The 52,910-nt window shown below is 64.8% G+C and carries 64 protein-coding genes and 1 pseudogene (1 of these 65 running past the window's edge); 34 read left to right on the forward strand and 31 right to left on the reverse strand.

Translation table 11 applies throughout. The features are described from left to right. Positions 1 to 280: 280 nt before the first annotated feature. Complete coding sequence (locus tag AC628_RS09870) at positions 281 to 850, reverse strand: glutathione peroxidase (protein WP_074126726.1); 570 nt, start codon at positions 848 to 850, stop codon at positions 281 to 283. Positions 851 to 1,023: 173 nt separating this feature from the next. Then, positions 1,024 to 2,769, reverse strand: a complete 1,746-nt coding sequence (locus AC628_RS09875; RefSeq protein ID WP_074126665.1) for a L,D-transpeptidase family protein — start codon at positions 2,767 to 2,769, stop codon at positions 1,024 to 1,026. 223 nt (positions 2,770 to 2,992) lie between these two features. On the opposite strand from AC628_RS09875, the gene AC628_RS09880 reads away from it, so the two are divergent. After that, positions 2,993 to 3,565, forward strand: coding sequence for a CreA family protein (locus AC628_RS09880; protein WP_074126666.1), 573 nt, complete (start codon positions 2,993 to 2,995; stop codon positions 3,563 to 3,565). Between the two features lie 43 nt (positions 3,566 to 3,608). On the opposite strand, the gene AC628_RS09885 is transcribed toward AC628_RS09880, so the two are convergent. Further along, positions 3,609 to 3,836 carry a hypothetical protein gene (locus tag AC628_RS09885; protein WP_074126667.1) on the reverse strand — a complete coding sequence of 76 codons (228 nt, stop codon included), beginning with the start codon at positions 3,834 to 3,836 and terminating at the stop codon, positions 3,609 to 3,611. A 436-nt stretch (positions 3,837 to 4,272) separates the two neighbouring features. Here AC628_RS09885 and AC628_RS43845 point away from each other — a divergent pair, with 436 nt between their 5' ends. Both AC628_RS43845 and AC628_RS09890 read left to right on the forward strand, forming a co-directional pair. Further along, positions 4,273 to 4,431, forward strand: a complete 159-nt coding sequence (locus AC628_RS43845; RefSeq protein ID WP_168193342.1) for a hypothetical protein — start codon at positions 4,273 to 4,275, stop codon at positions 4,429 to 4,431. A 39-nt stretch (positions 4,432 to 4,470) separates the two neighbouring features. After that, complete coding sequence (locus AC628_RS09890; protein ID WP_128971441.1) at positions 4,471 to 4,878, forward strand: hypothetical protein; 408 nt, start codon at positions 4,471 to 4,473, stop codon at positions 4,876 to 4,878. Positions 4,879 to 4,928: 50 nt separating this feature from the next. Here AC628_RS09890 and AC628_RS09895 read toward each other — a convergent pair whose 3' ends face one another. The 3 genes from AC628_RS09895 to pdxR are packed head-to-tail and all read right to left on the reverse strand — an operon-like array spanning position 4,929 to position 6,901. Then, positions 4,929 to 5,189 (reverse strand): DUF6719 family protein, encoded by a 261-nt coding sequence (locus tag AC628_RS09895; protein ID WP_083632750.1) that lies wholly within the window; start codon positions 5,187 to 5,189, stop codon positions 4,929 to 4,931. Beyond that, entirely contained in the window at positions 5,186 to 5,335 is a 150-nt protein-coding gene (locus tag AC628_RS43850) for a hypothetical protein (protein WP_021079695.1), read from the reverse strand. The genes AC628_RS09895 and AC628_RS43850 overlap by 4 nt, the downstream gene beginning before the upstream one ends. Positions 5,336 to 5,389: 54 nt before the next feature. After that, positions 5,390 to 6,901: a MocR-like pyridoxine biosynthesis transcription factor PdxR gene (gene pdxR, locus AC628_RS09900; protein WP_074126668.1), complete on the reverse strand. Its 1,512-nt coding sequence runs from the start codon at positions 6,899 to 6,901 to the stop codon at positions 5,390 to 5,392. A 135-nt stretch (positions 6,902 to 7,036) separates the two neighbouring features. On the opposite strand from pdxR, the gene AC628_RS09905 reads away from it, so the two are divergent. The 5 genes from AC628_RS09905 (at position 7,037) to kynU (ending at position 12,124) form a co-directional block, all read left to right on the forward strand. Further along, the gene (locus AC628_RS09905) at positions 7,037 to 7,729 is read left to right on the forward strand and encodes a pyridoxamine 5'-phosphate oxidase family protein (protein WP_074126669.1); all 693 of its coding nucleotides are present in this window, start codon (positions 7,037 to 7,039) and stop codon (positions 7,727 to 7,729) included. Positions 7,730 to 7,783: 54 nt separating this feature from the next. Then, complete coding sequence (locus tag AC628_RS09910) at positions 7,784 to 9,061, forward strand: ArgE/DapE family deacylase (RefSeq protein ID WP_074126670.1); 1,278 nt, start codon at positions 7,784 to 7,786, stop codon at positions 9,059 to 9,061. A 161-nt stretch (positions 9,062 to 9,222) separates the two neighbouring features. Further along, positions 9,223 to 10,032, forward strand: coding sequence for a hormone-sensitive lipase (locus AC628_RS09915; protein WP_074126671.1), 810 nt, complete (start codon positions 9,223 to 9,225; stop codon positions 10,030 to 10,032). A gap of 27 nt (positions 10,033 to 10,059) precedes the next feature. Continuing rightward, positions 10,060 to 10,899: a tryptophan 2,3-dioxygenase gene (gene kynA / locus AC628_RS09920; RefSeq protein WP_074126672.1), complete on the forward strand. Its 840-nt coding sequence runs from the start codon at positions 10,060 to 10,062 to the stop codon at positions 10,897 to 10,899. A 10-nt stretch (positions 10,900 to 10,909) separates the two neighbouring features. After that, entirely contained in the window at positions 10,910 to 12,124 is a 1,215-nt protein-coding gene (gene kynU / locus AC628_RS09925) for a kynureninase (RefSeq protein WP_074126673.1), read from the forward strand. Between the two features lie 45 nt (positions 12,125 to 12,169). Here kynU and AC628_RS09930 read toward each other — a convergent pair whose 3' ends face one another. Further along, positions 12,170 to 12,958 (reverse strand): cobalamin-binding protein, encoded by a 789-nt coding sequence (locus AC628_RS09930; protein ID WP_074126674.1) that lies wholly within the window; start codon positions 12,956 to 12,958, stop codon positions 12,170 to 12,172. A gap of 148 nt (positions 12,959 to 13,106) precedes the next feature. Between AC628_RS09930 and AC628_RS09935 the strand changes: the two genes are divergently transcribed. Together AC628_RS09935 and AC628_RS09940 are read left to right on the forward strand one after the other, a co-directional pair. Then, positions 13,107 to 13,505: a PaaI family thioesterase gene (locus AC628_RS09935; RefSeq protein WP_074126728.1), complete on the forward strand. Its 399-nt coding sequence runs from the start codon at positions 13,107 to 13,109 to the stop codon at positions 13,503 to 13,505. Between the two features lie 140 nt (positions 13,506 to 13,645). After that, positions 13,646 to 14,284, forward strand: a complete 639-nt coding sequence (locus AC628_RS09940) for a GNAT family N-acetyltransferase (RefSeq protein WP_074126675.1) — start codon at positions 13,646 to 13,648, stop codon at positions 14,282 to 14,284. An 82-nt stretch (positions 14,285 to 14,366) separates the two neighbouring features. Here AC628_RS09940 and AC628_RS09945 read toward each other — a convergent pair whose 3' ends face one another. The 3 genes from AC628_RS09945 to AC628_RS09955 all read right to left on the reverse strand — a co-directional run bounded on the left by AC628_RS09945 (position 14,367) and on the right by AC628_RS09955 (position 15,768). Continuing rightward, positions 14,367 to 14,675, reverse strand: a complete 309-nt coding sequence (locus tag AC628_RS09945; protein ID WP_024581534.1) for a hypothetical protein — start codon at positions 14,673 to 14,675, stop codon at positions 14,367 to 14,369. 89 nt (positions 14,676 to 14,764) lie between these two features. Then, positions 14,765 to 15,064, reverse strand: coding sequence for a putative quinol monooxygenase (locus AC628_RS09950; protein ID WP_074126676.1), 300 nt, complete (start codon positions 15,062 to 15,064; stop codon positions 14,765 to 14,767). A 20-nt stretch (positions 15,065 to 15,084) separates the two neighbouring features. After that, complete coding sequence (locus tag AC628_RS09955; RefSeq protein WP_074126729.1) at positions 15,085 to 15,768, reverse strand: DUF2161 domain-containing phosphodiesterase; 684 nt, start codon at positions 15,766 to 15,768, stop codon at positions 15,085 to 15,087. 139 nt (positions 15,769 to 15,907) lie between these two features. On the opposite strand from AC628_RS09955, the gene AC628_RS09960 reads away from it, so the two are divergent. Beyond that, positions 15,908 to 16,252 carry a GrlR family regulatory protein gene (locus tag AC628_RS09960; protein ID WP_074126677.1) on the forward strand — a complete coding sequence of 115 codons (345 nt, stop codon included), beginning with the start codon at positions 15,908 to 15,910 and terminating at the stop codon, positions 16,250 to 16,252. On the opposite strand, the gene fabG is transcribed toward AC628_RS09960, so the two are convergent. Continuing rightward, positions 16,249 to 16,929 (reverse strand): 3-oxoacyl-ACP reductase FabG, encoded by a 681-nt coding sequence (gene fabG, locus AC628_RS09965; RefSeq protein ID WP_074126678.1) that lies wholly within the window; start codon positions 16,927 to 16,929, stop codon positions 16,249 to 16,251. The two genes, AC628_RS09960 and fabG, sit on opposite strands and share 4 nt — an antisense overlap. Positions 16,930 to 17,053: 124 nt before the next feature. On the opposite strand from fabG, the gene AC628_RS09970 reads away from it, so the two are divergent. Together AC628_RS09970 and AC628_RS09975 are read left to right on the forward strand one after the other, a co-directional pair. Beyond that, positions 17,054 to 17,761, forward strand: coding sequence for an SGNH/GDSL hydrolase family protein (locus AC628_RS09970; protein ID WP_074126730.1), 708 nt, complete (start codon positions 17,054 to 17,056; stop codon positions 17,759 to 17,761). Positions 17,762 to 17,875: 114 nt separating this feature from the next. Then, on the forward strand, positions 17,876 to 18,082 hold the full coding sequence (locus AC628_RS09975; protein ID WP_035634033.1) for a hypothetical protein: 207 nt from the start codon (positions 17,876 to 17,878) through the stop codon (positions 18,080 to 18,082). Positions 18,083 to 18,091: 9 nt separating this feature from the next. Here the strand turns inward: AC628_RS09975 and AC628_RS09980 are convergent, their stop codons facing one another. Then, the gene (locus tag AC628_RS09980) at positions 18,092 to 18,835 is read right to left on the reverse strand and encodes a tyrosine-protein phosphatase (RefSeq protein ID WP_074126679.1); all 744 of its coding nucleotides are present in this window, start codon (positions 18,833 to 18,835) and stop codon (positions 18,092 to 18,094) included. An 84-nt stretch (positions 18,836 to 18,919) separates the two neighbouring features. Between AC628_RS09980 and AC628_RS09985 the strand changes: the two genes are divergently transcribed. Then, positions 18,920 to 19,231: an MliC family protein gene (locus AC628_RS09985; protein ID WP_074126680.1), complete on the forward strand. Its 312-nt coding sequence runs from the start codon at positions 18,920 to 18,922 to the stop codon at positions 19,229 to 19,231. A gap of 90 nt (positions 19,232 to 19,321) precedes the next feature. Here the strand turns inward: AC628_RS09985 and AC628_RS09990 are convergent, their stop codons facing one another. Beyond that, positions 19,322 to 19,522 (reverse strand): DUF2735 domain-containing protein, encoded by a 201-nt coding sequence (locus AC628_RS09990; RefSeq protein ID WP_050425031.1) that lies wholly within the window; start codon positions 19,520 to 19,522, stop codon positions 19,322 to 19,324. Positions 19,523 to 20,061: 539 nt separating this feature from the next. Between AC628_RS09990 and AC628_RS09995 the strand changes: the two genes are divergently transcribed. The 5 genes from AC628_RS09995 (at position 20,062) to AC628_RS42725 (ending at position 23,776) form a co-directional block, all read left to right on the forward strand. Then, positions 20,062 to 21,096 (forward strand): glutamine synthetase beta-grasp domain-containing protein, encoded by a 1,035-nt coding sequence (locus tag AC628_RS09995; RefSeq protein WP_050425030.1) that lies wholly within the window; start codon positions 20,062 to 20,064, stop codon positions 21,094 to 21,096. A gap of 227 nt (positions 21,097 to 21,323) precedes the next feature. Continuing rightward, positions 21,324 to 22,028, forward strand: a complete 705-nt coding sequence (locus AC628_RS10000) for a hypothetical protein (RefSeq protein WP_074126681.1) — start codon at positions 21,324 to 21,326, stop codon at positions 22,026 to 22,028. Positions 22,029 to 22,033: 5 nt separating this feature from the next. Next, on the forward strand, positions 22,034 to 22,720 hold the full coding sequence (locus AC628_RS10005; protein ID WP_074126682.1) for a substrate-binding domain-containing protein: 687 nt from the start codon (positions 22,034 to 22,036) through the stop codon (positions 22,718 to 22,720). Positions 22,721 to 22,752: 32 nt separating this feature from the next. After that, the gene (locus tag AC628_RS10010) at positions 22,753 to 23,571 is read left to right on the forward strand and encodes a tetratricopeptide repeat protein (protein WP_074126683.1); all 819 of its coding nucleotides are present in this window, start codon (positions 22,753 to 22,755) and stop codon (positions 23,569 to 23,571) included. Positions 23,572 to 23,626: 55 nt separating this feature from the next. Further along, a complete protein-coding gene (locus AC628_RS42725; RefSeq protein WP_016843021.1) occupies positions 23,627 to 23,776 on the forward strand; it encodes a hypothetical protein in 150 nt (49 codons plus the stop codon). A 169-nt stretch (positions 23,777 to 23,945) separates the two neighbouring features. On the opposite strand, the gene AC628_RS10015 is transcribed toward AC628_RS42725, so the two are convergent. Next, the gene (locus AC628_RS10015; RefSeq protein WP_143201521.1) at positions 23,946 to 25,628 is read right to left on the reverse strand and encodes a winged helix-turn-helix domain-containing tetratricopeptide repeat protein; all 1,683 of its coding nucleotides are present in this window, start codon (positions 25,626 to 25,628) and stop codon (positions 23,946 to 23,948) included. A gap of 175 nt (positions 25,629 to 25,803) precedes the next feature. On the opposite strand from AC628_RS10015, the gene AC628_RS10020 reads away from it, so the two are divergent. Continuing rightward, positions 25,804 to 27,477, forward strand: coding sequence for an amidohydrolase (locus AC628_RS10020; RefSeq protein WP_074126685.1), 1,674 nt, complete (start codon positions 25,804 to 25,806; stop codon positions 27,475 to 27,477). Positions 27,478 to 27,491: 14 nt separating this feature from the next. Here AC628_RS10020 and AC628_RS10025 read toward each other — a convergent pair whose 3' ends face one another. The 4 genes from AC628_RS10025 to AC628_RS10040 all read right to left on the reverse strand — a co-directional run bounded on the left by AC628_RS10025 (position 27,492) and on the right by AC628_RS10040 (position 32,650). Next, on the reverse strand, positions 27,492 to 28,109 hold the full coding sequence (locus AC628_RS10025; RefSeq protein ID WP_074126732.1) for an Isoquinoline 1-oxidoreductase subunit: 618 nt from the start codon (positions 28,107 to 28,109) through the stop codon (positions 27,492 to 27,494). Positions 28,110 to 28,120: 11 nt separating this feature from the next. Beyond that, positions 28,121 to 28,645, reverse strand: coding sequence for a (2Fe-2S)-binding protein (locus AC628_RS10030; protein WP_074126686.1), 525 nt, complete (start codon positions 28,643 to 28,645; stop codon positions 28,121 to 28,123). After that, a complete protein-coding gene (locus AC628_RS10035; protein WP_074126731.1) occupies positions 28,642 to 31,416 on the reverse strand; it encodes a xanthine dehydrogenase family protein molybdopterin-binding subunit in 2,775 nt (924 codons plus the stop codon). Before AC628_RS10035 ends, AC628_RS10030 begins: the two co-directional genes overlap by 4 nt. A 142-nt stretch (positions 31,417 to 31,558) precedes the next feature. Then, positions 31,559 to 32,650 carry a hypothetical protein gene (locus AC628_RS10040; protein WP_074126733.1) on the reverse strand — a complete coding sequence of 364 codons (1,092 nt, stop codon included), beginning with the start codon at positions 32,648 to 32,650 and terminating at the stop codon, positions 31,559 to 31,561. Positions 32,651 to 32,938: 288 nt separating this feature from the next. On the opposite strand from AC628_RS10040, the gene AC628_RS10045 reads away from it, so the two are divergent. Continuing rightward, on the forward strand, positions 32,939 to 33,643 hold the full coding sequence (locus AC628_RS10045; protein WP_074126734.1) for a GrlR family regulatory protein: 705 nt from the start codon (positions 32,939 to 32,941) through the stop codon (positions 33,641 to 33,643). 15 nt (positions 33,644 to 33,658) lie between these two features. On the opposite strand, the gene AC628_RS10050 is transcribed toward AC628_RS10045, so the two are convergent. Continuing rightward, positions 33,659 to 34,102: a DMT family transporter gene (locus AC628_RS10050; RefSeq protein ID WP_074126687.1), complete on the reverse strand. Its 444-nt coding sequence runs from the start codon at positions 34,100 to 34,102 to the stop codon at positions 33,659 to 33,661. 161 nt (positions 34,103 to 34,263) lie between these two features. Between AC628_RS10050 and AC628_RS10055 the strand changes: the two genes are divergently transcribed. After that, positions 34,264 to 35,886, forward strand: a complete 1,623-nt coding sequence (locus tag AC628_RS10055) for an ABC-F family ATP-binding cassette domain-containing protein (RefSeq protein ID WP_074126688.1) — start codon at positions 34,264 to 34,266, stop codon at positions 35,884 to 35,886. A 30-nt stretch (positions 35,887 to 35,916) separates the two neighbouring features. On the opposite strand, the pseudogene AC628_RS45200 reads toward AC628_RS10055, so the two are convergent. After that, positions 35,917 to 36,443 (reverse strand): annotated as a pseudogene (locus AC628_RS45200) (REP-associated tyrosine transposase). A 66-nt stretch (positions 36,444 to 36,509) separates the two neighbouring features. Next, on the reverse strand, positions 36,510 to 37,142 hold the full coding sequence (locus AC628_RS10065) for a DapH/DapD/GlmU-related protein (protein ID WP_074126689.1): 633 nt from the start codon (positions 37,140 to 37,142) through the stop codon (positions 36,510 to 36,512). 212 nt (positions 37,143 to 37,354) lie between these two features. Between AC628_RS10065 and AC628_RS10070 the strand changes: the two genes are divergently transcribed. Continuing rightward, on the forward strand, positions 37,355 to 38,230 hold the full coding sequence (locus tag AC628_RS10070; RefSeq protein WP_074126690.1) for an MBL fold metallo-hydrolase: 876 nt from the start codon (positions 37,355 to 37,357) through the stop codon (positions 38,228 to 38,230). 30 nt (positions 38,231 to 38,260) lie between these two features. Here AC628_RS10070 and AC628_RS10075 read toward each other — a convergent pair whose 3' ends face one another. The 4 genes from AC628_RS10075 to AC628_RS45205 form a co-directional block, all read right to left on the reverse strand. After that, entirely contained in the window at positions 38,261 to 38,455 is a 195-nt protein-coding gene (locus AC628_RS10075) for a hypothetical protein (RefSeq protein ID WP_074126691.1), read from the reverse strand. A gap of 38 nt (positions 38,456 to 38,493) precedes the next feature. Next, positions 38,494 to 38,796 (reverse strand): PilZ domain-containing protein, encoded by a 303-nt coding sequence (locus tag AC628_RS10080; protein WP_074126692.1) that lies wholly within the window; start codon positions 38,794 to 38,796, stop codon positions 38,494 to 38,496. Continuing rightward, positions 38,793 to 39,707, reverse strand: a complete 915-nt coding sequence (locus tag AC628_RS10085) for a DUF2336 domain-containing protein (protein ID WP_143201522.1) — start codon at positions 39,705 to 39,707, stop codon at positions 38,793 to 38,795. The genes AC628_RS10080 and AC628_RS10085 overlap by 4 nt, the downstream gene beginning before the upstream one ends. Before the next feature lie 154 nt (positions 39,708 to 39,861). Then, entirely contained in the window at positions 39,862 to 40,092 is a 231-nt protein-coding gene (locus AC628_RS45205) for a hypothetical protein (RefSeq protein ID WP_245321123.1), read from the reverse strand. A gap of 39 nt (positions 40,093 to 40,131) precedes the next feature. Between AC628_RS45205 and AC628_RS10090 the strand changes: the two genes are divergently transcribed. Next, on the forward strand, positions 40,132 to 40,860 hold the full coding sequence (locus tag AC628_RS10090; RefSeq protein ID WP_349510108.1) for an AraC family transcriptional regulator: 729 nt from the start codon (positions 40,132 to 40,134) through the stop codon (positions 40,858 to 40,860). A 71-nt stretch (positions 40,861 to 40,931) separates the two neighbouring features. Further along, positions 40,932 to 41,177 carry a PilZ domain-containing protein gene (locus tag AC628_RS10095; RefSeq protein WP_074126694.1) on the forward strand — a complete coding sequence of 82 codons (246 nt, stop codon included), beginning with the start codon at positions 40,932 to 40,934 and terminating at the stop codon, positions 41,175 to 41,177. 151 nt (positions 41,178 to 41,328) lie between these two features. On the opposite strand, the gene AC628_RS10100 is transcribed toward AC628_RS10095, so the two are convergent. Then, positions 41,329 to 41,577, reverse strand: coding sequence for a hypothetical protein (locus AC628_RS10100; protein ID WP_074126695.1), 249 nt, complete (start codon positions 41,575 to 41,577; stop codon positions 41,329 to 41,331). A 150-nt stretch (positions 41,578 to 41,727) separates the two neighbouring features. On the opposite strand from AC628_RS10100, the gene AC628_RS10105 reads away from it, so the two are divergent. From AC628_RS10105 to AC628_RS10110, 3 genes are all read left to right on the forward strand, one after another. Further along, positions 41,728 to 42,405: a nitroreductase gene (locus tag AC628_RS10105; RefSeq protein WP_074126696.1), complete on the forward strand. Its 678-nt coding sequence runs from the start codon at positions 41,728 to 41,730 to the stop codon at positions 42,403 to 42,405. Between the two features lie 135 nt (positions 42,406 to 42,540). Then, the gene (locus AC628_RS43855; protein WP_168193343.1) at positions 42,541 to 42,693 is read left to right on the forward strand and encodes a hypothetical protein; all 153 of its coding nucleotides are present in this window, start codon (positions 42,541 to 42,543) and stop codon (positions 42,691 to 42,693) included. A gap of 29 nt (positions 42,694 to 42,722) precedes the next feature. Further along, complete coding sequence (locus AC628_RS10110; RefSeq protein ID WP_074126697.1) at positions 42,723 to 43,886, forward strand: acyl-CoA dehydrogenase family protein; 1,164 nt, start codon at positions 42,723 to 42,725, stop codon at positions 43,884 to 43,886. Between the two features lie 155 nt (positions 43,887 to 44,041). On the opposite strand, the gene AC628_RS10115 is transcribed toward AC628_RS10110, so the two are convergent. Together AC628_RS10115 and AC628_RS10120 are read right to left on the reverse strand one after the other, a co-directional pair. Further along, positions 44,042 to 46,123: a methyl-accepting chemotaxis protein gene (locus AC628_RS10115; RefSeq protein WP_074126698.1), complete on the reverse strand. Its 2,082-nt coding sequence runs from the start codon at positions 46,121 to 46,123 to the stop codon at positions 44,042 to 44,044. 163 nt (positions 46,124 to 46,286) lie between these two features. Next, positions 46,287 to 46,538: a hypothetical protein gene (locus AC628_RS10120; protein ID WP_074126699.1), complete on the reverse strand. Its 252-nt coding sequence runs from the start codon at positions 46,536 to 46,538 to the stop codon at positions 46,287 to 46,289. Positions 46,539 to 46,715: 177 nt separating this feature from the next. On the opposite strand from AC628_RS10120, the gene AC628_RS10125 reads away from it, so the two are divergent. Beyond that, positions 46,716 to 47,306, forward strand: coding sequence for an NADPH-dependent FMN reductase (locus AC628_RS10125; RefSeq protein ID WP_074126700.1), 591 nt, complete (start codon positions 46,716 to 46,718; stop codon positions 47,304 to 47,306). Positions 47,307 to 47,338: 32 nt separating this feature from the next. Further along, positions 47,339 to 48,121 (forward strand): SDR family NAD(P)-dependent oxidoreductase, encoded by a 783-nt coding sequence (locus AC628_RS10130; protein WP_074126701.1) that lies wholly within the window; start codon positions 47,339 to 47,341, stop codon positions 48,119 to 48,121. 13 nt (positions 48,122 to 48,134) lie between these two features. On the opposite strand, the gene AC628_RS10135 is transcribed toward AC628_RS10130, so the two are convergent. Further along, positions 48,135 to 48,518 carry a hypothetical protein gene (locus tag AC628_RS10135; RefSeq protein ID WP_074126702.1) on the reverse strand — a complete coding sequence of 128 codons (384 nt, stop codon included), beginning with the start codon at positions 48,516 to 48,518 and terminating at the stop codon, positions 48,135 to 48,137. 176 nt (positions 48,519 to 48,694) lie between these two features. On the opposite strand from AC628_RS10135, the gene AC628_RS10140 reads away from it, so the two are divergent. Then, positions 48,695 to 49,324 (forward strand): L,D-transpeptidase, encoded by a 630-nt coding sequence (locus AC628_RS10140; RefSeq protein WP_502689625.1) that lies wholly within the window; start codon positions 48,695 to 48,697, stop codon positions 49,322 to 49,324. Between the two features lie 74 nt (positions 49,325 to 49,398). Here AC628_RS10140 and AC628_RS43860 read toward each other — a convergent pair whose 3' ends face one another. Further along, the gene (locus tag AC628_RS43860) at positions 49,399 to 50,505 is read right to left on the reverse strand and encodes a hypothetical protein (protein WP_074126703.1); all 1,107 of its coding nucleotides are present in this window, start codon (positions 50,503 to 50,505) and stop codon (positions 49,399 to 49,401) included. Between the two features lie 383 nt (positions 50,506 to 50,888). On the opposite strand from AC628_RS43860, the gene AC628_RS10150 reads away from it, so the two are divergent. The 3 genes from AC628_RS10150 to AC628_RS10160 all read left to right on the forward strand — a co-directional run bounded on the left by AC628_RS10150 (position 50,889) and on the right by AC628_RS10160 (position 52,234). Further along, positions 50,889 to 51,470 (forward strand): septal ring lytic transglycosylase RlpA family protein, encoded by a 582-nt coding sequence (locus AC628_RS10150; RefSeq protein WP_083632752.1) that lies wholly within the window; start codon positions 50,889 to 50,891, stop codon positions 51,468 to 51,470. Positions 51,471 to 51,504: 34 nt separating this feature from the next. After that, complete coding sequence (locus tag AC628_RS10155; protein ID WP_143201526.1) at positions 51,505 to 51,924, forward strand: hypothetical protein; 420 nt, start codon at positions 51,505 to 51,507, stop codon at positions 51,922 to 51,924. Positions 51,925 to 51,994: 70 nt separating this feature from the next. After that, on the forward strand, positions 51,995 to 52,234 hold the full coding sequence (locus AC628_RS10160) for a hypothetical protein (protein WP_245321119.1): 240 nt from the start codon (positions 51,995 to 51,997) through the stop codon (positions 52,232 to 52,234). Between the two features lie 2 nt (positions 52,235 to 52,236). Here AC628_RS10160 and AC628_RS10165 read toward each other — a convergent pair whose 3' ends face one another. Continuing rightward, positions 52,237 to 52,910, reverse strand: partial view of a class I SAM-dependent methyltransferase gene (locus AC628_RS10165; protein ID WP_074126705.1) — the 3' portion only. Its footprint extends 55 nt past the window's final position; 674 of the gene's 729 nt are visible here — the last part of the coding sequence; its start codon lies beyond the right edge, outside the window; its stop codon occupies positions 52,237 to 52,239.

The raw sequence follows: 52,910 nt of genomic DNA on the forward strand, positions 1-52,910 counted from the left end.
CGCCGGCGCAGCAGCGGCGCCCTTGGCGGGCGGCGTCTGCGACCAAGCTGCGCTCGACGCGAGCAACGATACGGTCCCTGCGAAAATCAGACCTGCCGCAATGCGCATGGTGTGTTCCCTGCTGATCGCGCTCCAGGTAGCGGCTTTGCCGCGACCGGGCCGCTTTCGCCCCCAACCGATCGTACCCTAGTCGCAGTCGCGACGCCAAGGCAATGAACGTGGCGGGCGCGTGTCCAAAATCCTCGTCGGATCAGTTAATTCCGGGGATTATCGTGGCTTCTCAGGCCGCCGCCAATGCCCGTGCGATCCCGGTCTTGATGCGGGTGTCGTCGGGCGTGACCGACTCAGGGAAGACATCCGCGATGTAGCCGTCGCGGCCGATCAGGTATTTGTGAAAGTTCCAGCGCGGCACGTCCTTCGGCCGTGCCGCCGCGGCCCAGCGGTAAAACGGATGCGCGCTCGTGCCGCGGACCACCGCTTTCGCCGCGATCGGGAAGGTGACGCCATATTGATGCTGCGCGGTCTCGGCGATCTCGGTCCGGCCGCCGGGCTCCTGGCCGCCGAAATCATTGGAGGGCACGCCGATGATGACGAAGCCGCGATCGCGGAACTCGGTCCACAATTGTTGCAGGCCGGCATATTGCGGCGTGAAGCCACAGAGCGACGCCGTGTTCACGATCATCAGGGGACGGCCGGCATAGTCGGCAAGGCGGATGTCGCCGCCGTCGAGTGCCGGGAATGAGAAGGCGTAGGCGGTGATCCGGCTCATCGCGGGCTGCTCGGCATGCAGCGCACGGGATCCTGCGGCCGCGGCCAAGGCCGCCACGATCAGTGTCCTGCGGTCCATCATGGTCTCGTCCCCGGAACAGATGCGGCTCGCATCATAATCCAGCGGGCAGGCGCAGGCTTTCAAGAAGGCGTTATAGCGGGTAGCCCGGATGGAGCGCAGCGCAATCCGCGTCCGCACTCTCCGCGGACAGACTGTCCCGGATTTCGCTGCGCTCCATCCGGGCTACGATCACATCAGCGCAGCGGCAGGATGAAGTCGGTGCCTTCGCCGGTCTCGCCCTGGTTGACGCCGAGGTCGGAGACGATGATCGATCCGCCGGTGCCGAGCGCTTCGTTGATCCGCGCCATCACGTCAGCCGGAATCGCGATGCGGTCGAGCGCTTCGGCCGGGCTGTTGGTCGCCGGTTGCGGCTTCATCTCGACCGGCGCTGCGGCCGCCACCTTGCGACGATGCGAGGTGCGGTCCTCGACGTCGATGCGGGTGGCGTTGCGGGTCGGCAGCGTCACCACCGACCAGCGCAGCAGGTTGGTATCTGATTTGTCGGCCTCCGCGGTGAACACATGCGTGCCGAGCGGCCGGTCGCTGGCGGCGATCGTCACCGGCACCTCGAACAACGGCGCAAAGTTCTGCCGCACATAGAGCTTGGAATCCTTGCGGCTGATGAACACCGCGATCTGGCCGGCGCGCTTCGACACGTCGATCCTGGCGATGCCCGGCAACCGTGCCGGATCCTTGGCTACATCCTTGTTGGCGTCGGGCGCGTCGGCCGCGGTTGCTGCCTCGGCGGGCGTGTCGGCGGCCTTTACGCCATCCACCGCCTTGGCGGCGTCGTTGGCCGCATCGGGCTTCGACGCGTCGACCTTGGGCGCCTCGGCGACGCCGGGCTTGGCGGTATCCGCTTTCGGTTCGTCGGCCTTGGCTTCGGCCTTCACCGGGTCGTTCGCGGAGACCTCCGACTTCGGCGTGTCGGTGCTGCCGGTGGTTTCGCTGGCCGACTTGTCGTCGGTGGCGACGCTGCCGTTGCCGGCGGAATTGGTCTCGGCCGGCTTGTCGGCCGCGGCGATCCCGGGCTTTGTCGGCTGTGACGGATCGGCTGCAAGCTTGTCGGCGATGGGATCGCTCGCGGCGGAGGACGCATCGGACATCGTCACCGACGCGCTCGCCGCGCTGGCGTCGGCGGTGTGGGTGTTGTCGCGCAGCGACGCGGCGGCGGCATGGCCGACGCTGCTGCGCAAATCTAGCCCGGTCTGCGGCTTGTCCGCGCCCTTGTCGCTCTTCACGCCGAGCGGCGCATCCATCTTCAGAATCTCGTCGGCCACCGGCTGCTGCGGCGCGACCCTCTGCGTCACCAGCAACGGATGCGAGAAATTCTCCGGTGAGATCGCACCCGGCGTCACGAACACGCGGGCGCCCATCCGCGTCCAATTGTACATCTTGACCGCAAACGACATCGGCATGCGGATGCAGCCGTGGGAGGCCGGATAGCCGGGCAGCACACCTGCGTGCATGGCGATGCCCGACCAGGTGATGCGCTGCATGTACGGCATCGGCGCGCCGCTGTAGATGTTGGACTGATGGTACTTCTGCTTCTGGATGACGCTGAAGACACCCATCGGGGTCGAATGCCCCTTCATGCCTGTCGACACCGGGCTCTCGGCGTAGAGGCCGTTGGCGTCGTAGATCCTGACCCGTTGCTGGTCGATCGAGACCGAGATGATCAAGGGACCCTGCGGCTTGCCGCCGGCCTCCTTCACGATCGCCGGAGTCTTCTTGGCGAGATTGCGCTTCGGCTTCGGCCGAACCGGCTGCGGCATCGGCTCGACATCGCCGTAATAGGTGGAGTCGCGGTTCCAGTAGAACAGCGCCGCATCGGCCTGCGAGGAGGCGGCCACGGTGCCGGCCGCCGTCAGAACTGCAAACTGCCAGAACCGCCCACTCGCAGAATCAAAAATCGAAATCCGACGTCCGCTTGCGCGCATATTCCGAATCCCAGTCCAAGCTATCTGTTGGTTGTCGCAGACGCGGTACGCGTTCACCAGCGCAAGCGATCTAACCCTTCCGTGAGGGGCCAAGTTTCGACGAAAGAGTAACAAAAAAGCCTCACAAGAGGTTAAAGCGCCCTGCGCGATCACCGAACTGTCAGCGCCTTCCTGTGCGGCGTTTGCGCACTACATAGGCGGGACCTACCCCGCGGAGACCTCAATGACATCGAGAACTGTGAGCTTGTGTGACGTGCGACTGCTGTCTCGATGGGGGTGCGCGGCGCTGCTGATGTTGCTCACCTCATTGGCGACCCTGGGGCAGGCAACGCCTGCGGCGGCGGCCGACGAGCCGGACCTGATCTTCCGCCGCTCGACGGTGTTCAAATGGGTGAGCCCCAACGACAAGCTCGCGACCTATGGCGTCGACGACCCCGAGGTCGAGGGCGTTGCCTGTCACTTCACGGTGCCGGAGAAGGGCGGCTTCAAGGGCTGGCTCGGCCTTGCCGAGGAAGTCTCTGATATCTCGCTGGCTTGCCGGCAGATCGGGCCGATCCGCTTCAAGAACAAGCTCGGCCAGGGCGACGACATGTTCCGGCAGCGCCGGTCGCTGTTCTTCAAGAAGATGCAGATCGTGCGCGGCTGCGACGCCAAGCGCAACGTGCTGGTCTACATGGTCTATTCGGACAAGCTGATCGAAGGCTCGCCGAAGAACTCGACGTCGTCGGTGCCGATCATGCCATGGGGAGCGGCCGATGCCACCGCCGTGCAGAAGTGCGGCGAGTTCATTCAGTAGGAAGAGCAAGGGCTTGGCCCCGATGGTTCAAGCAGCTGGCGAGCTAGCGCTTGGTTTGCCCGAGCTGCTTCGTGCCAATGCTGAGGCCCGGCTTGAGCTTCGAGTCGCGGCAGCCGACGAGGCGGACCAGCTTCTGCGGCGCGCACTCATTGTCGCCCATCACATAAGCGCCCTGCTGCGGCATCGCGGCCGTCATCTGTTGCTGCTCGCCGGATTTGCGGGCCGCGGATTCATTGCCAACACCGATGTTGCCATTGCCCACGACGGACATCCTTCGTTGGATTGATCTCAACAACCGTTGGATCGGGATCACGACAACGTGCCACCGCGGAGTTGGTTGCACGGCGTCCACATGAGTCGGCCGAACCGTCGCCCGGTTCATTCCGCCCTTGCTGGACTGCTTTCTGTCTCAGCAGAGGAAAGTTAAGAAAGCGCGGTAGCGCACTCAATTTGCAGGCATAATCGAGCCATCCACAGCCAAGCCGTTGAATGTGCGAAATCTTGAGCAGGCTGCCTACCGCGCAGCGGCCATTGAAAGCATTGGGATTTTCCGCTGAATGTTTCGTGGACCGCCGGCCGACGAAACAATTCTCATCCCGACGAAACCATTTTCAGCTTGTTCCGCAGAACTCCCGAAACGGCAGATCGTTATCAAACCGTCAACACAACGGCGCCGGGCGCCGACCCGAAATGACGGAGACTGTCAGATGCGGACCATGAGCCTGATCCTCGCCTTCGCTTTCGTGATGGCCGGTTCGTCAATGGCTGGCACCCCGGACACCGGTTTGCCCGGCATCGGCACCTTCTCCTATAACGGCTCGCCGGTCGTCACCGCGGCCCCGATGGTGGTCGCGCAGGCCAACTGATCGCGACGCGAAAAACAGAAACGCCGGTAAAGGCTCCCCATGTTGCTCCGAATCTGTTCCGCCGCGATGCTCGCATCGCTCGCCTTGATCGGCCCTTTGGCGGGTTCCGCGCAGGCTCAATCCCAGCTTCCCCTCGAGTCGATGCAGATCCGGTCGCTGTACCGGGTGCCTGAGCCGCGCGACGAATTCGTGCGCCAGTGCGCGCCGCATATGCTGGGCCGCTGGGCCCATCCCGAGGCGGTTTGCGGTTGCCTGCACGATCACGCGGCTGCGACGGTGGACGATCCCGATCTCCGCCAGGCGCTGCTGCGCGGGATCAGCGAGACCGGCGTGCCGACCATCGAGACCGATTGGGTGCCGCCGTCGAAGCAGGGCGAGATCGGCCCGACCTTCACCAAGATCGCCAAGCCGACGCTGCAATGCATGTTCGAGCCGATCTCGAACTGAGCAGGGCGTCAACGCAGCGATGAAGCAAGCGCCTCGCGACAGCGGGGCGTTTATTTTTTGGCGAGGCGCGGCACGCAGCTGCGAGTGCGCACCACGCCGTTCTCGCTCAGCTTGGAACCGACGACCTGCTTGATCTGCCCGGCGGGGCACGAGCCATCATCGACGAAGACACGCTGACCGACCCTGAGGTCGACGATGTCACCCTCGCGCATGAAGGACTGCTCTGCGGCGGCGGAGTGAACCATCGCGCCAAGTGCTGCGATGCCGACCAGCGCGACCAGTCCCCTGCGCAACATCGCGGCCTCCTTCACTTGTTCTGGATCTTGAGCCCGTCGGGGCCGACATTGATCTGCAGGCCTTCGGGTTGCTTCTTCGCCTGGTAAAGATTGTAACCGAGCATGCCTGCGATCACGACCAGCGCGCCGATCACGAGATACAGGACGTTGCGATTGGGCATCCGGTATCTCCTTAAGCGGACACTGACTCAACGACTCAACGCGGGCGACCTTAGTCAGGTGATTGCGATTCTCCTAGAGCGCGGTCTCGCGGATGCCTTGTGGGATATCTTGCGCGTCGCGCGCAGTGCGGTCAGCGTTGTCTTCGCCAGTTGTTCCGCCGCTGCGACGAGTTGCGGAACCGGATGACCGGAGAATCCCAGGACGAAGCCGGGCAGTGGCTGCGCGCGATAATAGGTCTCGGCGAGCAGCCAGCCGCCGACGCCCGCGGCTGCCTTCGCCTGCGCGGCAACCAGCGGATCAGTCGCGGGATCGAGCCGCGCCACGAGATGCAGGCCCTGCGACGGCACGGGAACCGTGAGCTCGCCCTCGGATGCAGTGGCAAGTGTCGAGGCGAGCACATCGCGCGCCTCGCGATAGAGTTTTCGCGACTTGCGCAGATTGGCGGCGAAGGCGCCGGAGTTCAGCATGTCGGCGACCGCGCCTTCCATCAATGTGCCGGGAAAACGGTCGAGCGCGGCGCGTGCTTCAGTCACCGGGCCGATCAAGGCCTCGGGCAGGGCGCAGTAACCGATCCGTAGTCCCGGAAACAGCGTCTTCGCAAACGTGCCCATGTAGATCACGCGGCGCAGATGATCGATGCCGGCGAGCGACAGCAGCGGAGCGCCGTCGTAGCGGAACTCGCTGTCGTAATCGTCCTCGAACACGAACGCGCCGGCATCTCTTGCCCAGTCGAGCAGCTCGAGCCGGCGCGGCATCGACATCTGCACGCCGAGCGGGAACTGGTGTGACGGCGTGACGTAGGCGGCGCGCGCCGCGGGAGCGGATACGCGCCCCTTGTCGATGCGCATGCCGGAAGCGTCGACCGGTACCGACACCGGCCGATAGCCGCAATGCTCGATCGCACGCCGCGCCGCCGGATAGCCGGGGTCCTCGCACCAGACCTGGTCGCCGGGCTTGAGGATCGCCCCGAGCACGATGCGCAGCGCATGCAGCGTGCCCGAGGCCAGCATGATCTGGTCGGGATCGCAGCGCAGCCCGCGCGCCGACAGCAGATGGTCGGCGATTGCGGCGCGCAACTCGCTGCTGCCGCGGGGATCGCCGTAATGCAGGTGCTCGGAGCCGAAGGCGCGCAGCCTGCGGCCGGCAAAGGCGCGGAAGCGCTGCAGCGCGCGCTCATCGATATGGGTGCAGCCGAGCGACAGCGCATCGTGCTGCGGCGGCTCGATCGCGATCTTCGCACGTCGCGACGTACCGGACTGCGCGGGAATGCGCGCGGCGACGAACGTGCCGGAGCCGGTGGTCGCCACCGCAAAGCCGTCGGCGATCAGCCGCTCATAGGCCGTGGTGACGGCATTGCGGCGGAAGCCGGTCTGCCTGGCGAGCGCGCGCGACGGCGGCAGCGGCTCGCCCGGCTTGACGAGGCCGCCGACGATGGTGTGGCACAGCGCCTGATAGAGCCGCTGCTGCGAGGCCGCGCCGGCCGTGACATGCGGGCCGGTGAGGTCGAGCGGCAGCTCCGGCTTGCGCGCCGCGGGCTTACGGGAATTGGTCGGAATTTTTCGCATGGAATTGGCACTATCGCAGACCAAATCACCCGCTACAACTCTGGACAGATTCCAGATTTCGCGAGGCCAACTGTGACCGAAGGCGCATCCGCTCCGTCCTACCCCGAGTCGTCCTACCCCAAGTCATCCTACCCAATGTCGTCCCGCAACCGGGTCAAGCGCCGCCATGACCGCGGCTTCTACGACCACGCCACCGTGCACAAGATCCTGGATGCCTCGATGCTGTGCCACGTCTCCTACGTGATCGACGGTCAGCCCTATTGCACGCCGACCTTCTTCTGGCGCGAGGGCACCAAGCTCTACTGGCACGGCTCGAGCGCGAGCCGGATGCTGGAGAACCAGTCGGAAGGGCAGCGGGTGTGCCTGACGGTCGCCCATCTCGACAGCCTGGTGCTGGCGCGCTGCGGCTTCAACCATTCGGCCGACTATCGCGCCGTGATGGCGTTCGGGTCGGCCTATCTCGTCACCGATCCCGCAGAGAAAGAGCGGGCGATCGTTGCGATGGTCGACCGCTTCTTTCCCGAGCGCACCGCGAGCCTGCGCGCCAGCAACAAGCAGGAGATCAAGGCGACCTCGTTCATCGCGATGGAGATCGAGGAGGCCTCGGCGAAGGTGCGCGCCAAGGGCGTCGCCGACGACGATGAGGATTACGAGTTGCCGATCTATGCCGAGCGTATTCCGGTGCGCACCGTGCTCGGCGCGCCCGAGCCGTGCCCGCGGTTGCTCGACGGCGTGACGCGGCCGACAACGCTCGATGGCTATTCGGAAGGCCGCCTGCTCGAAGATGCATTGCGGGATGCCTATTTTGCGCAATACCCGGCGGAGTGAAATCAGGTTACGCTGCGGCTCCCACCTTTTCTGATGTCCCCATGGAGCTGCCGCATGACTGCCGAGACGCAACACCGAATCCTTAGCGCCGTTGACGAGGGATTCGATGCGCAGCTTGCGACGACGCAGGCCTTTGTCGCGATCCCCTCGACCCGCGGCGCCGAGGGGCCGTGCCAGGACATGATCGGCGACCTGCTGCGCGAGCGCGGCTATGAGGTCGACGACTGGCACATCAATCTCGACGAGCTCCGGGATCTGCGCGGCTTCGGCCCGATCGAGCATGATTTTTCCAAGGCGCGCACGGTGGTGGGCACCTACCGCCCCGCGACCAATGCCGGCAAATCGCTGATCCTGCAGGGCCACTGCGATGTGGTGCCGATCGGTCCGCTGGAGATGTGGGAGACGCCGCCGTTCTCGCCTGTGATCAAGGACGGCAGGATGTATGGCCGCGGCGCCTGCGACATGAAGTCCGGCACTATCGCCGCGCTCTATGCGCTGGATGCGATCAAGAAGGCCGGCCTGAAGCCGACGGCGCGGATCCACTTCCAGTCCGTGATCGAGGAGGAGAGCACCGGTGTCGGGGCGCTCTCGACCTTGCAGCGCGGCTATCGCGCCGATGCTTGCTTCATCCCGGAGCCGACCAACGGCAAGATGATCCGCTCGCAGGTCGGCGTGATCTGGTTCCGGCTGAAGGTGCGCGGTTTCCCGGTGCACGTGTTCGAGGCCGGCGCCGGCTCGAACGCGATCATGGCGGCGTATCATCTGGTGCATGCGGTGGAGAAGCTCGAGGTCGCCTGGAACGAGCGCGCCAAGGCTGACCGCCACTTCAAGGACGTCAATCATCCGATCAATTTCAACCCGGGCATCATCAAGGGCGGCGACTGGGCCTCCAGCGTGCCGGCCTGGTGCGATGTCGACTGCCGCATCGCGGTGCTGCCGGGTTGGTCGATCGCCGAGTGCCAGAAGGAGATCCTGGCCTGCGTTGCGGCCGCGGCGCGCGACCATCGTTTCCTCTCCAACAATCCGCCGCAGGTGGAATGGTCGGGCTTCCTGTCGGAAGGCTACGAACTGGTGAACTCCGAGGCCCCGGAAGCCGCGTTCGCCAAGGCACATCACGCAGTCTATGGCGGTGCGGTGGAAGACCGCGCCTTCACCGCGCTGACCGACACGCGCTTCTACGGCTTGAACTACGACATCCCAAGCCTCTGCTTCGGCGCCAGCGGCGCGGCGATGCATGGCTTCAACGAATATGTCGATCTGGACTCGCTGCGGCAGTCGACCAAGGCCATTGCGCTGTTCATCGCGGAATGGTGCGGGGTGGAGAAGGCGTAGCCCTTTTGTGTCACGGGCTCGGCGCGCTATCGCTCCGCTTGCCGGGGAGGGCTCGGGCGAGGGGCAGTCAGATGCTTTAAGTTTAAAATAAAGGCTGGGCGAACAGCCCCGCCGGTGGCAAAATGGCGTCCGATCGACTGCGAATCTTCGGGGGAGCCACGATGCGCGATTGGGATGATGCCTACGCCAATTCGGCCCACGTGCCGGGATCAGATGAGCTGCCGGCGCGGTGGGCGGAACGGGCAGCGGCCTACCGCGCCAGACTTAAATCGTTCAAGTCGGATATCGCCTATGGATCGGGAGAGCGGCAGCGTCTCGACCTGATCCTGCCGGACGGCGACAGCAAAGGTCTCGTCGTCTTCGTGCATGGCGGTTACTGGATGCGCTTCGATAAATCGTCATGGACCGACCTCGCCGAGGGCGCGCGAAGCCACGGCTGGACGGTGGCGCTGCCAAGCTACACGCTGACGCCGGCCGCGCGCATCTCAGACATCACGGCCGAGATCGCGGTCGCGATTGCCTCGGCTGCCTCCGAGGTTTCCGGGCCTATTCGATTGGCCGGCCATTCCGCAGGCGGCCATCTCGTTACGCGCGTGCTGTGCGACGATAGCCGTCTCGAACCTGAGGTCTACGACAGAATCGTGGCGACACTGTCGATCAGCGGTCTGCACGACCTGCGACCGCTCCTGAAGACCGTGATGAACGAGACGCTCCGGATGAACATGGGCGAGGCAGCGCTCGAAAGCGCCGCCTTGCATCTGCCACGGGGCAAGTCGCCGCTCACCACCTGGGTCGGTGGCAGCGAGCGACCCGAGTTTATCCGTCAGGCAGAACTGATGGCCAACATCTGGACCGGATTCGACGTGCCCACGCACCTCGTCGTCGACCCCGGGCATAACCATTTTACTGTTGTCGATGGGCTGAAGGATCCATCCTCTGCCATCACGAGGCGCCTCCTGGGCCTTGCTTGAGGCGGGGATCGATCGAGAGGATGTGTCATGAGCAGCAACGACTACGATCCCGCGGTCGAGGGCGCCGAGACCGATTTCGCCCGGAAAATGTCGTATAGCGACTATCTGCAACTCGATGCGCTGCTCGGCGCCCAGCACCCGATTTCGGACGCGCATGACGAGATGCTCTTCATCATCCAGCATCAAACCTCCGAACTGTGGATGCGGCTCGCCATCCACGAGCTCCGCGCCGCCCGTCATGCCATCGCCCGCGAAGAGGTGTCGCCGGCGATGAAGATGCTCGCGCGTGTCTCCCGCATCTTCGAGCAGTTGAACAACGCCTGGGACGTGCTGCGTACCATGACGCCCAGCGAATATACCCATTTCCGCTCGCGGCTCGGACAATCCTCGGGCCTCCAGTCGTATCAATACCGGCTGATCGAGTATCTGCTCGGCAATCGCAATGGCGCGATGTTGAAACCGCACGCGCATGATCCCGAGGTGACGGCCTTGCTCAAGACCGAGCTTGCGACGCCGAGCCTTTATGACGAGGTGCTCCGGCTTGCCGATCGCAAGGGGCTCACCATGCCCGCCACCGTCCTGTCACGCGACGTTCACGAGACCCATCACTTCGACGAGGGCGTGATGCAAGCCTGGCGCCGCGTCTACGAAGCTCCCGAAGCCAATTGGACGCTCTACGAGCTCGCCGAGAAGCTGGTCGACTTCGAGGATTATTTTCGCCGCTGGCGCTTCAATCACGTGACGACGGTGGAGCGCGTCATCGGCTTCAAGCGCGGCACCGGCGGTACCGGTGGGGTCAGCTATCTCAAGCGGATGCTCGAGGTCGAGCTGTTTCCCGAACTGTGGCGTGTCCGCACCGTTCTCTAGGCGAGGAGTCATGATCGAAGCGAAATCGCAGCTGCGCGTCTACGACGACACCAAGGCGATGTTTCATCTGCCCGCGGATGTCATCTATCTTGACGGCAACTCGCTTGGTGCGCTGCCACTGGGCGTTGCCGAACGCGTTGCGCAGGTCATCACGGCCGAGTGGGGCGACGAGCTCATTCGCGCCTGGAACAGCGCCGGCTGGTATGTGCAGCCGCGCCGCGTGGGCGACCGCATCGCTCGCCTGATCGGCGCCGCGGCCGGCACGGTGATGATTGGCGACACGCTGTCGCTCAAAGTCTATCAGGCGCTTGCGGCCGCGCTCGAGATGAACCGGGAGCGCAAGGTCGTTCTGTCCGATACCGGTAATTTCCCGACCGATCTCTATATGGCGGAAGGGCTGATCGCCACGCTCGGGCGCGGCCATCAATTGCGGCTGGCGGCCCCGGAGGAGGTCGAGCCATCGCTGTCGGACGACATTGCGGTGCTCTATTTGACGGAGGTCGACTACCGCACCGGCCGTCGCCACGACATGCGGACCCTGACCGCGAAGGCGCATGCACTCGGCATCGTCACGGTTTGGGATCTCGCGCATTCGGCCGGCGCGCTGCCTGTCGATCTTGCCGGCGTCGGCGCCGATTTCGCCGCCGGCTGCACCTATAAATATCTCAACGCGGGTCCCGGCGCGCCGGCCTTCCTCTACGTCGCGCCGCGGCATGCCGATCAGGCGCGCGCCGCGTTATCGGGCTGGATGGGGCACGCCAAGCCGTTCGCCTTCGATCTCCGTTACCAACCTGCCGGTGGCGTCGAGCGCATGCGTGTCGGCACACCGCCGGTGCTGGCGATGGCCGCGCTGGAAGCATCGCTCGACATCTGGGATCGTGTCGATATGGGCGAAGTCCGCGCACGCTCACTCGCGCTCGGCGACTTGTTAATAGCTGAGATCGCGCGACGCTGTCCCTCGCTGATGCTGGTAACGCCACGGGCGCATGCGCAGCGCGGGTCGCAAGTGTCCTTCGCCTTCGCCGGCGGATATGCCGCCATGCAGGCGCTGATTGCCCGCGGCGTGATTGGTGACTTCCGGGCGCCTGATATCATGCGGTTCGGGATCACGCCGCTCTATATCGGCGAAGCCGAGGTGCTGAGGGCCGCCGAGATCATTGAGGAGGTGATCAATGGCGAGGTGTGGCGCCGGCCAGAATATCAGGTCGTGAATGCGGTGACGTGAGCAACGGGCGTTATCCCGAAGCCTCATAATGACTGCGGCGAGCAATCATAGGTGCCGCGCCCACAACGCATTGACGATCGCATCGAGCCCATCGGTCAGCGCGGCGGGGCCGGGCTGCAAGATGATCGGCGACTTGATCTCGACGATGCGATCGTTGCGGACAGCCGGAATGTCGCTCCAGCCGTCGCGGGCCCTGATGCGGTCGGTCACGACCTTCTTGCCGCACCAGGATGCCAGGATCACGTCGGGCATCGCTTCGCGCACGGCATCAGGCGTGACGATGCGATCCCTGGCGGCCTTGTGCGCGCGCAGATGCGGCAGCGCGTCCTCGCCGCCGGCGATCTCGATCAATTCGGACACCCAGCCGATGCCGCTGATCAGTGGATCGTCCCATTCCTCGAAATAGACTTTTGGCCGCGGCGCCGGACGCGGCGTTGCGGCGATCGCGGCCAGCCGTTGTTCGAGGCCTTGCGCGAGCCGTTCAGCGCGATCGGCAGCGCCGACTATCGCACCGAGGCTGCGGATCATCGCAAGGATGCCGGCGACATCGCGCTGATTGAAGACATGGACGGCGACACCGGCGCGGACGAGATCGGCGACGATGTCGGCCTGCAGATCGGAGAAGGCGAGCACCAGATCGGGATCGAGCGCCAGGATCTTTGGAATGTCGGCGGAGATGAATGCCGACACCCGCGGCTTCTCGCGGCGGACCTGCGGCGGCCGCACGGCATAGCCGGAGACGCCGACGATGCGGTCCTGCTCGCCGAGCAGATAGAGCGTCTCGACCGTCTCCTCGGTCAGGCAGACGATCCGGCGGGGAGGGAAGTCACGCATCGCAGACGGTATGCAGACTCGCCAAGGATTGTCACGGCGCCATGACGTCATCCGCTTGATTACCTCGGAGGTCATTGCCCGGCCCGGTCAGGCAATCCATCATGCCGGCACCAACCTCAAAGAAGCCCGCGCAAGCCAGGGAGTGCCCATGACGCCGCTCGAAAAGATCCAGTCGATGAAGATGCCGTTTGCGGAACTGAAGGGCGTCACCTTCACCGAGGCCGGCCAGGATCGCGTGGTCGCGAAGATGGTGGTTCGGCCGGACCTTTGTACCCTGCGGAACACGATCCACGGCGGCGCGGTGATGGCCCTTGCGGACTCGGTCGGTGCCGCCGCGACCGTGATCAACCTGCCTGAGGACGCCAAGGGCACCACGACGCTGGAGAGCAAGACCAACTTCATCGGCGGTGCCAAGGAAGGGAGCACCGTGATCGCCACGGCGACGCCGGTTCACCGGGGCCGGCGCACCCAGGTCTGGCAGACCCGGCTGGAAACCGAGGACGGGAAACTGGTTGCCGTCGTCACCCAAACCCAGCTGGTATTATAATGGGGTGATGATGTGATTTTCCGATCACATCATTGTTTACTTAAATGAATCTGAGTACTTGAATTATATGGTGCGGCGCACAATATAGGGTCGGTTAGGGAGTCGACGCCTCCTCGAGGGCTACCAAGAGGAGTTATGAAATGAACAACGATTCCATCAGTTCGACATCTGCCCGGGGCACCGTGCGGACGTTGAGCCAGCAGGAGGAGCTTCCCCTGCTGCGCGATCATCTGTTGAGACTGGATCGAACCAGCCGTCATGATCGTTTTCATGGCTTCATCGACGACAGCTTCATCCGCCGCTATGCCGAGCGCTGCGCCAACGACGGCACGGTCATCATCGCCTATTTCGAGGATGGCGTGGTCCGCGGCGCCGCCGAGCTGCATCCGCCGGAACAGTCGCCGGATGCGCAGCCCGAGATCGCCTTCAGCGTCGAGCGGTCGGCGCGGCGCAAGGGCGTTGGCAGCACGTTGTTCCGCAAGCTGATCGCCGAGGCGCATGCCAAGGGCTACGGCAGCCTGCGCATCACCACCGGCGCGCAGAACGACGCGATGCGTGCGCTCGCCACCAAGTTCGGTGCGCAGCTGACCTTCCGTCATGGTGAGTCCACCGGCAGCATCGACCTGACCGAGCAGCACCAGGCCGAACAGGTGCCGGCCGCGGCTTCGCCGCCGATCGCTCCGGTGACGCCGATCGCGGCCGCGCGCGCGATCGTCGACATGAACCGCGCCTATTGGCGAATGGTGATGCAGATGTCCGGCTGGGGCCGGGCAGCCTGAGCTCAAGAACTCACCTCAAAGACAAAAAGGGCAATCCGCTCAGCGGATTGCCCTTTTTCTTTAAGTAGCTGGATGTCGTTGTTCAGGTGCCGGTGCGCTTGTCGGTGGCGAAGCGGCGAACCACGCGGCGCTCGACCACGACGGAACGCTGCGCCCCCTGTTCGCCGGCGATCACGCGCGTTGCCGTACCGGTGCGGGCGCTGACGCGCGCGGTCTTCTTCACCTCGGCCAGCACCTCGTCATAGGGCAGGCCCATCAAGGACGATGCGATCTCGGCCTGAGCCTCCACGTCATCGGTGATGCCAATGGCTGCGAAGATAGCCTCCTCCAGCGTCGGCGGATCATGCCGCACGCGCCTTGTGCCATACTTGGTGTTCCAGTCTCCGCTCATCGCCGCCTCATCTTTGAATCGCGGGAGATACGTAAGGTCCCCAATGTTGCATTGCAATATGAATATGAGATGGCAATCCAGCCATGCAGCTAGAGTCTCTCAATCTTGTGAGCGTCGTAAAGTTCGATGGTGGTCGCGGCGGCCGCCAGAGATTGCAGGGAGCGGACGAAGTCGTGCGACGCGGGGACCGCGAAATGCGCCGCCAGCGCGGCGCGGTCGGCCCATTGCTCGAAAAACACCAGCTTGAGCGGATTCTCGCAGTCGACATGAACCGCATGCGAGATGCAGCCGGGCTCGGTGCGCGAGCGATGGACATGCTCGAGGCTCAATCGCCGCACCTCGTCGAAAGAGTCGGGACGGGCGGTGACGCTGCCGGTGACGACGATCATGATCTCCCCCAGTTGGTTAGTTACGGGGCAGCTTCTGGCCCTGACACACCATTCGGCTGCTGGGGCCAGCGCTTCAGCGCGGCACGACCGGCATCGGTCAGTACATAGATGCCGCGCTCGGCGCGATCGAACCAGCCGTAGACATTATGCTGCAGGATCTTGCCGGCGTCGGGGCATTCGGCCCGCAGGTCCTTGACGCGCCGGGGCCCATCCGAGAGCGCACACGCGCAGGCCAGCGCCTGCTGCCGGTAGGCCGTCATGATCGGCGCGCGCGTCGATCCGCCCATGGCGGGATCGCCCTTGCGCTTCTGATGCTCCGTGATCAGGCGCGAGCGCTTCTTCGGATTGCGGCGCGGTGCCGCGGTCGGCGGCGGCACCAGCACCTCGACGTCGCCGCGGTCGGTGACACCGAGCATGCCGAAGCCGAGCCGCCGGCACAGATTGCGATAGCGCGCGTCGCTCTCGCGGCCCTTGCCGCGGGCCGAGACCTTGGCCGCGATCCACACGTCGTCGGCGGCGCCGGCGCGGTCGACCGCCTGCAGGATCAGTTCGAGATTGAAGGCGAGCTTGAGCTCGCCGATCACGACGACCGGCGGATCATCGCTGCTCAGCGCCACCAGGTCGCAGCCGCCGATCTCGCCCTTCACCGTGAAGCCGAGCTTTTCGAGGAAGCGTTTGACGGGCAGATAAAGCGCGGTTTCCAACGGGCAGGCTCCGGCGGCATCCGGCCGCGACTCGGTGCGCCAGCATAGCGCGGAATTGCCCCCATCGAGGCGGATCGAATTTGCCCAATGCGGGGCCAAGCGGTTATGTTGGGCCGGGGACAACGGCGCGACCATTTGCATGATCCGGAACGGGCTCTATCACATCACCGTCGAATTTCTCGACGGCGTCTCTGGCGGCAACCAGGGCGTCATGGTGCTGCGCGACGGCCAGATGCGCGGCGGCGACTCGTTCTTCTACGCCTATGGCAGCTACACCGCGGTTGATGGCAAGTGGAAGGGCGAGGTGACCAACGAGGAGCATTCGCCGACCTATGGCGAACGTCCGGTCTGGGAACGCAAGGTGGTGACCATCGGCTTCACCGGCACCTATACCGACGAGACCGCCGAGGGCAACGGCATGGCACTCGCCGGCAAGCAAAGCATCCGCTTCCGGTCGAAGCTGCGGCTCCTGGTTGCAGACTAAACCCGCCCGTTGACCGGCAGCAGCGCGCCGGTGACGGCGCTCGCGGCGTCGCTGGCGAGGAACAGGATCACCTCGGCGAGTTCCTTCGGCGTCACCCATTTGGAGATATCGGCCTTCGGCATCGCGGCGCGATTGGCGGCGGTGTCGATGATCGAGGGCAGCACCGCGTTGACCGTGACCTTGCCCTTCAGTTCGGCGGCGAGCGACTCGGTGAGGCGGTGCACGCCGGCCTTCGAGGCAGCATAGGGGCCCATGCCGGAGGCGGCCTGCAAGGCGCCGAGTGCGCCGATATTGATGATGCGTCCGGCGCCCGATTTCGTGAGGTGCGGGATCGCGGCGCGCGATGTGTTGAAAGCGGTCATCACATTCATCGCATACATGCGCTGCCAGGTCACGGGATCGCCGTCGCTGACCGCCTCGAAGGTGAAGCCGCCGGCAATGTTGATCAGTGCGTCGAGCCGGCCGAAATGCGCCGCCGCCTTGTCGATCGCAGCTGTCGCATGCGTGATGTCGGTGAGGTCGACGCCGCCGAGCTCGATACGGTCGGCCGTTGCCGCGAACTGCGAGGCCGCATGATCAATGCCGGCGACGCGCGCGCCGCGCGCCAGGGCTTCTTCGGCGACCACCTTGCCAAGCGCGCCAAGGGCGCCGGTGATGACGATGACTTTTCCGTTCATGGCGGTCTCCGTATCAGCAACAGGCTGCCACCCACTATGATCAGGCGGATTTCATTTGCAATGCCGCCGATTTCATCTCCTACTGCGCGCATTCATCAGTTCATTCGCCTCAAGGATGTTTGCGATGCCGACACCAAGGCCGTGCGAAACCCATCCCGAGCTCGTCAAGTTCAGTTACGGATTGCCGCATCTTGCGCAGGCGCTCGCGCGCGAACGCAAGGTCAAGATCGTTGCCCTCGGATCATCATCGACCGCGGGAGCCGATAGAGTTCTCCCATTTCCGCCGCGGCTGGAGATCCTATGGCGAAGCCAGAAGCAGTCCTTCGGCCGGATGATCGATATCGTCAACCGGGGGATCGGCGGGCAAGAGGCGCCGGAAGAGTTCTCGCGCATCGAGTCCGATGTCATCGCTGAAGCACCGGTGATGGTGATTTGGCAGGTCGGCACCAACGCCGTGTACAGGAACTACAACTTCGATCAGGTGCAAGCGACATTCGAGGCAGGACTAGATGTGCTTGCCGCGCTGCCGTTGGACGTCGTTGTGATGGATTCGCAGTACACCCAGGCCATCATCGGCACGCCAGACGTGGTCAAGCTCGCCAACCAGTTCATGCCGATGATCGCCGACGTCGCTGCAAGCAGGAAAGTCAACCTGTTTCGCCGCTTTGCACTGATGAAGCAATGGGTCGATGCCGGAATTCCGCTCTCCGAACTCGATGACGGTGCGCAGGAGCATCTCCATACGAGCGAGTGGGCGACCGATTGCGTCACTCAAGCATTGCTTGGTGCGATCAACGATGCAGTGGCACGCAGCGCAAATTCGTCGTCTTGACTACGTAAGACTACGGGGGAAGGCCAGTTGGATAAAATTGGCGGCAGTTCTGTAAGTCGTTTGCAGAACCCTTTCCGTAGAAGCGGAACTCCAGCCACGGTAGGGGTTTTTGCAATGGGAAATCTTCCGGATCACGGTTTACCGCTCGTTCAGCTTAAGGAACAGCGGCGCGATCTCGTCGTAGCACTACAGAATCGCAAGGGGCCGGTGGGCAGTTGGGAATTGATGCAGATCGCGGCGATCCAGCAGGCCATCTCGGCCTTCGAGGACGTGATCGCCGATCTCGACGCAGAGCTCGAGCTCGAGGCCGCTGCGGCCTGAACGAACGGATCAGGCCTGCAGATAGCGGCCTTCAAGCGCCTTGCGCTCGGCCGGGCCGAGCCCGAGGCCCTCGCGGAAATATCCGTCGAGGCCGCCATAGTCGGCATCGATCGCCGCGAACGACGCTTCCAGAAACGCCGCACGTACGGTGCCGAGCACCTGCTTGACGTCATCGGGCAGCTCGGTGCTGTGGGCCGGATCGCGCTTGTAGTACCGGTTGGTCAGGAGATAGTCGTCCGCGATCACCTGATCGGACACGCCGAGCGCGTGCAGGATCAGCGCGCAGGCAAAGCCAGTGCGATCCTTGCCCGCGGTGCAGTGGATCACCAGCGGCGCGCGGTCTTCAAGCAGATGGGCAAACAGGGTGCGATAGCGCGGCGTGTTGTCCTGCACGTAGCCGCGATAGGAGTCCCGCATCACGTCGATCGCGTCGGCTTCCGAGAGCTGACGGTCGCTGGCGATTTCACGCAGCGCGGCCACCACCGTCGGCTCGACCGGGAGCGAATGCACGGTCACGTCGCTCATGCCGCACAGCGCCTCGGCGCGCTCGGCGACGCCGCGGAAATCGAATGCGCTTCTGACCCCGAGGCCGCGCACCACGGCGACGTCCTGCTCGGTGAGATGCGCCAGATGGTTGGAGCGGAAGATCTGCCGCCAGCGCACCGTCCGGCCGTCACGCGTCTGGTAGCCGCCGAGGTCGCGAAAATTGCTGGCGCCGGCGAGGTTGAGGTGACGGGCAGGGGCTTCTGACATCGGCGGGCCTGTTGCAGCTGATAAGGTCTTGGCGCAGGAGTATCGGCGCAGACAGGTCTATAACCGGCCTCTCGGGGGGAGAATATGACTTATCGCAGGGGCGCCATTCTCATCGGCGCAATTCTTTTCGAGGTTTTTGGTTCCTCGGCGGCACGGGCGCAGTCCGCCTTCCGGAATTATCGCTGTGCCGACGGCACGCAGTTCATTGCGGCGTTCTTCAATGGTGACACGCGCGCGCATCTGCAACTCGACGGCAAGGCGGTGACGTTGACGAAGCGGCTGTCGCTGACCGGCACGCGTTACAAAGGCAGCGGCGTCACGCTCGAGATCTCGCGGGCTGGGCTGACCAGGCTGCGGCATGCGAAGCGGCCGGTGACGGCCTGTGAGCTGGCATGAAAAAAGGGCCGAAACGCTTCGTTCCGACCCTCTCTTACTGTTCTGCCGTTGTCTGACGTTTGTGCGTCACGCCTCTTCGCCCGATCGACATCAGTGATCGCGGCTCGGCTTGGCGTCGTCGATAGCGGCCTGGTGGTACCAGCTCTCGCTGCATGCCGAGGTCTCGACTTCAGCGGCAAGATCGCGCGCCGTCCGCGCTTCGCCATAGCGGCGCCCGCCGAGAGCCGCGCGGCCCCCTGCCGGGAATTGATAGATCGTTGCCGATCCCTGATTTTGGCCCGTGGTGATCATGTCAAAGTCTCCTTTGGCCGGTGCGAGCCTCCATGGTGCGCCCGACTCATTCGTGTGCGGTTACCGTGCTTTCAACATCGGTCCGGGCCTGGCAGGGTGCAAGTGACCAAGAAATAGTCATGCTTTGTATAATTAGTAGGCAAATCTGGGTTTGCTTCCTGTGAGGCAGGGGGCGGCTGATCAACGCTTGGGCCGAGGCAATGGTTGCCAGGCACCCGATGTTTGGACACGGACTGTCACATGACGCTGCCGCGGCATTAATCGGCGGATGGTGCCGTAGTCGAATTTGCTGCAGAAACGGGCGGCGGAGGGGGCGGAGAGAAGATTTTGGCTGACGGCGGCGCATGCCAGCCGCGCTGCTTTGTCGCAGCTAAAAATGCGATGTGCGCTGTGGACATCCGCAGGCTCGGCGGTGCCGCAGTGCAGCGACTGGCATTTTAATTGCTTAGTAAGAGCCGGCCGATGGTGGCCGGGTACGCGTGCGGCGGCCGACTGGCTTTCGGTTCCTCACGGTTTTGCATCATCAACAGAGAGGTTCAATGACCAAGTACAAGCTGGAGTATATCTGGCTCGACGGATATACGCCGACGCCGAGCCTGCGCGGTAAGACGCAGATCAAGGAATTCGCGTCGTTCCCGACCCTCGAACAGCTTCCGCTGTGGGGCTTTGACGGTTCGTCCACCCAGCAGGCTGAAGGCCACAGCTCTGACTGCGTGCTGAAGCCGGTCGCCTGCTATCCCGACGCCGCGCGCGAGAACGGCGTGCTGGTGATGTGCGAAGTCATGATGCCCGATGGCAAGACGCCGCACGTGTCCAACAAGCGCGCCACCATCCTGGATGACGACGGCGCCTGGTTCGGCTTCGAGCAGGAATACTTCTTCTACAAGGACGGCCGTCCGCTCGGCTTCCCGGGCGAGGGCTATCCGGCTCCGCAGGGCCCGTACTACACCGGCGTCGGCTACAAGAACGTCGGCAGCGTCGCCCGCAAGATCGTGGAAGAGCATCTCAATCTCTGCCTCGCCGCCGGCATCAACCACGAAGGCATCAACGCCGAAGTGGCGAAGGGCCAGTGGGAATTCCAGATCTTCGGCAAGGGCTCCAAGACTGCTGCCGACCAGATGTGGATGGCTCGCTACCTGATGCTGCGCCTCACCGAGAGCTACGGCATCGATATCGAATTCCACTGCAAGCCGCTCGGCGACACCGACTGGAACGGCTCGGGCATGCACGCCAACTTCTCGACCAAGTACATGCGCGAAGTCGGCGGCAAGGAGTACTTCGAGAAGCTGATGGGCGCCTTCGAGAAGAACCTGATGGACCACATCGCCGTCTACGGCCCGGACAACGACAAGCGTCTGACCGGCAAGCACGAGACCGCGCCGTGGAACAAGTTCAGCTATGGCGTGGCTGACCGTGGTGCGTCGATCCGCGTGCCGCACTCCTTCGTCAACAATGGCTACAAGGGTTATCTGGAAGACCGCCGCCCGAACTCCCAAGGCGACCCCTACCAGATCGCTTCGCAGATCCTGAAGACGATCTCCGAGGTCCCGACCGGCGCCAAGGCTGCAGCTTAGGTGGCTGCAGCTTAGGTGGCTGCAGCTTAAGTGGCTGCGGCTTAAGCAGCTTCCGGAGCCGGATGGAGCCATCCGGTACCGCAATCGGGTCCGCCAGGGCGACTGCCTTGGCGGACCCTTGCTTTTTAACCAAAGTGTTTGCGGGCAGCTTGCCGCCGAAAGCGGTTTCGCTGCGTTATGAACCGCGCTAGATAACGATTGCATCTTGGCTGCCGGGGACACGGCGCTTGTTTGAAGGGTTTTACAAGGTCCGGTTCGAACTGGGCGGCGCCGTCGGCCGCAGCGTGATGTATGTCGGCGACGGCAAGATGCTGGGCGGCAACTCGGCCTTCGCCCATATCGGCACCTACGAAAAACGCGGTGACGAGGTTGCGGTCGAGATCCAGACCGTCCGCCACAACCCTGATCCGAACTACCGCGCGATGGCCGGCACCGATGACGCGACGCTCATTGCAAAGGGGGCGCCCGATGGCGAGCTCTATCGTTTTAGGGGCGAGCTGAAGGAATTGCCCGGCGTGCCGTTCCAGTCGGTGATGACGCCGATCACCGAGGACGAAGTCCCGATCGCCGGCGGCGTCGGCGAGGGCGGCATCGTCGACGGGCTCTATTCGATCGACATCCGCGTGCTCGACGGGGTCGACGGCGGCCTCACCGGCGTGATGCTGCTGAACAACGGCCGCATCCTCGGCGGCGATGCGTTCTTCTACTATCTCGGCACCTACACCTCCGAGAAGGGCCGCTGGAAGGGCCAGATCCTCAACCAGGAGCACACCTCGGCGATGGGCGAGAACCCGATCTTCGGCGGCCATGAGGTCGGTATCGGCTTCGCCGGCACCTGCGATGCGGAGGGCGCCGTGCTCGAAGCGACTGCACTTGCCGGCAAGCGCAGCCTCCGTCTGACCGCAGCGCTCAAGCTGATGCGACGGGCGTAAGCGGGATGGACCATTCGGTTCGGGTGCTCTCGACGCTGGCGCTGAAGGGCGCGGTCGCGCGCCTCGCCGCGGCCTACCACGCGGCAAGCGGCGTTGCGATCGATGCCGATTTTGCGCCGACGCTGGCGTTGCTCGAACGCCTGCGCGAGGGCGAAGTCGCCGATGTCGTGATCCTGACCCGCGAAGGCCTCGACGAGATGGTCGGCGAGGTGCGCGTTGCGCGGGACAGTGCAGTCAATCTCGCGCGCTCCTATGTCGGCGTCGCGGTGAAGGCGGGGGCTGCGCATCCCGACATCGCGAGCGAAGCCGCATTGCGTGAGGCTTTGCTCGGGGCGCGGGCAGTGGCCTATTCGCGGCTCGGCGCCAGCGGCATCCTGTTCGCGCAGCTGATCGCGCGTCTCGGCATCGCGGAGGCGATCAACGCGCGCGCGGTGATCATTCCCATGGGTTTCACCGCGGAAAAGCTCGTTACCGGCGAGGCTGACCTTGCGATCCAGCAGATCAGCGAGTTGAAGCAGGTCGACGGCATCGAGGTGGTTGGACCAATTCCCCTCAATTTGCAGACGCCGGCGGTGTTCTCGGCAGGCCGCATGACGGCCTCGCAGCGCGCCGCGGCCGCCGAGCATCTGCTGCGCTATCTGTGGTCACCTGAGGTCGCGCCGGTGCTGCGTGAGACCGGACTCGAGCCTTGAATTTGCCTGCACCGCGACGCAACCTGCCGCCCATGTCCAAATCTCTCCAAGTCTTTGTCGTCATCGCAGCGCTGGCCGCGCCCGTGCTCGCCCACGCGCAATCGGCCGACCTCGTGCTGTGCGACCGGCTCGCCGCCGATCCCTCTGATCCCGACAAGCCGGCCGACGTGAAGGGCGTGCCCGAGATCGCGTCGGCGGATATCGCGACCGCGATCAAGTATTGCGCGGTGGCGGCAAAGTCGTCGCGTCGTGCGATGTATGAGCTCGGCCGCGCCTATGCCGCCAATCGGCAGACCGGAGAAGCCGCAAGTGCCTGGCGCAAGGCGGCCGACAAGGGCTCGACATCGGCGATGGTCGAGCTCGGCGTGCTCTATGGCAACGGCACCGGCGTCGCCAAAGACGAGGCGCAGGCGCGCAAATTGTTCGAGCGCGCGGCGCAGGCCGGCAATGCGCGCGGCGTCAGCAACCTTGCGGCGCTCGGCGGCAGCACGGCGTCCGATCCCGCACGTGCGCGCGAACTGCTCGCCAAATCCGCGGAGACCAATGCCGAAGCGCAGTACCAGCTCGGCATGATGCTGGCCGAAGGCAAGGGCGGCACGCAGGACGATGCCGGCGCGCGGGCGCTGTTCGAGAAGGCGGCAGCGCAGAACCATCCCGGTGCGCTGGAGCGGATGGGCGCGTTCGCGCAGGCCGGCCGCGGCGGACCGAAGGATAGCGATGCGGCCAAGGCCTATTACGAGCGCGCCGCCGCGCTCGGCGACGAGGATGCCAAGAAGGCGTTGGAACGGGCGCGCTGTCCGTACGTGATCAAGGACAAACGCGGCAACGCCGTGACCAACCTCTGCTTCTAGGAACGCTCGTGCGCGCACGTCGTTGACATGCGAAGGGCATTGGCGAGGCGATGTCATGATCCGCAAGCTGCGTTCCGGCGAGTACCGGCTGTATTCCCGCAAGGTCAATCCGAAGACCGGCAAGCGCCGCAATCTCGGTACCTTCAAGTCGCGCGCGGCGGCGGAGAAGCACGAGCGCGACGTGCAGTACTTCAAGCGGCACTAGTAGGGTGCGTACTCATAAATGTCCGCTTCGCTCCGATACCGACCGCCTTTGTGCAACCGCAGCAAATGTCGTGATGGGCCAAAATCGGAAATTGAAGTTATGCGATGATCCGGTTCTTAGGCATAGCCCGTCGCGGTCCATTAGTTCCTTGTAGAGTGTGGCTAGGCGCTCACCTTTCCGGCATTCCGGCCTTGCCTAGCCCGCTCCTGAATCGCTGATGGAATTGCGCGAACGCGGGATTGTCGTCGGGGACGTAGTCCCACTGCGCCACGGTGCGCGTCCGCGTGCCCGGGAGCGCGAGATATCGCGCTAGCGTCGCGCGTGCCTCAGCATCTTGCCCGGCTAAAGCGAGCTGTGAGGTCAGAGCAGCAAGGATGATCGGAGTCTCCGGAGAAGCAGCTGCCGCGCGGCGGAGCCATACTAGGGCCTCGTCGTCGTGGCCCATCATGAAGTAGGCCCAGCCCTTGAACAGCAGGAATATCGACGTCTCCGGATCGCGTGGGCTCAGATGAATTCCGCGATCGGCATATTCGAGGACCTTATCAGGTCGAGCGAGAAAGAAGTGGAAGCTGGCCAGAATCCTGTAAGCGCCGACATGACTCGGGTTCAGCGCCAGACAGCGCTCGGCGGCGGCAATGCCCTCTCTCACTCGGTGTCTTCCGGCCAACACGTTCGCCTTGGCGCAGTGGGCCGCGTAATAGCCGGGGTCGATCTCGAGCGCTCTCGTAACCAGCCCATCCGCCCTTCCCAGATCAGCATCGGGGTCAGGGCTTTGGACGCGCGACACGCGCGATCCGTAATAGGTTGCCAACCGCACCAACGCACGGACGTTTTGAGAGTCGATAGCAAGAGCGCGTTCGCATAGCTCCAAGTTGGGTGCCGCGACCTCACCGGCGAGACGGTACGTGGAAGCCTCGCATTGCATTGCCAGATCCTCGGCGTCGAGATTCGATGCTGCATCGCTCGGCGAGCCACTGGCCTCCACCTGCATCAGTTCGCCCTGTAGCGCGCTGGCGAGCCGCGCGACGATTTCATCCTGCGTCCGCAGGAGATCGACGCGATTTACATCAAAGCGGTCCGACCACAGTGTAGTCAGAGTTTGAGTGTCGACCAGCCTTGCGCTGATGCGGAGCGATCCGTCGCTGCGTAGCACGCTGCCTTCGAGGGCGTAGCGCACGCTAAATTCGCGACCGACTTGTCTCAAGTCGACCAACTTACCCTTCAGGGTAAGTGCGCTGTCGGCGGAGATGATGGTCGAGCCGCGTAGCCGCGACAACGCGGTCGTGAGGTCTTCGGTGACGACGTCGCCGAGATAATCTTGGGCTGGATCTCCGTTCAGATTGGCGAAAGGAAGCACGACCAGCGACAGGCGCGGCGGGGCGTTCGTCTGCTGCCGTCCCAGGATGCCGTACCAAGCGCCACCGGCGAGGGTGAAAATGGCGACCACCGCCGCCAGCGCCGGACCCCACCGCCGCGCTCGAACGTCACGCTTCTCGGGTGCCGATGCATCGGCAGAAGCCGAGGCGCGCGGACCGTCGTCGAGCTTCGTCACCGGTCCGACATAGGCGTAACCGCGCTTTGACAGGGTCTTGATCATCTTCTGGTCGGTATCCCCAAGCGCGACCCGTGCCTCGCTCACGCAACGAGTCAGCGAGTCCTCGGTTACAACGACGTCGGGCCAGATTTCCGACAGCAACTCGTCCTTGGTGACGAGGCGGCCAGCATGGGTAACAAGATATTGCAGCAGGGCAAAGCTCTTGGGCCGTAATGGCATCGCGGCTCCGTTGCGGCACAGCTGGCCGAGCGAGAGGTCGAGCGTCGATTCGCCGATCAGGTAACGCTCTGCCGCCATCCAGATCTTGCCCCCTTCCCGGAACGATTTAGGCGGCGAGCGCCGCAAAATCCGCTTTCTTCAGCATTGGGTCGGCAATTCTTCAGCGTTCCTTCAGGACGCGCAAGGGCTGGGACAGCAAAAATGGTCGCACGCGCGGCAGAGTCTGCGCCCACTGAGGCGAGGAGGGATTATCATGGAGATGACGGTTATCCGCGGCCGGATTGGCCGCCTTGCGGGATGCGCGGAGATCGCTGCGATGCTGCTTGTCGGCTCGGCTGCTCTCGCCGAACCGCAAATCCTCTTCGTCAATGCCAAGGTTTTCACGGCCGATCCCGCTTTGCCCTATGCACAGGCCGTCGCCATCGAGGGCGGTCGCATCCTTGCGGTTGGAAGCAACGAGCAGGTCCGCGCGCTGGGCGGAGCGAAGACCCGCGTCATCGATGCGGGTGGCCGGCTGGTCACCCCCGGACTGATCGAAGCGCATGTCCATCTCGGAACCGAGCTGCCGACGCCGCCACTAGCCATGCCGAACCTGCCGTTTCCCGGTCCGACACCCGAGCAAGCCTTGGCCGTGGTGGAGCAGGCGGCGAAGACGCACAAGGACTGGATTACCGCCTATGTCGGCTCGCTGGCCGCGCGCGACCGGCGCAACTGGCGCAAGGCGCTGGATGCCGTCGCGCCGGAAACGCCGGTGTTTCTGAAGGGCTTTTGGGGACACACCAGCATCATCAACAGCGAAGGCCTCCGGCGGCTCGGCATCGCCGAGGACATCACCGATCCCCTCGGCGGCTGGTGGGGACGGGACGAGAGCGGCCGTCTCGACGGGCGGGCGTATGAGGCAGCCGAGACGATCACGCCGCGCATTCGTCCTCCAACCGTCGAGCGCTTGGCTGCAGCGTTCGACGAAGCGCAAAAGCGATACGCGCGCTGGGGTGTCACGTCGATCCATCTGATGAACAACGACAAGACCGCAGAAATAACGCTCGCGGCGCTCGCTGCGGCGAAGCCGCTCCAAAGGTGGACGGTCTATTCGTGGGGCGCTTGGCAAACAACGGCACAACGCCTTCCGGACGCTTGGGCCGTGATTGATGCCGCGGCCAGGCAAGCGCCGGCCAAGGTGCGTGTCGAAGGACCGAAATGGATACTCGACGGCACGCCGATTGAGCAGAATTCGTTCCAGCGCACCGCCTATGATGGCCGCCCGGGATGGCACGGGCGGTCGAACTTTTCCGACGAGCAACTACGCGAAATTTTGCAACTTGCCTTGGCGCGCCCAACGCAGCTCGCGCTGCATGTGGTCGGCGACGCCGAAACCGACCGCCTGCTGAGCATGATGGAGCAGTTGGCGCCTGCGCCGGTCTGGCGGTCGAAGCGCGTGCGGATAGAACATGGTGACGGCATCGGGCGTGACGTGTTCGAACGCGTGGCGGGGCTTGGCCTCGTCGTCATCCAGAACCCGACCCATCTTGCAATTCCACCTACCGCGAGGAAGAAGGAGCATGAGCACAGTATAGTGCTAAAAAGCCTTGAGGACGCCGGCATTCCATTAGCGCTCGGTTCCGACGGCGGTCCAAGGGAGCAGAATCCTTTTCTCAATTTGATGCTCGCCGTGGTGTTCCCAAACGAGCCCGCCGAAGCTCTGACACGTGAACAGGCTCTGACGGCTTATACCGCCGGCGGCGCGTACGCCGAAGGCGAAGAACGGCGCAAGGGACGGCTTGCACCCGGTTTTGCCGCGGACGTCGCTGTGCTCTCCCAGGATGTCTTGACGATTCCAACGGCGCAACTGCCATCCACGACCAGTCTGTTGACGATCGTGGATGGCGAAGTGATTTTCGCAGATGCAATGTTCACATCATCCAACTAATTCGGACGTTGCGACTAGGGCGCGGGGCAGGCCGCGCCGGTCTTCACCCAAGCCTCGACCAGCGCGCCGGCCTGCGCCTGCGTGCCCGGCGCCGGCGAGCGGCCGAAGCCGGGATGCCACGCCCAGCCGACCAGCGTGTCCTTGCCGATATGCTCGATCAACGCCTCGACCTTGCGCCCGCCGTTGCGCGCGGGATCCCGGATCTGGGCGCAGATCTCGCCGACCGTCTTGCCGGCCCACGCCATCTCGCGCGGTGCAAGATGCCATTCCGGGTGACCCGGCACGCGGCCGGGATCGAAATTGGCGTGCTGGTGGCAGATCGAGCAGCGCATCGCGTTGCTGCCATGGCCATCGGCGCCGCGCGTGACCGGCGGCTGGTGCATGCGGCTGATGTCGCCCTGCCGCGGGCTGTCGCCGGCGGGATGGCAATTGGTGCAGCGCGGATGGGTCAGTACCTTGCCGAGCTCGGTGAAGATCGCTGCGGAGCGCTGCTCGACATTCTCGATTCCGGCAAAGCTTTCCGGTGAGGCGAGGGCGTGGCTCGCGCTCTCCGATGCTGCATAGCCGGCACACAGGCTGGTCGCGAGCGCCGTCACGACTGCAATGATCCGAAACCGCGTGTCCGATGTCATCGCGCGCGGGCTCACTTGTTGGCGGTCAAATAGCGGTTGGAATCGGCAAGGATCACGTCGCGCACCGCCTGATGATATTTGATGTAGCCGGTGCAGCGGCACAGATGGCCGTCGAGCGCGTCCGCGATGACGGTATCGAGCTGGTCCCGCGCCACCGGCTCTCTTGCCAGCAGTTCGAGCAGCACCTGGCCCTCGTTGAGGAAGCCCGCCGTGCAGTAGCCGCACTGGAACGCGAAATGGTCGATGAAGGCCCGCTGCAACGCCGAGAGCTCGCCATCCTTGGCGTGACCCTCGACGGTGCGGATTGCCTTGCCGTCGAAATTCGCCGCCGGCACCACGCAGGTCGGAGTGGTGTAGCTCGTGCCGTCGGGATTATCGATGATGACGGCGCAGCTCAGGCACTGCGCGGCGCCGCAGCCGAACTTGGTGCCGGTCATGCCGAGCATTTCGCGCAGGAAATCGTTCATCGAGAGGTCGTCGCGGACCTCGATCGGGCCGTGCTTCTGGCCGTTGATGGTGAGATTGAGCGTGGTCACGCAAGCGCTCCCTTGAGCAGGCTCGTCGTCACCGGCAATGAGCGGAAGCGGTGGCCGGTGGCATCGTTGATGGCATTGAGCAGCGCCGGCACGATCGGGATCATCACCACCTCGGCCATGCCCTTGGGCGGTTCGTCCGGCGTCAGCGGCGGCAGCATCTCGATCTCGAGATCGTGCAGCGGCAGGTCGGAGCCGCGCGCGATCAGGTACTGGCCGAGATTCCATTGCCCGTTGCCGGGGCCGCCTTCGAACGGCGGCAGGGTTTCCAGCAGCGCGTAGCCGACGCCCATGGCGAAACCGCCATGGGACTGGCCGAGCACGACTTCGGGCACCAGCGCCTGGCCGCATTCGAACACGCTGTAGGCCTTGGCGATGCGCAGGATACCCGTCGCGCGCTCGATCTCGACACGCACCAGCGTGCCGCACATCGAGGTGTAGGCGGTGCCGATCCGGTTGTTGTCGGTCGGCGGAAACTTGACGCTGACGCGGTCGATCCGTTCGAACCTGCCGCGGCCGCGGCGGATCGCGAGCGCGTCGATCTCGGCGCGGTACTGTTCGCCGAACAGCGGGAAGCGGGCCCGCGACCAGGCCCAGCGCGAGAAGCTGTGCGCCACTGCGCCGGTGACGAAGCCGCGCGCATGGGCGGTCGCGGCAAGCCTTGGCAATGCCAGCGGCGCGAGCTCGTCGAGCACGAGCTGGCCGTCCTGCCAGCGCGCTCTGTCCCATTGCCGGGCGCGGGGATCGGTCTTCGTAATGTGCCAGAGCTCGAGCGCCGCCGGCCACAGGCCGAAGCGGAAGATGACGCGGGCGGCCTCGGCCGCCGAGTGCGTGCCGACATGGGCGCCGATCGACGCACTGGTCGCCGAACTGATCGCAGGCACCCAGCGCGGATTCTTCTCGGCGAGATCCTGGGTCTTCTGATCCATCGTGTAGGGATCGCCCGAGGTGACGAGCCCGAGCGCGTCGTAACTGTCGACCCGGGAGACCGCGACCTCGTCGGCCACAGCGCCGAGATGGCTCGCGACCCGGTTGGCGAGCGCGGTGCCGATGCCGTTGCCCATCTCGACGTGATCGCAGTGGATCGCGATCCGTCCCTCCTGATCGATCTCGACGCGGCCGAGCGAGCAATCCGCGCCGGCGCCGTAATCCTTGGTGACGCAGGCGAGGCCGGTGCCGACCAGCCGTCCCTCCGGCGCTTGTTGCTTGAACGCGGCGCGCTGCTGCCAGATCGGATGTTTCTCGAGCTTGTCGAGGATTTCGGGCGTGCGCACCGAGACGATGTAGGGATTGCCGGTCATGGTCCGGCCGTTCTGCTTCAGCGCGTTGTTGCGGCGGAACGCGATCGGATCGACCTTGAGCTCCCCGGCCACCTCGTCGATCAGGACTTCGAGCGCAGTCATGGTCTGCAGCGTGCCGTAGCCGCGCATCGAGCCCGCGGTCACGCCGCGCGAATGCACCGCCACGGTGGTGACGTCGACCTTCGGGATGTCGTAGATGCCGATCGCGGCGGTCGCAGCGACGGTAGCGACATTGGCGGAGAAGTTGGCAAGCCCGCCGCCGTCGAGCACATGATCGGCGGCGAATGCCGTGATCTTGCCGCTGGCGCGATCGATCCCGATCTTTGAGCGCATCTTGATCGGGTGGCGTTTGATGCCGCCCTGGAATTGCTGGTAGCGATCGTGCGCCAGCCGCACCGGCCGTCCCGGAAAGAACATCGCCGCCAGCGCCACGTAGAGCACGAACGGGGTGTGGTCGCGGCCGCCGAAGCCGCCGCCGACATGGGCAAACTGCGCGTTGATGTGCGATGGGCGGAACGGCGGACGGGCCTTGCCGAGCATGAAGGCGATCGACTCGGTCGCCTCATAAGGCGACTGCACGCCAAGCACCAGTTCGAGATTGCCGCTGTTGTCGCTGTACCAGGCGAGACCGCTTTCCGGTTCGAGGAACATCGGATCGACCGACTGGGTCTCGAATTCGCGGTCGAGGACAAGCTGCGACGGATCGTCCTTGGCGAGCTGGGCGCGGATCGCTTCGCCATGGATCGCGGACTTGGCGTAGTCGGCCTTGGTCTCCTTGGCGAGCGGCAGCCAGACTGGCAGCGCCGCGTTCTGGATGCGGCCCGGTGAGACCCAGCCGGCCTGGATCGGCGAATAGACGTCGGGCGCATCGGGAGTCGCGCCGGCGACGCGCGTGAAGCGATACGCGCCGAAGTCCGGCAGGATCACCGGCCCGGTCTCGTCGCCGAACTTGACGAAGCCGACATCGCGCAGCGCCAGGCGCGCGCGGTCGTAGGCGTCGAACTGCTCGAAGATCAACAGCGCGACCGGTTGTCCGAGATAGAGCGGGGTCTTGCCGACCGGACAGAACAGGTCCCCGGTGTAGAACTCCGGCACCCTTGTGCCGATCCGGTCGAGATCGGCTGCGGTCACGACGACGGACGGCTTCGCCGCGCCATCGAGGCGGGCGAGGTCCATGCCGGCATAGACATGCGTGGCGTCGTTGGCGCGCACCAGGATGGCGTGCGAGGTGGTCGCGGGCCAGCCCGGCATGTCGGCGGCACGAAAGTCGGAGGCGTAGAGCTTTGCGCCGGTGACCTTGGCCACGCCGTCGACGCGGCCGGCGCCCTTGGCCGCCGGATTGAAATGGCCGCGCCCGGGAAGCGTCTCGCGACTGGCGAAAGCCGGCTCCTTCGCCAGCGCCAGATGCGACAGGCTGACCGAGATGCCGCCCGCCGACAACCACTTCACGAATTCACGTCGCGAAGGCCGCATGGTCTGATCTTTCATCGACACCTCGACGGCATATCGCGCCGGGGTTTAAAAATTTGTACAGTACACGTGGAAGTATTGCGGCAAAGCAAACGCAACGGCAATGCCGCAATAGGTCGTAGCCTTCTCACTTGTGGCTTTGGCCTCACTTGAGGTCGGCGATGGTGGCCGGTCCCGGACCCGGCGTGATCAGGGTCGGCCATTGCTTGGAACCGAACGGCACCAGCGGCGGCAGGAACGGCGTCATGCCGCGCTTCTTGGTCTCGGCGATGATGGCCTCGCGCGCATCGCCCCCCATCAATTCATAGTCCATCAAATGGTAGCTGCCGAAGAACAGCGCGCCGACCGAGCGATCGGCGATGATCCGGGTCAGCGATTCCAGCATGTCCGACGGCGTGGTGGTGAAGGAGATCGTCTCGATCAGCATCAGCCGGCTGTTGATGGCGTCAGGCCCGAAGAACTGCGCCAGCACGCTGAAGATCACGTTGTTCTGCCGCGCCACATAGATCGTGTTGCTCGCGCCGTAGGTCTTGTCCCAGTCAGGGCCGAGCTGGGTCTTCCAGTCGGCCATGACGGTCATCCAGTGCGCGACCTGGGTCTGCGCGGCCCAGGCGACGTTCCTGGCGAGCAGCGGCGCCTGCTTCTTGCCGAATGCCTCGAGCTTCGCGAACGGGATGGCGCCGGCGGCGAGGCATTCGTCCATGAAGGCGATGTTGTTGGTGAGGATGGCGCGGTTGTTGTCGCGCCAGTCGGCCTGCATCGCCGTCGCGTCGAGCCCGTCGAGCGCCGACTGCATCCGGCTGCGATAGGCCTGCATCGAGCCGCGCCACGACTTATCGTCGGGATTGTCGACATAGGGGCCGACCACCTCGGCCAGTGCCATCGTGCTATGGCCGACCGATTTCAGCAGCTGATAGACGATCGGCACCTGAGGCGCTTCGGTCGGCGGCTTGCCCGGCCGGTACAGGATCAGGCGGCCGCCGGCACCGGAGAACAGGCCGAGGATCACCGGGTGCTTGTCGAGCACGTTCTTCTGGAAGATCCGCGCCGCATCGCCATAGAGCTCGAACATGCCGGTGTTGAGCGCGAGCACGTCCTTGGTCGCGACATCGGCCGGCGTAGACGTGGTCTTGCCCGAGATCGGTGCCATGTAGTCGGGCAGCGACTGGGCCAGCGCGGCGCCACCGCTGCCGAGCAGCAATGCCAGCGCGGCAGCCAGGCGAAAGCGATTGATCATGTGATGTTCCTCGAAGCCTCGCGCCAACGTCGCGGCCGGATGCGGCCGCGCGATCATTGGCGGAATGCGCAAATGCTTGCACGCAATGAACTGGAGAGTAGTGAACAGGGAGTGTAAATCCCGCGGGACGCAGCACAACGCGGGCGGGCGCCTACAGCTAAGCGACGAATCGGCCGGTGTCCACACCCGGACATTGCCGGGCTTGCCTGCGCCAAAACACCCAATGGTGCAGTTTTCGGCCCGGTGCTATGTGGCGAACAGAATCAATTTTATCTATTGGATTTTTGCGTGCTCAACGGACTTTACAAGGTCGAGTACGGCATCAACGGCGCATTCGGCCGCAGCATCATGTGCCTGCACGACGGCAAGATGATGGGTGGCAATTCGGCCTTCGCTCATCTCGGCACCTATCAGGTGAGGAATGGCGAGATCATCGCCGACGTGATCACCGAGCGTCACAACCACGATCCCAACTTCAAGCCGCTGATGGGCGCCGACGTCGCCGTCATCAAGGTGCGCGGCCGAACCGAGGGCTCGACCATTTTGCTCGAGGGTAAGGCGGACGCCATGCCTGACGGCGTGTTCTGGGCGAATTTGGCGCCGCTCGACGACGAGGCCTTGCCGCCGCGCGGGGAGGTCGGGCCAGGCGGCATCGCCAACGGGCTCTATGCGATCCAGCTCCGCGCGCTCGACGGTGTCGATGCCGGCCTCACCGGGGTGATGCTGCTGATGGACGGCCGCATTCTCGGCGGCGACGCGTTCTTCTATTATCTGGGCTCGTATTCGTCGGCGGATGGCCGCTGGCGGGGCGAGATCGTCAACCAGGAGCACACGCCGGCGAAGGGCGAATACCCGGTGTTCGGCGGCTATGAGATCGGCATCGGTTTCGCGGGGACCTGCCGCGACGACGGCGCCGGGCTCGAAGGTATCGCGCTGGCCGGAAAGCGCAGCCTTCGCCTGTCAGCCGAATTGCGCTTGATGCGCCGGGCGTAGACCTGGAAAGCTTCCTCAATCCTTGATCAGGAGCACGCCGCCGATGATCAGCGCGATGCCGGCCAGTCGTGAAATCGACACGGGATGCTGCGCCAGCCCGAACAGGCCAAAATGGTCCATCGCGATGCCTGCGATCATCTGACCTGCGACCACCAGCGCCAGCAGGGTTGCGGCGCCGAGCGACGGCAGCAGCAGGATCATCAGCAGGATGAACACGCCGCCGAGGATGCCGCCGCTCCAGGCCCACCAGGGCACGGCCGTCACCAGTTTCCAGGACGGCACCGGCTCCCGTGTCGCGACCAGCACGACCGCCATTGTCACGAGCCCGCCGAGATAGCTGACGAGGCCGGCCCAGGCGGGCGAGTTGAGGGCTGACCGCAAATTGCCGTTCAGGACCTGCTGGGTGGCGACGCTGATGCCGGCACCGAGCGCGAGGAGATAGAGAAACCAGACTTGCATGAGATGCCCCAGAACCGATCGCCGAACTATTTCATGTCATATTCGATTGGCAACGAGCGTGGCATGCATGGGAGCACGGCGCGAAACCTGCGGAATGGGCTTCCACCCAAGTCCCAGATCGAATAAGAGGCCGCAAACCCTCAGTTCCCCAGTATTTGAGCATGATCCGCCTCGATAACGTCTCCAAGCAAGTCGGCCACCAGATCCTCTTCATTGAAGCCTCCGCGGCGCTCCAGAAGGGCGAGAAGATCGGCCTTGTCGGCCCCAACGGCGCCGGAAAAACCACCCTGTTCCGCATGATCTCGGGCCGCGAAATCCCCGATGAGGGCCAGGTCTCGCTCGATCGCGGCATCTCGATCGGCTATTTCAGCCAGGATGTCGGCGAAATGTCCGGCCGCAGCGCGGTCGCCGAGGTGATGGACGGGGCGGGGCCGGTCAGCGTGGTGGCGGCCGAGCTCCGGGAACTCGAGGCCGCAATGGCCGACCCCGACAAGGCCGACGAGATGGACGACATCATCGCGCGCTATGGCGAAGTGCAGCACCAGTTCGAAGAGCTCGACGGCTACGCGCTCGACGGCCGCGCGCGCGAGGCGCTGGCCGGTCTCGGCTTCAGCCAGGAGATGATGGACGGTGACGTCGGCAAGCTCTCCGGCGGCTGGAAGATGCGCGTGGCGCTGGCGCGCATCCTCTTGATGCGGCCCGATGTCATGCTGCTCGACGAGCCGAGCAACCATCTCGATTTGGAAAGCCTGATCTGGCTCGAGCAATTCCTGAAGGGCTATGAAGGCGCGCTGCTGATGACCTCGCATGACCGCGAGTTCATCAACCGCATCATCAACAAGGTGGTCGAGATCGACGCCGGCCAGCTCACCACCTATTCCGGCAATTACGAGTTCTACGAACAACAGCGCGCGCTCTCCGACAAGCAGCAGCAGGCGCAGTTCGAGCGGCAGCAGGCGATGCTCGCCAAGGAGATCAAGTTCATCGAGCGCTTCAAGGCGCGCGCTTCGCATGCCGCCCAGGTGCAGAGCCGGGTCAAGAAGCTCGACAAGATCGAGCGGGTCGAGCCGCCGCGGCGGCGCCAGACCGTGGCATTCGAATTCCAGCCGGCGCCGCGCTCGGGCGAGGACGTCGTCAGCCTGAAGAACGTGCACAAGGCTTACGGCAGCAAGCGCATCTATGACGGGCTCGACTTCATGATCCGTCGCCGCGAGCGCTGGTGCGTGATGGGCATCAACGGTGCCGGCAAGTCGACGCTCTTGAAGCTGGTCGCCGGTTCAACCGAGCCCGACGACGGCGCGGTCGCGATCGGCGGCAGCGTCAAGATGGGCTATTTCGCCCAGCACGCGATGGACCTGCTCGACGGCGAGCGCACCGTGTTCCAGTCGCTGGAGGACGCGTTTCCGCAGGCCGGGCAGGGCTCGCTGCGCGCGCTCGCCGGCTGCTTCGGCTTCTCCGGCGATGACGTCGAGAAGAAGTGCCGCGTGCTCTCGGGCGGCGAGAAGGCGCGGCTCGTGATGGCCAAGATGCTGTTCGATCCGCCGAACTTCCTGGTGCTGGACGAGCCGACCAACCATCTCGATCTCGCCACCAAGGAGATGCTGATCAATGCGCTCTCCGAGTTCGAGGGCACCATGTTGTTCGTCTCGCATGACCGCCACTTCCTCGCGGCGCTCTCCAACCGCGTGCTGGAGCTGACGCCTGACGGCATCCACCAATATGGCGGCGGCTACACCGAATATGTCGCGCGCACCGGCCAGGAAGCGCCGGGCTTGCGGAGCTAGTAGCCCGGATGGAGCGAAGCGAAATCCGGGTCAGTCCTTCCGCTCGCCAAAGTCGTCGGCACCCGTGGCTCCGCTGCCGCCCCAATCTGCCGGCAGTATCCCATCCCGGATAAATCGGTGAAGAGAGCCATGTCGCCAGTCGGCGGGTGACGAAACCAGCCGGTGTTTGGCCGGATTATAGTGGATATAATCGATGCAACGCTCAAGGTCGCGGATGGTGTGTTCCCAAAATCGTCTCTGCCAGAGCGGGTATTCCCCGCGGTCGTTCGCTGAGAGCGGCGCGCCGGTGGCAACAACAGCACGCGTGAAGTAACTCTTGATCTGCCGCCATCGATCCGAAAGTCGGCGTCGCCGGATGGTAGAGTCATCACCGTATGCAGGTGGTCAGGCAAGATAACGATGGCATCAACGGTGAAAGGCTTCTTGGCGCGCGTTGTACGAAATGCTGCGCGTAGCAGTCCGATGTGCTCGACCAGTAGAGACGATGTCCGATCTTCCAACGCAAGCGTGAAGAAGAACGTGCCGCCGGGCATGAAGTTGCGTCGATATCGCACCATGCGGACAGCATACCCCGGATTTCGCTTCGCTTCATCCGGGCTACGGACTTGCAACAGGAGCCGCGCTCAAGCTCTCCACCGCGCGCAAAACGCCTCGACGTCGCCGGACTGAAACTCCGGCAGGCGCTCCCAGATGGTCTCGGGCGGCCAGTTCCACCAGGCGATCTGCGACAGCTCGGCTGCGATCTTGCGGCTGAAGCGCTCCTTGATCGGCCGGGCCGGCACGCCGCCGACGATGGTGTAGGGCGCGACATCGCGCGAAACGACCGCACCGGCCGCCAGCACCGCGCCGTCTCCGACGGTGACGCCGGGCAGCACGATCACGCCATGGCCGATCCAGACGTCGTTGCCGATCACGACGCGGTCCGCGCGCCGATCGCTGAAGAAGCCGTGATCGCGCTCGGCGGAGGGCGAGTAATATTCGGGGCAGTAAGTGAAGCGATGCTGCGACGGGCGCTCGACCGGATGGTTCGGCGCGCCGATCCGCACTTGCGCCGCGATCGCGCAGAACCGGCCGATCACGGCGTCGGCGACGATGCAGCCGCTGCCGAGATAGGAGTAGTCGCCGAGCTCGGTGTATTCAATCGCGGTGTCGCCGAGGACTTCGCAGCAACGCCCGACCTTCACTTCCCGCAGCTTGACCGTCGGCTCGATGACGGTTTCGGCAAGCTTGGGGCGGGTCGGGTTCGGTTCGGTCATAGCGTTGTCCTCGATGCGGTGAGATGTTGTAGCGGCGCGCTGTCTATCACGGCGAGATGACAGGAGGAGAGGGCGCCCGGCATTTCGGATGAGTTGCCGCACGACGGGCCTGCACCAGCGATGCAAAGCCGCATGGCACGCTGCGCGGTGCTCCGCTTGTGAGGCCAGGCGCCGGCCGCTACGCTCCAGAAAAAAGCGGGAGCGAGACGGCCATGAAACAGATCAGGATCGGCGACATCACGATCGACGCGGTGATCGAGCGCGAGGGGCCGTGGCGGCGGCCGCAGGATTTCTTCCCGACCTATGACGACGCCGTGTTCAAGCATCATCTCAAGACGATGGAGCCCGAGGTCTTCGACGCCGCGCGCGGCATGATGATGATCACCTACCAGACCTTCGTGGTGCGGACACCGCGCTACACCATCCTGGTCGACACCTGCACCGGCGAGGACAAGGGGCACCCGCCGCCGTTCGACTTCCCGGGCAAGCAGCGCTGGCGCAACGAGCTGTTCGCGCTCGGCATCTCCTTTGAGCAGATCGACTACGTGTTCTGCACCCATCTGCATATCGACCACACCGGCTGGAACACCACGTTGCGCGACGGGCGCTGGGTGCCGACCTTCCCGAACGCGAAATACGTCTTCCACAAGCGCGAGTACGCGGCCTGGGAGGCGGAGAATGCCAAGGGCGCCAATCCGCCCGGCACGGTGTTTCGCGACAATTGCCTGCCGATCGTCGAGGCCGGGCAGGCGCTGCTGGTCGACGACGACTATGCGCTCGACGACACCGTCACGCTGACGCCGACGCCGGGCCATTCGCCCTGCCACTGCTGCGTCAACATCTTCTCGAAGGGACAGCGAGCGGTGGTCGCCGGCGATCTGATGCACCACGCGATCCAGTGCCGCGAGCCGGAATGGTCGGCGAAGCCGGATTGGGATCCGAAGCAATCGGCGGTCTCGCGCCGAAAATTCTTTGCCTCCGTCGCCGGGACCGACACGCTGATCCTGCCGATCCATTTTCCGGCCCCGACAGTCGGCCTGATCAAGGCCGATGGCGACGCCTTCGACTATCGCTTCAAGCGCGAGTAGGCGGCGCGGGCAGCCGGGAGCTCAGTGGTGTTAGACCCGCGCCGAACCAACCCGGCGCGGGACCTGGGTCAGAAAGCGTTCGAGATCGGCGCACAGGCGATGGGCGAGCTCTTCATCGATCTCGAACGTCGCGACCGTCCCCGCGCAGTCGATTTCGATTGTCCCACGAAGCGGCACGGCGGACGCGGTCGATACCGCGATGTTGGTCGATCTCTGCATGGTCATGTCGTCAACTTCCCCTCGGGCCGGTTTGCCGCCAATCCTCATCTCGGAATGACGGGGCGTCCCTTTCGCTTGCGTTCTTCGACGAATCGCACACCGATCTCGGTGCCGTCGACGCGAACCAGCTCGCAGCGCCGGAACGCCAGTCCCCGTGACGACAGCACCAGGAAGAACTCCTGGGCCTTCAGCACATCGAGCGTTCCGTCGACCTCGAGCCGGGCGCCGCTCTGCGAGATGTCGAGCAGGATGCAGCCTCGTCGCCAGGTGCCATCGACGCCCATAAGATTGACGGGATGGCGCGTCTCAAGCTTGACGCGCTCCGCCCTGCGGTCACCATACGTCATGACGCTGCTCGCACTGCTTGAACTGGCTTCGCAACCACCGTGGCCCGCGCCTCCGCTGGATCGATCGTGGCTGGCGGGTTTGCGGAGGCGCGGGCGGCGCTAGCACCGATCGCGGCGCGGATCACGTCCTGGATGTCGGGACGTGCGATCTTGAGCAGCCGGGCCTGCTGACGCGGCGCGGATCGCATCACGAGGTCGGCAAGCACGCGGTGAGGCAGGTCCTTGCGCGACACCAGCGCGCCGGCGATGTCCTCGTCGCGTTCGGCGGCATCGACCATCATGGCAAGGCCTGCGCTGGTCACATCAGCACCGGGGTTGCCCGCGAGCACGCGAAGCACACTGCTGTCGCCGCGCATCAGCAGAATATCCGTGAGCTCCTGGCTGACGGCCTTGCGTCCTGCGATCGCGCTGAGGTGTCCCTCGGCGCGCATCCAGGCAATGTCGATCAGATCGGTCTCCGGGATGCATTCGCAGGCCCGCAGGATCGGAGCGGCGACGTCGGCGTCGTCGTGGTTGGCCAGGCGACGAGCGAGTTCGCGCGGCACCAGGTGCAAATCGGCGAGCGAGCGGCTGAGCGTGGTCAGGGTCCGCAACTCGACGTTCTCGCTCAGGCGAATCAGGATGTCGTCGAACACCTCGACGTGGTGCTCGCTGAGGCGATGCGCATCCTCGAGAAACAGCCCGGCCACCTCCTGCAGCATGCGTCTGCGGAGGTCGGGGGAGGCGGCTTTCAAGACGTGATCGAGCTTGGCAATAAGATCGGGCGAGGCAATGACTGTCATTGCGGTCCTAAAATGTTCCGCGACAAGGAACATCATCGTTCCCAATGCCAATCTGCTCCCCGAATCTTTAATAGGGGTATAGAGTTTGATGGGATCGCCGGTCCCAACGGTGGATATCCTGGCAAACACTATCGAAATTCGGCAGCAGGGTTCATTTGCCTGATTGTCCGGTTCGACGAACGACCCGCATTTTTCCTGATTGAATTCGTCAGACGATTCGCATTTGATGCATGGATATTATCGATGAGGCGGGCGCGCCAGGCGCGACGCCGTGCAAGAAATTTCAAGAACAATTCATAGGAGCGGTCATTTGACGGCGCCATTGCTGGTGCCGAGAGTCTTTCGTTTTGACGATGTTGATGCATTCCGGAGTTCGATCCGAAATCTGGATGTTGATTTCACGCCGCTTGCGCGGAAGATTTCGGCCGAGCAGGTCATCCTGAGCTTGCCGGGATGCGAACTCAATTACACGCAGTCGTTTCCGCGGATCGTCGACGCGCAGCTTGCGCCGCATGCGACCGCGGTCGGCTTCACGATGGACGACGGCGTTCCGATGCGGTTCAACGGCGTCGAGCGCGATCGTGCGGTGATCGTGCTTGGCGGCGGTGGTGCGTTCTACACCTCCGTGGAAGAGACACCCCGCCAATATGCCTCGGTGATCTTCACGCCCGAGATTGTCGACCGCGGTTGGCCGAACCCCGGTCTGCATTTCAGCATTCACGAGATCTCCCAACGCGCGCAGGATCGGCTGCGCGAAGTTGTGAGGCAGGTGTTGCTCGTGACCTCGGACCGGGTGACGATTGCCGAATTCGCCACGGGGGCGTCGATCAAGGAGACGCTGCTCGCGGCGATCGACAACGCGTTCGCCGAGATCGTGCCGGCCAAGTGGGCGACGCGGGCCAACACGACACGCCAGTTCAAGGTCTTCAACGACGCGCGCGCCATTCTCGCCGGCGACGTCGCGCATCCGATCTACAGCAGCGAGCTCGCGAGGCAGATCGGCGTGTCCGTGCGCACACTGCACGACGCGATCCAGCGCTACCGGGGAATGAGCCTGCATCGCTATTTGCGGCTGCGCCGGCTCTGGCTGGTGCGCCAGCAACTGCTTGCCGGGGCGCCCAGCGTCAAGGCCTGTGCGCTGGCCTACGGGTTCTGGCACCTCAGCGATTTCTCGCGGAGCTACCGATCGCAGTTCGGGGAAGCGCCGTCGGAGACGCTGGCAGCCTCGCGCCGGCCTGGCGTCGTGCGCGCCGATCCGTCCGATGCTAGACATGATTCGTAACAGTCGGTCTGAACGGAATCTTAACGGCCGGCGGTGAATCTATTGGTACGATTCCACCAGAGGCGGCGTTAATGCATCCCCGACGATTTGCGCGTGTTCGTCCGTCAGGTTGCGTGTCCAGCGTGGTCAAACTCCAGCTCGAACCGAAGGCGCCGCTGATCGAGTGCCGGCTGGTGGACTATTCCGCCGGCGGGGCCTGCCTGGAATTTTCAAAACCGGTCCAGTTGCCCGAGCGCTTCGAAATGTTTCACGGCAATACCAGGAAGCGTTGCCGGCGGGTCTGGAGCAAGGGCGTCCGGGTCGGCGTCTCGTTCTGAGCGCCCTGGGGCCTTGATCAAGGTCGATCCACCCATCAATAGCCGTTCGGGCCGAGCTAGGCGCGACCCGCCAATAATCAACGGGCCGCGCCCTGCGCGACCCGATGGTCTGTCCCGATAGAGGGGGCTGGATGAGCGCCGGCGAGGGGGCTCAGGCGCCGCTCTGGCACTTCTTCATGAACGAGGTCTTGGCTGCGCCGGCGAGCTTCTTGCCGTCCGAGCCGACCGCCTTGGTCTCGCAGGCGTCCATCGTGCACTTCTTCATGAACGAGGTCTTGGCCGCGCCGGCCAGCGGCTTGCCGTCCTTGCCGACCGCCTTCGTCTCGCAGGAGGCGTCCTGTGCAAATGCCGAACCGGCGGCAAAGGTCGCGATCACGGCCGCCAAGAAAATCCGCTTCATCTGGGTTCTCCCTAAACCAAACCAGTGGCCGGATTGGATATCGGATTCTTGGCCCGATCAAGTTCCCACAATCGATTTTGTCTATAAAATACCCGGATAGCCGCGGGAAAATTCCGTGTGCGGCGCGGAACAAAATGGGGGAAACGCGGAATGGAATTCGAGACGCTGGTACAGACACGCAAAAGCGTGCGCGGGTTCAAGAAGCGGCCGGTGTCCCGGGCGACCGTCGAGGAGATCATCGAGGTGGCCAAGCGGGCGCCGTCCTCGATGAATACCCAGCCCTGGCACGTCCACGTCCTAACCGGGGAGCCGCTGGAGGAAGTGCGCCGCCGCAACATGGAGGAGATGATCGCCGGCGCCAAGGCCAAGCGCGACATCGTCAGCCATGGCGAGTACCAGGGCGTGCACCGCGGCCGCCAGGTCGACATCGCCAAGAAGCTGTTCGGCGCCATGGGTATCGCCCGCGACGACAAGCCGATGCGGCAGGATTGGGTGCTGCGCGGCTTCCGCCAGTTCGACGCCCCGGTCTCGCTGGTGCTGGCCTACGACCGGATTCTCGATCCCGGCGCGGTCTGCCATTTCGATCTCGGCGCGCTCTGCTACGGCATCGTGCTGGCCGCCTGGGATCGCGGCCTCGGCAGCGTGATCAACGGCCAGGGCATCATGCGCTCGGACATCGTGCGCGAGGTCGCCAACATCCCGGAAGACCAGGTGATCATGACCTGCGTCGCGATGGGCTACCCGGACGACAGCTTTGCCGCCAATGCAGTGCGGTCGGACCGCGAGGCCAACAGCGGCTTCGTCCGCTACGTCGGCTTTGCCGACTAGGGCGGGGCCAGTACGACGCCGCGCACACCTGCATTTGCAGGGGCGACTGCGCGCCGTCTCGCGAGCAAGCGACGGCGATCGGCGTGCTGATTGTCGATCGCTTCCTCGCCGACAACAATCTCGCGGAGCGATCGATTGCCCGATGCGCCGCCACATCTCGCGCATTTGAGTACGCTGACCGCGCCGCGGGATATTGAATTCCGCGTAGTGAAACCATCGCGCGACAGTGAGCGCGAGCGCGCGTTTCCGCTGTTCTTGCCGACAAAAAATGCGCTACTGGTTTTGTGAAACGAAACAGCACAGGCGAGGGATCTCAGATGAGCGATGACGAACAGACAGCCATGATCCGCGAGACTGTCGCGAGATTTGTCGATCGCGAACTGATCCCGCTCGAGCCGCAATATCTGAAATCGAAACTGCCCGGCAGCGATCATCCCGAGCTCACATCGGAACAGCGCAAGCGGCTGCGCGACGTCTCCAAGGAGCTCGGCCTCTGGGGCCTCGATGCGCCCGAGGATCTCGGCGGCCACGATTTGCCGACGCGCACGATGGCGGCGGTGCATGAAGAGCTTGGCCGCAGCTGCGTGCCGTTCGTGCTGCCGCCGGACTCGCCGAACCTGCGCATGCTGCAGGCGGTCGGCACCGACGCGCAGAAGAAGAAATATCTGCAGCCTTATATCGAGGGTCGGATGGCGTCGGCGATCGCGATCTCCGAGCCCGGCGCCGGCGGCGATCCCGCAGGCATGAAGACGCGCGCGGTGCTCGAAGGCGAACAGTGGGTACTGAACGGCCGCAAGATCTGGATCAGCAATGCGCGCGCCGCCGACTTCATCATCGTGATGGCGCGCGTCGGCAACGATCAGCGCCAGGGCGGCATCACCTCCTTCATCGTCGAGAAGGGCACGCCCGGCTTCATCATCGAGCGCGAGATCCCGATGGTCGGCGGCGGCTCGACCTATGAGATCGTGTTCGAGGACTGCCGCATCCCGAAGGACTCGGTGCTGGGCGAGGTCGGCAAGGGCTACGCACCGATGCAGCTGCGGCTGCGCACGCGCCGGCTCGAGATGGGATCGACCTGTGTCGGCATCACCAAGCGCGCGCTCGACATGATGTGCGAGCACGCCAAGCAGCGCGAGACCTTTGGCGTCAGGCTCGCCGAGCGCCAGGCGATCCAGTGGTGGATTGCCGATATCTCCACGCGCATGCATGCGTGCCGGCTGATGGTGCGCGAGGCCGCCGACAAGACCGATCGCGGCGAGGACATCCGCCACGAAGCCTCGATGATCAAGGTGTTCGCGACCGAGATGGCCTATGACGCCTGCGACCACGCCATGCAGACGCTCGGCGCGCTCGGCGTGACGCTGGAGTTGCCGCTGAATGCGCTCTGGCAGAAGGCCCGCCTGATGCGGGTCTATGAGGGCCCGAGCGAGGTTCATCGCCAGGCGATCGCCCGCCGCGTGCTCGGCCTGCGGGGAGGTTAGGGAGCTGCAGAGCCCCTAAGCGATCCGCGTCATTGCGAGGAGCGACAGCGACGAAGCAATCCATATCTCCACTTGCGGTACGATGGATTGCATCGCTGCGCTCGCAATGACGTGGATAGAGTCGTCGTCACGCCGTGACTACGGCACGCGGCCGACTACGCCGCCCGCACGTCGGAGAGGAAGCGGTTGACTTGGCCGGCGAGGTCCTTGGACTGCGTCGAGAGCTGTTCGGCCGCGCCCAGCACTTGGTTCGCGGCGGCGCCGGTGTCGTCGGCGGCGTGCTGCACGCCGGAGATGTTGGAATTGACCTCCTGGGTGCCGCGGGCGGCTTCCTGTACGCTGCGCGAGATCTCCTTGGTCGCCGAGCCCTGTTCCTCGATCGCGGCGGCAATCGCGGTGCCGATCTGGTCGATCTCGGTGATGACGTCGACGACGCTGCGGATGGCGGTCACGGTCTCGTCGCTCGCGGTCTGGATCGCGGTGATCTGCTCGGAAATCTCGGTGGTCGCCTTGGCGGTCTGACCGGCCAACGACTTCACCTCCGAGGCGACGACGGCAAAGCCACGGCCGGCCTCGCCGGCGCGGGCCGCCTCGATGGTGGCGTTGAGCGCGAGCAGATTGGTCTGCGCCGCGATGCTCTGGATCAGCGTCACGACGTCACCGATCTTCTGCGCGCCCTCGGCCAGCGAGCGCGCGGTGTCGCCGGTGCGGCGGGCATGATCGACCGCACGCGCGGCGATCTCGGTCGAGGTCGCGACCTGGCGGGCGATCTCCGAGATCGAGGAGGTGAGTTCCTCGGTCGCGCTCGCGACCGTCTGCACGTTGGTCGAGGTCTGATCCGAGGCAGCGGCGACGACCGCGGCCTGGCGGTTGGTGGCGGCGGCGGTCGCCGACATCGATTGCGCCGTATCCTCCATGACAGAGGAGGCCGCGGACAAGCCGCCGACCAGTTCGGTGACCTTGGCCTCGAACGCGCGGGTCAGATCGTCGAGCACCCGGGCGCGCCGCATCTTGACGTCGTTCTCGGCTTCCTTCTCGGTCGCGAGGCGGTCGGCCTCGATCCTGTTGTCCTTGAACACCTGCACGGCGGCGGCCATCGCGCCGATCTCGTCGTTGCGCGCGGCGCCCGGGATCGCCTCGGCGACGTCGCCCGCGGCAAGACGCGACATCCGGCCGGTGAGGGCAGCGATCGGGTTGAGGATGCGGCGGCGGACCATGACGATGAGGCCGGCGCTGACGGCGATGACCGCGAGCAGCCCGATCATTGTGATCACGAAGCTGAAGCGCGCCGCCGAATAGGCGCTGGCAAGCACCTGCTCGGCATTCTCGTAGAATGCGTCGCGCACGGTGATGATGGCGGCGAGGCCGATCTGCGATTCCGGATAGTAGGTGTCGAGATCCTGCTCGTACTTGCCGGTCACGGCTCCTTCCTTGGCGAACTTCAGCGCCTTGCCGAAGCGCTCGACATAGTCGGCTTGCATCTTGCCGAGCGCCGTCATGACGTTCGCGGGCGTCGCCGGGTTGTTGCGCAATTCCTGCAAGGTCGAGAGGATCTGCTCGGTACGGCCGGTCGAGCGATAGAGCTCCATCTTCTCCGGCTCGGTCGCGACGCGCTTGGCGCCGACCAGCGCCTTGTGCAGGCTCGCGTTGAGGCCGCCGGTATCGCGCAGCATCCAGGCAACGTTGGCGTAGCTGGCCTGGCGATAGGCATTGCCGTCGAGGCCGGCGAGGCGGCGCACCTGCTCGTCGAGCAGCGTGGTGACACCAGCGTTGAACACGGAATTGTCGGCGACGATCTTGCCGGCAGCGGCGCGGCGGGCCTCGGCCGGACCGGCGATCGCAGCGGCAATGGCATCGCGCAGCCCGGTAAACTTCACCTTCAGCGCATCGATCTCGCGCGCGACGGCCTCACCATCGTCGAGCGATCCCGGCAGGGTGGCGCGGACCTGGTTGACCTTGGTAAGGGCGCCGTCGGTCAGCTTACGCTGACGGTCGAGTTCGGCGATCTGCTTCGGTTCGATCGTGGCTCCCCCGAGCAGCAAATTGGTGGCGTAGCCACGCTCGGGATTCATGTAGCGCGGGATATCGCCGACGGCGCGGACGATCTCGAGCCGGCTCTGCGCAGTCGAGACCTTGTCCATGGTCTGGTACTTGGTGACCGCGACATAGGCCGCGAGGCCGCCGCCGACCGCGGACAATGAGACGATCGCGGCCGTCAGGAGAGTACCGATTTTCATGGGATGCGCGCCATTTCTTGACGGGAGAGGGAGAGGCCTCAACCGTACCGGGAGCGCATTAAGCTAGGGTTTATGATACGGAGCCGCGGCGGCCCCGCACATCCGTATTGTCCGAAAGTCGAGGGGCCGCACCGCCGGCGGCGCGTGGCGGCGGGCGCGCGGGTCAGTGCCCGTCGTCGTCCGTGCCCTTGGTCGCGGCGCGGTGTTGCGTGGCGCCGTTGGAGCCCGCTTCGCCGCAGGGAAGCTGGTTCCAGGTGCCGTCGGCGGCCTGCTGGTAGGCCTGGCAGCCGGCCGAAGTGGTGGCGGTGGATTTCTCTTCGGCTTTCTGCCGCTCGGTGCTCTTCGCCAGCACTGGCGTCGCCAGGGCAGCGATGGCTGCAAGCGAGCCTGCGAAAACCAGCTTTGCGATCCGCATGTCGGGTTCTCCTTCTCGAAGCAAATCCATATCCAGAAAAGAAATCTGGCGATTTTGGGCCGCGGCGAAGCGCCTGCGACCAATTGCTTAATGCCAGGAAAACGGGCCGGAATGCCGGTTAACATCTGCGCACCGCGTCGCGGGGCGGCTGTCGCAGCGCCGTGGTAGGATCGGGCCATGACCCACCGCATTCTCGTTCTCTACGGCTCCTATCGTTCGGATCGCATGGGCATCCGGCTGGCCCACTTCGTCATCGACGGCCTTCGCGGGCGGGGCGACGATGTCGAGTTGATCGACGCCAAGGAGGTCGGCCTGCCGATGCTCGACCGCATGTACAAGGAGCATCCCAAAGGGCAGGCGCCGGCCGTGCTGGAAACGCTCGCCGGCAAGATCCGCGACGCCGACGGCTTCCTGTTCGTCACCGGCGAATACAATTGGGGCATCCAGCCCGGGCTGAAGAACCTGACCGATCATTTCCTCGAGGAATGGTTCTGGCGTCCGGCGGCGATCGCGAGCTATTCGGCCGGACGGTTCGCCGGAGCGCGCGCCGCGACCGCTTGGCACGGCACGCTGTCGGAGATGGGCATGGTGGTGATCTCGAGCACGATCAGCGCGGGGCCGATCGCGCAGACGCTGTCGGCCGAAGGCAAGCCGATCGGCGAGGGCGGCAAGTCGCTCGAACGCGCCTTTCCACGCTTTGCCGACGACTTCAGCTGGTGGATCGAAGCCGCCAAGGCACAGCGGGCGCGCAAGGCGCCGCCATATTGAGCACGAGTCCGCCAGGTCAGGAGTTTGGAGCCATGAGCCTCTTCACATCGCCCTTCGATCCCGCGCGCGAGGCGGCCATGGTGACCGGCGCCGGCAACGGCATCGGCCGCGCCATCGCGCAGGCGCTGGTCGGCGAAGGCGTGCGCACGGTGTTCGCCGACCTGCATGAGGATCGGGTCATGGCCGCGATCAAGGCCGCCCCGCGTCCCGAGTTAGCGGTCCCGTGGGTCGGCGATCTCGCGCAGCGTAAGGCGTGCGACGCTCTGCTGGCGCATGCGCAAGGTGCGGTCGGACAGGTGACCCATTTCGTCCACAGCGCCTCGCCGCCGCGCCGCGAGGCCGATCATGCGATGGCGGTCGATGAAGAGACCTGGCAGCAGATGCACGCAGTCAATCTCGATGCCGGCTTTCACCTGTCGCGCGAATTGGCGCGCAAGCTGATCGCAGAAAAGACGCCGGGCTCGTTCCTGCTGCTCACCTCGCTGCATGCCGGCACGCCGCGCAACCTGCCGCATTACTCGACGGCGAAGGCCGGCATGGCGATGCTGGTGAAGGAGCTTGCCAAGAGCTGGGGCCGCCATGGCATCCGCGTCAATGCGCTGGTGCCCGGCGCGATCGCGGCCGGCGGCTTCGTCGCCGATCCCGCGCTCGCAAAGCACATTCCGCTCGGCCGGCTCGGCCAGGCGGACGATCTTGCGCCGCTGGCGCTCGCCGTGCTCTCGCACAAGCTCTCCGGCTACGTCACCGGCGCAGCGATCGTGGTCGACGGCGGATTGTCGCTGACCAACTGGTTCGCGCCGCCGGAGCTCGATTGAGAATTGAAGTGGATTACTTGGTCCTGATGTAGCCCGCGAGCCGCGACTTCTGGTCCTGGCACCAGGTTGTCATGCTGCCGGCACGGCGCTGATCGAGGTCTGTGGTCTGGGTTGCGATCGCAACTTCCGTCATCAGATCGTCGGGCTGCTTCTCGCCCATCTTGCCGCCGGTGTGCATGTAGGCGATCGCCTTGCGCACCTGCTCGGTGGTGCCGTCGGGCAGGTGCATGTCCTGCGCCCGCTGCACGAGGTCCTGATAGACCAGATCGGTGCCGGGGCACTCGACCTTGGCGGCAAAGGCCTGCAGCACCATCGTGACATAGGCCGCGCGCGGATCGGCGGCGTGGGCCGGTGTTGCCGCGACGATCAGGCCGCCGATCAGCAGAGCGTAACGCATCGAATTCCTCCCGAGGTTTTAGAGATTTTGCCGCAAGGCTAGCGTTCGCGGGAACCGACTGCAACCGTAAGGACACACTTCCCGAGGGAACCGATCAAACAGCCGTGTTCCAATCGGGGTTGCCACGATTTCAGCACGATTTCGGCAGCAAGTGCCACAAGTTGACGCAGGGGAGAATGATCGTGTCGAAGTTGGGGCTTGCTGCGGTGCTGGTGGGTTCGCTTGCGCTTGGCGGCTGCATGCAGGCGACGCTGTCGCCGGTGACCGATGCTGCGATGACGCCGCGCGATCGGCAATTGCTGGCGCATCCGCCCTATGCGGAGGCCAGGATCCCGGATCAGTTCCAGCGCCACATTGTCGATTACACGCGGAAGGAGCAGCCGGGTTCGATCCTGGTCGATACCGATGCGCGCTACCTCTATTACGTGCTGCCCGGCGGCAAGGCGATCCGCTACGGCGTCGCCGTCGGCGAGGAGGCGATGGCCTTCTCCGGCGTGGCCACGGTCGGTCGTCTGGCCGAGTGGCCCGACTGGGTTCCGACCCAGGACATCCAGGAGCGGCTCGGACCGTATCCGAAGCGGGTCGCAGGTGGACCGGCCAATCCGCTGGGTGCCCGGGGCATCTACCTCTACCAGGGCAACAAGGACACGCTGTACCGCATCCACGGCACCAACCAGCCCGAATATATCGGGCAGGCGATCTCGTCGGGCTGTATCCGCATGAACAATGCCGACGTCATCGACCTCTACCAGCACGTCAAGCCGGGCGCGACCGTGGTCGTGCTGCCGCCGGGACAGAGCGCGTAATTCGCACTCAAAATGCAAAGCGGCCGGTCGCGTCATCGCGACCGGCCGCTTTTTCTTTAGCCGTTGGTTAGCCGTCAGCGCAGCGGCATCGGCGGCCGAACCACAGGGCCGCCATCATCGGCATCGACGACATTCGACTGCTGCTGCGGTTGCATCGGGCGCGGTGCCGCAGCTTGCGGCGCGGCTGCCACAGGGGGCGGCAGCGGTGCTGCTGATGCCGACGGAGGCGGCGGCGGGATATAGGCCTGCGCCGGCCGACGGATCGGCGGAGGAGCAACGGCCGCGTGCGGCACTGCCTGAGGCGTGACCGCGGCGCGCGGACGCGGCGCGACCGGCCGAGGTTCGACCGCCCTGGTCTCGGTCGTCCGTGCAACACGCTGCGCCAGCTGATCCTGGCTGGCCTTGAGCTGATCGATGCTGGTCTTGAGCTGCTCGATCTGCTGTCCCATCGACGCGAGATCGCGCGCCATCGACTGCAACAACTGCGTTTGGTCAGGTGCAGCTGCGGCTGGCGCCGCCGGCGTAGCGGGCGCAACCGGTGCAGCGGCGGCAGCCGGTATCGGGGCGGCAGTCGGTGGTGCTGCGGCTGGAGCCGGCTGCGCTGCGGCGACGTCCTGTGGTGCAGCGGCTGGAGCGGCCTCAGCCGGCTGATCAGTGGCGGCGGCTTGCGCGACGGGCGGGCTCACCTGGTCGGAGGCGGGAGCCGCTTTACCCGGCAGCAGCGACGTCAGGGCCTCGACCTGAGGCGCGTACTCCGCCACCAGCTGCTTGACGCGATGTCCGTAGTGTTGCCACGCCGCGGTGCCCATGGCACCGGCGATCGCGAACACGAACCAGAAGGCGCGGATCGCCCATTTGTTGGCGGGGCGCGGCGCGCGGTCTAGCCTGATGTCGTCCAGTCTGCCGTCGTGGCTTGGCGCGCTGTACGCCGGCTCGGCCGGCGGCACCGGCGTCACTGGTACCGGCGTGACCGGCGGCACCGAGGCGGCCGCAGCGGCGTACGCGATCGATGGCGTGGACGAGGGCGCGAGACTCGGGCCGAAATACGGCTCGCGTTGCCCCGGCGCTGCCTTGCCGGCAGGTGCAGGCGCGGCGGCCGCATTGTCCGGGCGTGCCGGCGCGAAGCTGGGTTCGATCGCGAAAATATCGTGCGGATCAGCGTCTTTCAGTGTGGATTGCATGGCGGTCCCCGTTTCAGTCCAAGGTCAACCGCAAATGGGCGGCCGGCAAATTTGCGCTCTGTATTAACCCCTAGCCCTGACCCCACGACTCCAGTCCGGTTTGACCAAAGCAAGGCGAGAGGGTGGAGAGGTTGGGGAGTTTCGGGAACCGATGCGGACAGCCGAGGCCGCGGGAAGCCACGCATGGCAGGGAACCCCAGGGCTTTGTTGTTTCCGGGGGAATCTCCTGAGTTGTGTGGCGCATCCACCACACCCGAGGGGAAATCGCGCAGTGCGCGGCGGGTCTGACTGCGGTCCGCCACCGTTCTGCCCCGATTGGATTCGGCTCATCAGGCGGGTGTTGGATTTTCGGCTTGGGCTGGGGCGCGAGTTGGGGATGCAACATGTCACGCGACGATGCAGTCATTTCGTACGTCGACGTTATCGGCCGTGCGCGCGGTGCGGTGCCCGCGGCCCTGGTGGCTCATGGGCGAAGGCCGCTGCGGCTGTTCGCGGTCGTGATCGGCGCGGCGTCGCTTGCGGCCTGCGCACAGTCCTCCGTCGTCAGCCAGCGCTCGCAGGCGCTCGCGAGCCGGACGGCGTCGGTCGAGCCGACGCGGGCTGGGTCATCGGCGACGCGCACACATGTCGCAACCGCGCACCGGCATGCGCCCTACGCCGCGCGCGAGACTGCCGACAGCAAGATCGCGTCGCAGGGTGTTGCGAGCTTCTACAGCGACGAGCAGGAGACCGCGAGCGGCGAGAAGTTCAACGCGCACGAACTGACTGCCGCGCATCCGACGTTGCCGTTCGGCACCAAGCTGCGCGTCACCGACGTCAAGACCGGCCGCTCGGTGACCGTGCGCGTCAATGACCGCGGGCCTTACGTCCCCGGGCGCATCGTCGACGTCTCGTATTCCGCGGCACAGTCGCTCGGCATGATCGGCAAGGGCGTCGCCAATGTCAGGCTCGACGTGGTGCAGTGAGCTGCCTCGCGCAGGCCTGGTTCGGGATTTTTTGGTGCCGGCTTCGTCGCCGGTCGCGGCGCAGATTTCCGGCAGGACGTGGCAGATGCCGGAGAATGCCGACGCGATCAAATCGGTCAGTCTCAGCTTCGCCGACAAGACCTGCACCTTCACGCTCGAGGACGGCAGAGGCACGCACAAGGTCGAGGTCGGCCTCGACGCGCCGCGCGAGGGCACCACGACGATGACCGGCAACAAGCTGCATCACGAGTACCAGCCAGATGTGATGCGCGTGGTCGCGAGCGGCAGCTGTCGCGACCTGCGCACCTTCGTGATGACCTGGACCTTCGTCGAATCGGCGTTCCGCGACACCGTGACCTGCACGTTCGAGGGACCGCAGGTGCGATTCGCGCGCAGCGTCAATGTCAACTCGTCGGCGCTGGATATGCCGACCTTGATGGGCAAGCTGGTGTAGCCGCGATCACAAATTGCGCTCTGCCGCAACTTGCGGCGGGCTTCCACCAAATTGTCACACTCCCAGCGAAATGCAGCCCAAAGCCGCTGCCAACACACCGCCGATGGACGATCTCGGCGAGGGACAAGCATTGGCCTACAAGATGATCGCAGAACGCGAGAACGAGACGGTCAGGATCGAGCGGGAGAGCACCTTCATCATCATCGCCAAGGCCAGGGTCTGGGCCAGCGAGGGGTGGCAGGTGGTGATCACCGACAAGGACGGAAAATCATACCCGCCCGAGGAATTCGACAAGCTGCTCGCGGCATGATGTTAGCGCTGCGCTGACACCAGCATCATCATCGGGCGTTCAAGCTCGTCGGCGAGTTCGGGCATGGCCTTGATCTGCTCGCGTGTCGGGGAGAATTCCTCGACATGGCGCAGCGTGAAGCCGGCGGCGATCAACGCGTTGAGCGTGGTGCCGATGGTGCGGTGATATTTCAACACGCCCTTCACATACCAATCCGTCCGGCGTTCGCCTTCGATGAAGTAGCGGTTGACCGGCCAGGTCTTGCGGCCGTCCTGGTCCTGTCCCCAATCAGGATGGGCGGCCGCCATGTAGATGGGATGCTCGATGGTGAAGACCAGATGTCCGTCCGCGACGAGTGTGCGATACAGCATGCGCGCCAGCCGATCGAAGTCCCTGATGTAGTGGAAGGTGAGGGCGCTGTAGGCGAGGTCGAATGTGGCCTTCGGCAGCTCCAGCGTTTCGAGGTCGGAGATCTCGTACGTAATCGCCGGATCCTGCGTCATGGCGGTGGCGCGGGCGATCATGTTCTGCGACAGGTCGACGCCGAGCACGTCGGACGCGCCTTGCTCGCGCATCCAGCGCGAGACCCAGCCGAAGCCGCAGCCGAGATCGACCACGCGCTTGCCGGCGACATCAGGCAGCATGGCGCGGATCGCGGGCCATTCGGGCGCGCCGAGCAGCCCGCGGACCTGCCGCG

Source organism: Bradyrhizobium sp. NAS96.2 (assembly GCF_001908235.1).
Taxonomy (GTDB): Bacteria; Pseudomonadota; Alphaproteobacteria; order Rhizobiales; family Xanthobacteraceae; genus Bradyrhizobium.

Bases quoted from the DNA above. Each gene is read 5' to 3' on its own strand.
- AC628_RS10075 (WP_074126691.1), bottom strand. From the start codon at position 38,455: ATGACCATGCAGAGATCGACCAACATCGCGGTATCGACCGCGTCCGCC.
- AC628_RS09910 (WP_074126670.1), top strand. From the start codon at position 7,784: ATGACTGCCGAGACGCAACACCGAATCCTTAGCGCCGTTGACGAGGGA.
- AC628_RS09885 (WP_074126667.1), bottom strand. From the start codon at position 3,836: ATGTCCGTCGTGGGCAATGGCAACATCGGTGTTGGCAATGAATCCGCG.
- AC628_RS10055 (WP_074126688.1), top strand. From the start codon at position 34,264: ATGATCCGCCTCGATAACGTCTCCAAGCAAGTCGGCCACCAGATCCTC.
- AC628_RS09980 (WP_074126679.1), bottom strand. From the start codon at position 18,835: ATGTCAGAAGCCCCTGCCCGTCACCTCAACCTCGCCGGCGCCAGCAAT.
- AC628_RS10025 (WP_074126732.1), bottom strand. From the start codon at position 28,109: ATGACATCGGACACGCGGTTTCGGATCATTGCAGTCGTGACGGCGCTC.
- AC628_RS10080 (WP_074126692.1), bottom strand. From the start codon at position 38,796: ATGACGTATGGTGACCGCAGGGCGGAGCGCGTCAAGCTTGAGACGCGC.
- AC628_RS10135 (WP_074126702.1), bottom strand. From the start codon at position 48,518: ATGCGTTACGCTCTGCTGATCGGCGGCCTGATCGTCGCGGCAACACCG.
- AC628_RS10125 (WP_074126700.1), top strand. From the start codon at position 46,716: ATGACCCACCGCATTCTCGTTCTCTACGGCTCCTATCGTTCGGATCGC.
- AC628_RS09890 (WP_128971441.1), top strand. From the start codon at position 4,471: ATGTTGCTCCGAATCTGTTCCGCCGCGATGCTCGCATCGCTCGCCTTG.
- fabG (WP_074126678.1), bottom strand. From the start codon at position 16,929: ATGAACGGAAAAGTCATCGTCATCACCGGCGCCCTTGGCGCGCTTGGC.
- AC628_RS09940 (WP_074126675.1), top strand. From the start codon at position 13,646: ATGAACAACGATTCCATCAGTTCGACATCTGCCCGGGGCACCGTGCGG.
- kynA (WP_074126672.1), top strand. From the start codon at position 10,060: ATGAGCAGCAACGACTACGATCCCGCGGTCGAGGGCGCCGAGACCGAT.
- AC628_RS42725 (WP_016843021.1), top strand. From the start codon at position 23,627: ATGATCCGCAAGCTGCGTTCCGGCGAGTACCGGCTGTATTCCCGCAAG.
- AC628_RS45205 (WP_245321123.1), bottom strand. From the start codon at position 40,092: ATGCGGCGCAAGCTGCGCGTCGACGATCCGCGGAAACGACTGCGTGTA.
- AC628_RS10065 (WP_074126689.1), bottom strand. From the start codon at position 37,142: ATGACCGAACCGAACCCGACCCGCCCCAAGCTTGCCGAAACCGTCATC.
- AC628_RS09870 (WP_074126726.1), bottom strand. From the start codon at position 850: ATGATGGACCGCAGGACACTGATCGTGGCGGCCTTGGCCGCGGCCGCA.
- AC628_RS09875 (WP_074126665.1), bottom strand. From the start codon at position 2,769: ATGCGCGCAAGCGGACGTCGGATTTCGATTTTTGATTCTGCGAGTGGG.
- AC628_RS09995 (WP_050425030.1), top strand. From the start codon at position 20,062: ATGACCAAGTACAAGCTGGAGTATATCTGGCTCGACGGATATACGCCG.
- AC628_RS09880 (WP_074126666.1), top strand. From the start codon at position 2,993: ATGACATCGAGAACTGTGAGCTTGTGTGACGTGCGACTGCTGTCTCGA.
- AC628_RS10040 (WP_074126733.1), bottom strand. From the start codon at position 32,650: ATGATCAATCGCTTTCGCCTGGCTGCCGCGCTGGCATTGCTGCTCGGC.
- AC628_RS10090 (WP_349510108.1), top strand. From the start codon at position 40,132: ATGCGGTTCAACGGCGTCGAGCGCGATCGTGCGGTGATCGTGCTTGGC.
- AC628_RS10020 (WP_074126685.1), top strand. From the start codon at position 25,804: ATGGAGATGACGGTTATCCGCGGCCGGATTGGCCGCCTTGCGGGATGC.
- AC628_RS09960 (WP_074126677.1), top strand. From the start codon at position 15,908: ATGATCCGGAACGGGCTCTATCACATCACCGTCGAATTTCTCGACGGC.
- AC628_RS10150 (WP_083632752.1), top strand. From the start codon at position 50,889: ATGTCACGCGACGATGCAGTCATTTCGTACGTCGACGTTATCGGCCGT.
- AC628_RS09970 (WP_074126730.1), top strand. From the start codon at position 17,054: ATGCCGACACCAAGGCCGTGCGAAACCCATCCCGAGCTCGTCAAGTTC.
- AC628_RS43845 (WP_168193342.1), top strand. From the start codon at position 4,273: ATGCGGACCATGAGCCTGATCCTCGCCTTCGCTTTCGTGATGGCCGGT.
- AC628_RS10050 (WP_074126687.1), bottom strand. From the start codon at position 34,102: ATGCAAGTCTGGTTTCTCTATCTCCTCGCGCTCGGTGCCGGCATCAGC.
- AC628_RS10105 (WP_074126696.1), top strand. From the start codon at position 41,728: ATGGAATTCGAGACGCTGGTACAGACACGCAAAAGCGTGCGCGGGTTC.
- pdxR (WP_074126668.1), bottom strand. From the start codon at position 6,901: ATGCGAAAAATTCCGACCAATTCCCGTAAGCCCGCGGCGCGCAAGCCG.
- AC628_RS09930 (WP_074126674.1), bottom strand. From the start codon at position 12,958: ATGCGTGACTTCCCTCCCCGCCGGATCGTCTGCCTGACCGAGGAGACG.
- AC628_RS10035 (WP_074126731.1), bottom strand. From the start codon at position 31,416: ATGCGGCCTTCGCGACGTGAATTCGTGAAGTGGTTGTCGGCGGGCGGC.
- AC628_RS10095 (WP_074126694.1), top strand. From the start codon at position 40,932: ATGCATCCCCGACGATTTGCGCGTGTTCGTCCGTCAGGTTGCGTGTCC.
- AC628_RS09935 (WP_074126728.1), top strand. From the start codon at position 13,107: ATGACGCCGCTCGAAAAGATCCAGTCGATGAAGATGCCGTTTGCGGAA.
- AC628_RS10010 (WP_074126683.1), top strand. From the start codon at position 22,753: ATGTCCAAATCTCTCCAAGTCTTTGTCGTCATCGCAGCGCTGGCCGCG.
- AC628_RS09985 (WP_074126680.1), top strand. From the start codon at position 18,920: ATGACTTATCGCAGGGGCGCCATTCTCATCGGCGCAATTCTTTTCGAG.
- AC628_RS09975 (WP_035634033.1), top strand. From the start codon at position 17,876: ATGGGAAATCTTCCGGATCACGGTTTACCGCTCGTTCAGCTTAAGGAA.
- AC628_RS09945 (WP_024581534.1), bottom strand. From the start codon at position 14,675: ATGAGCGGAGACTGGAACACCAAGTATGGCACAAGGCGCGTGCGGCAT.
- AC628_RS10120 (WP_074126699.1), bottom strand. From the start codon at position 46,538: ATGCGGATCGCAAAGCTGGTTTTCGCAGGCTCGCTTGCAGCCATCGCT.
- AC628_RS10130 (WP_074126701.1), top strand. From the start codon at position 47,339: ATGAGCCTCTTCACATCGCCCTTCGATCCCGCGCGCGAGGCGGCCATG.
- AC628_RS10070 (WP_074126690.1), top strand. From the start codon at position 37,355: ATGAAACAGATCAGGATCGGCGACATCACGATCGACGCGGTGATCGAG.
- AC628_RS10140 (WP_502689625.1), top strand. From the start codon at position 48,695: ATGATCGTGTCGAAGTTGGGGCTTGCTGCGGTGCTGGTGGGTTCGCTT.
- AC628_RS09905 (WP_074126669.1), top strand. From the start codon at position 7,037: ATGTCGTCCCGCAACCGGGTCAAGCGCCGCCATGACCGCGGCTTCTAC.
- AC628_RS10005 (WP_074126682.1), top strand. From the start codon at position 22,034: ATGGACCATTCGGTTCGGGTGCTCTCGACGCTGGCGCTGAAGGGCGCG.
- AC628_RS10015 (WP_143201521.1), bottom strand. From the start codon at position 25,628: ATGGCGGCAGAGCGTTACCTGATCGGCGAATCGACGCTCGACCTCTCG.
- AC628_RS43860 (WP_074126703.1), bottom strand. From the start codon at position 50,505: ATGCAATCCACACTGAAAGACGCTGATCCGCACGATATTTTCGCGATC.
- AC628_RS10160 (WP_245321119.1), top strand. From the start codon at position 51,995: ATGCAGCCCAAAGCCGCTGCCAACACACCGCCGATGGACGATCTCGGC.
- AC628_RS10100 (WP_074126695.1), bottom strand. From the start codon at position 41,577: ATGAAGCGGATTTTCTTGGCGGCCGTGATCGCGACCTTTGCCGCCGGT.
- AC628_RS10115 (WP_074126698.1), bottom strand. From the start codon at position 46,123: ATGAAAATCGGTACTCTCCTGACGGCCGCGATCGTCTCATTGTCCGCG.
- AC628_RS09915 (WP_074126671.1), top strand. From the start codon at position 9,223: ATGCGCGATTGGGATGATGCCTACGCCAATTCGGCCCACGTGCCGGGA.
- AC628_RS09950 (WP_074126676.1), bottom strand. From the start codon at position 15,064: ATGATCGTCGTCACCGGCAGCGTCACCGCCCGTCCCGACTCTTTCGAC.
- AC628_RS10110 (WP_074126697.1), top strand. From the start codon at position 42,723: ATGAGCGATGACGAACAGACAGCCATGATCCGCGAGACTGTCGCGAGA.
- AC628_RS09990 (WP_050425031.1), bottom strand. From the start codon at position 19,522: ATGATCACCACGGGCCAAAATCAGGGATCGGCAACGATCTATCAATTC.
- AC628_RS43850 (WP_021079695.1), bottom strand. From the start codon at position 5,335: ATGCCCAATCGCAACGTCCTGTATCTCGTGATCGGCGCGCTGGTCGTG.
- kynU (WP_074126673.1), top strand. From the start codon at position 10,910: ATGATCGAAGCGAAATCGCAGCTGCGCGTCTACGACGACACCAAGGCG.